General features: G+C 69.4%; 31 protein-coding genes and 1 riboswitch (1 of these 32 cut by a window edge). Of the genes, 26 read left to right on the top strand and 5 right to left on the bottom strand.

Annotated elements, in window-relative coordinates:
- The 15 genes from ACZYZ3_RS10905 to ACZYZ3_RS10835 all read left to right on the top strand — a co-directional run.
- A partial coding sequence (locus ACZYZ3_RS10905; protein ID WP_463963840.1) for an Ig-like domain-containing protein occupies positions 1 to 5,593 on the top strand: 5,593 nt, incomplete at its 5' end.
- A gap of 106 nt (positions 5,594 to 5,699) precedes the next feature.
- Positions 5,700 to 6,674: an AAA family ATPase gene (locus ACZYZ3_RS10900; RefSeq protein WP_463963839.1), complete on the top strand. Its 975-nt coding sequence runs from the start codon at positions 5,700 to 5,702 to the stop codon at positions 6,672 to 6,674.
- A gap of 94 nt (positions 6,675 to 6,768) precedes the next feature.
- Entirely contained in the window at positions 6,769 to 8,100 is a 1,332-nt protein-coding gene (locus ACZYZ3_RS10895) for a DUF58 domain-containing protein (protein ID WP_463963838.1), read from the top strand.
- Positions 8,097 to 10,664, top strand: coding sequence for a transglutaminase-like domain-containing protein (locus ACZYZ3_RS10890; RefSeq protein ID WP_463963837.1), 2,568 nt, complete (start codon positions 8,097 to 8,099; stop codon positions 10,662 to 10,664). Before ACZYZ3_RS10895 ends, ACZYZ3_RS10890 begins: the two co-directional genes overlap by 4 nt.
- Complete coding sequence (locus tag ACZYZ3_RS10885; RefSeq protein ID WP_463963836.1) at positions 10,661 to 12,184, top strand: RDD family protein; 1,524 nt, start codon at positions 10,661 to 10,663, stop codon at positions 12,182 to 12,184. Before ACZYZ3_RS10890 ends, ACZYZ3_RS10885 begins: the two co-directional genes overlap by 4 nt.
- Positions 12,181 to 13,191 (top strand): PP2C family protein-serine/threonine phosphatase, encoded by a 1,011-nt coding sequence (locus tag ACZYZ3_RS10880; RefSeq protein ID WP_463963835.1) that lies wholly within the window; start codon positions 12,181 to 12,183, stop codon positions 13,189 to 13,191. Before ACZYZ3_RS10885 ends, ACZYZ3_RS10880 begins: the two co-directional genes overlap by 4 nt.
- A complete protein-coding gene (locus tag ACZYZ3_RS10875; RefSeq protein ID WP_463963834.1) occupies positions 13,178 to 15,130 on the top strand; it encodes an FHA domain-containing protein in 1,953 nt (650 codons plus the stop codon). The genes ACZYZ3_RS10880 and ACZYZ3_RS10875 overlap by 14 nt, the downstream gene beginning before the upstream one ends.
- Positions 15,127 to 16,833: a serine/threonine-protein kinase gene (locus ACZYZ3_RS10870; protein WP_463963833.1), complete on the top strand. Its 1,707-nt coding sequence runs from the start codon at positions 15,127 to 15,129 to the stop codon at positions 16,831 to 16,833. The genes ACZYZ3_RS10875 and ACZYZ3_RS10870 overlap by 4 nt, the downstream gene beginning before the upstream one ends.
- Positions 16,834 to 16,866: 33 nt before the next feature.
- Positions 16,867 to 17,661: a hypothetical protein gene (locus ACZYZ3_RS10865; RefSeq protein ID WP_463963832.1), complete on the top strand. Its 795-nt coding sequence runs from the start codon at positions 16,867 to 16,869 to the stop codon at positions 17,659 to 17,661.
- Positions 17,658 to 22,103 carry a type VII secretion EssC family protein gene (locus ACZYZ3_RS10860; protein ID WP_463963831.1) on the top strand — a complete coding sequence of 1,482 codons (4,446 nt, stop codon included), beginning with the start codon at positions 17,658 to 17,660 and terminating at the stop codon, positions 22,101 to 22,103. Before ACZYZ3_RS10865 ends, ACZYZ3_RS10860 begins: the two co-directional genes overlap by 4 nt.
- 97 nt (positions 22,104 to 22,200) lie before the next feature.
- Positions 22,201 to 23,520, top strand: a complete 1,320-nt coding sequence (locus ACZYZ3_RS10855; RefSeq protein WP_463963830.1) for an LssY C-terminal domain-containing protein — start codon at positions 22,201 to 22,203, stop codon at positions 23,518 to 23,520.
- A 36-nt stretch (positions 23,521 to 23,556) separates the two neighbouring features.
- Positions 23,557 to 25,860, top strand: a complete 2,304-nt coding sequence (gene ligA / locus ACZYZ3_RS10850) for an NAD-dependent DNA ligase LigA (RefSeq protein WP_463963829.1) — start codon at positions 23,557 to 23,559, stop codon at positions 25,858 to 25,860.
- Positions 25,857 to 26,696: an inositol monophosphatase family protein gene (locus tag ACZYZ3_RS10845; protein WP_463963828.1), complete on the top strand. Its 840-nt coding sequence runs from the start codon at positions 25,857 to 25,859 to the stop codon at positions 26,694 to 26,696. The genes ligA and ACZYZ3_RS10845 overlap by 4 nt, the downstream gene beginning before the upstream one ends.
- A gap of 95 nt (positions 26,697 to 26,791) precedes the next feature.
- A complete protein-coding gene (locus ACZYZ3_RS10840; protein WP_463963827.1) occupies positions 26,792 to 27,295 on the top strand; it encodes a GNAT family N-acetyltransferase in 504 nt (167 codons plus the stop codon).
- A gap of 105 nt (positions 27,296 to 27,400) precedes the next feature.
- The gene (locus tag ACZYZ3_RS10835) at positions 27,401 to 27,922 is read left to right on the top strand and encodes a hypothetical protein (RefSeq protein WP_463963826.1); all 522 of its coding nucleotides are present in this window, start codon (positions 27,401 to 27,403) and stop codon (positions 27,920 to 27,922) included.
- A 26-nt stretch (positions 27,923 to 27,948) separates the two neighbouring features.
- Here the strand turns inward: ACZYZ3_RS10835 and ACZYZ3_RS10830 are convergent, their stop codons facing one another.
- Together ACZYZ3_RS10830 and ACZYZ3_RS10825 are read right to left on the bottom strand one after the other, a co-directional pair.
- On the bottom strand, positions 27,949 to 28,620 hold the full coding sequence (locus tag ACZYZ3_RS10830; protein WP_463963825.1) for a response regulator: 672 nt from the start codon (positions 28,618 to 28,620) through the stop codon (positions 27,949 to 27,951).
- A complete protein-coding gene (locus tag ACZYZ3_RS10825; protein ID WP_463963824.1) occupies positions 28,613 to 30,343 on the bottom strand; it encodes a sensor histidine kinase in 1,731 nt (576 codons plus the stop codon). The genes ACZYZ3_RS10830 and ACZYZ3_RS10825 overlap by 8 nt, the downstream gene beginning before the upstream one ends.
- 159 nt (positions 30,344 to 30,502) lie before the next feature.
- Here ACZYZ3_RS10825 and ACZYZ3_RS10820 point away from each other — a divergent pair, with 159 nt between their 5' ends.
- From ACZYZ3_RS10820 to gatB, 4 genes are all read left to right on the top strand, one after another.
- The gene (locus tag ACZYZ3_RS10820) at positions 30,503 to 31,978 is read left to right on the top strand and encodes a CitMHS family transporter (protein WP_463963823.1); all 1,476 of its coding nucleotides are present in this window, start codon (positions 30,503 to 30,505) and stop codon (positions 31,976 to 31,978) included.
- 159 nt (positions 31,979 to 32,137) lie between these two features.
- A complete protein-coding gene (gene gatC / locus ACZYZ3_RS10815) occupies positions 32,138 to 32,434 on the top strand; it encodes an Asp-tRNA(Asn)/Glu-tRNA(Gln) amidotransferase subunit GatC (protein WP_056432749.1) in 297 nt (98 codons plus the stop codon).
- Between the two features lie 4 nt (positions 32,435 to 32,438).
- A complete protein-coding gene (gatA, locus tag ACZYZ3_RS10810; RefSeq protein ID WP_463963822.1) occupies positions 32,439 to 34,049 on the top strand; it encodes an Asp-tRNA(Asn)/Glu-tRNA(Gln) amidotransferase subunit GatA in 1,611 nt (536 codons plus the stop codon).
- Positions 34,049 to 35,554, top strand: a complete 1,506-nt coding sequence (gene gatB, locus ACZYZ3_RS10805; RefSeq protein WP_463963821.1) for an Asp-tRNA(Asn)/Glu-tRNA(Gln) amidotransferase subunit GatB — start codon at positions 34,049 to 34,051, stop codon at positions 35,552 to 35,554. The genes gatA and gatB overlap by 1 nt, the downstream gene beginning before the upstream one ends.
- Positions 35,555 to 35,630: 76 nt before the next feature.
- On the opposite strand, the gene ACZYZ3_RS10800 is transcribed toward gatB, so the two are convergent.
- Positions 35,631 to 36,536 (bottom strand): LysR family transcriptional regulator, encoded by a 906-nt coding sequence (locus ACZYZ3_RS10800; RefSeq protein ID WP_463963820.1) that lies wholly within the window; start codon positions 36,534 to 36,536, stop codon positions 35,631 to 35,633.
- Positions 36,537 to 36,696: 160 nt separating this feature from the next.
- Between ACZYZ3_RS10800 and tdh the strand changes: the two genes are divergently transcribed.
- From tdh to ACZYZ3_RS10775, 5 genes are all read left to right on the top strand, one after another.
- Complete coding sequence (gene tdh, locus ACZYZ3_RS10795; RefSeq protein WP_463963819.1) at positions 36,697 to 37,743, top strand: L-threonine 3-dehydrogenase; 1,047 nt, start codon at positions 36,697 to 36,699, stop codon at positions 37,741 to 37,743.
- Positions 37,744 to 37,794: 51 nt separating this feature from the next.
- Positions 37,795 to 39,003 (top strand): glycine C-acetyltransferase, encoded by a 1,209-nt coding sequence (locus ACZYZ3_RS10790; RefSeq protein ID WP_463963818.1) that lies wholly within the window; start codon positions 37,795 to 37,797, stop codon positions 39,001 to 39,003.
- A gap of 147 nt (positions 39,004 to 39,150) precedes the next feature.
- Positions 39,151 to 40,257 (top strand): NAD(P)/FAD-dependent oxidoreductase, encoded by a 1,107-nt coding sequence (locus ACZYZ3_RS10785; RefSeq protein ID WP_463963817.1) that lies wholly within the window; start codon positions 39,151 to 39,153, stop codon positions 40,255 to 40,257.
- Positions 40,258 to 40,268: 11 nt separating this feature from the next.
- Positions 40,269 to 41,474, top strand: a complete 1,206-nt coding sequence (locus ACZYZ3_RS10780) for an amidohydrolase family protein (protein ID WP_463963816.1) — start codon at positions 40,269 to 40,271, stop codon at positions 41,472 to 41,474.
- A 68-nt stretch (positions 41,475 to 41,542) separates the two neighbouring features.
- Positions 41,543 to 42,940, top strand: a complete 1,398-nt coding sequence (locus ACZYZ3_RS10775) for a phenylacetate--CoA ligase family protein (RefSeq protein WP_463963815.1) — start codon at positions 41,543 to 41,545, stop codon at positions 42,938 to 42,940.
- Between the two features lie 10 nt (positions 42,941 to 42,950).
- Here ACZYZ3_RS10775 and ACZYZ3_RS10770 read toward each other — a convergent pair whose 3' ends face one another.
- On the bottom strand, positions 42,951 to 43,631 hold the full coding sequence (locus ACZYZ3_RS10770) for a histidine phosphatase family protein (RefSeq protein WP_463963814.1): 681 nt from the start codon (positions 43,629 to 43,631) through the stop codon (positions 42,951 to 42,953).
- A gap of 64 nt (positions 43,632 to 43,695) precedes the next feature.
- Between ACZYZ3_RS10770 and ACZYZ3_RS10765 the strand changes: the two genes are divergently transcribed.
- Entirely contained in the window at positions 43,696 to 44,478 is a 783-nt protein-coding gene (locus ACZYZ3_RS10765) for a CPBP family intramembrane glutamic endopeptidase (RefSeq protein WP_463963813.1), read from the top strand.
- 149 nt (positions 44,479 to 44,627) lie between these two features.
- Here ACZYZ3_RS10765 and ACZYZ3_RS10760 read toward each other — a convergent pair whose 3' ends face one another.
- A complete protein-coding gene (locus ACZYZ3_RS10760; RefSeq protein ID WP_463963812.1) occupies positions 44,628 to 45,266 on the bottom strand; it encodes a VOC family protein in 639 nt (212 codons plus the stop codon).
- Between the two features lie 205 nt (positions 45,267 to 45,471).
- Positions 45,472 to 45,587: riboswitch (SAM riboswitch) on the top strand.
- Between the two features lie 64 nt (positions 45,588 to 45,651).
- Here ACZYZ3_RS10760 and ACZYZ3_RS10755 point away from each other — a divergent pair.
- Positions 45,652 to 46,613, top strand: partial view of a bifunctional o-acetylhomoserine/o-acetylserine sulfhydrylase gene (locus ACZYZ3_RS10755; RefSeq protein WP_463963811.1) — the 5' portion only. The gene runs 355 nt beyond the window's last position; the window shows 962 of its 1,317 coding nt (coding positions 1-962); it begins with the start codon at positions 45,652 to 45,654; the stop codon falls past the right edge of the window.

Below are 46,613 nucleotides of genomic sequence, written 5' to 3'. Positions count from 1 at the left end.
GGCGGTCGGGGCCGATGACCGGATTTACAGTGCGGATCCGAAGTCCGGGCAGGTCACGGTGACGAGTGTGGATGCCGGGGGTGCGGTGACGCATTCAGCGGTGAGTTCGTGGGACGGGCTCAAGGGTGCCGGGGATCTGCAGTTGGCGGTCGTGGGGGACCAGCCGGTGGTGCTGGATGCGGGGCGGGGGAAGTTGTTCCTGCCGGGCGGGCGTGAGTTGGCGTTGGCGGAGGCGCGGGATGCGAAGCTGCAGCTTTCGGGTCCGGCGGCGGATGCGGTGGCGGTCGCGACGCCGAAGGCGCTGCTGCGCCAGCCGCTGGATGGTTCGACGGCGAAGACGGTCACGTTCGGCGGGCAGGGTGTTCCGGCGGCGCCGGTGCAGCTGGCCGGGTGTGTGCATGCGGCGTGGTCGGGGGCGAACAAGTATGTCCGTGAGTGTGTCAATGATGCCGATGACAAGACCGTGGATGTGCCCAAGGCCAGTGCGTCGCCGTCGTATGCGTTCCGGGTGAACCGGGACCTGGTGGTCCTCAATGATGTGAATTCCGGCAATGTCTGGCTGGTCAACCAGAACATGCAGCTCGTCAACAACTGGGACGACGTCGTCCCGCCCAAGAACCAGTCCGATGACCAGGACCAGGAGTCGGCGGACACCAATACCGTCAACGTCCTGCCGGACCGCACCAAACCCAACCGGCCCCCGGAAACCAAGCCCGACGCCGTCGGCGTCCGTCCGGGCCGCACCACTATCCTGTCCGTGCTCGACAACGACTCGGACCCCGACGGCGACGTCCTCACCGCCTCCGTGGGCGACAAAGGCCCGGCGGCCGGCAGCCTCGAAAACATCTATGGCGGCACCGCCTTCCAGATCACCGTCCCGGCCGACGCGAAGCCGGGCACCGAAACCTTTGGCTACAACGCGGCCGACGGCCGCGGCCTCTCCGCCGCCGGCAGCATCACCCTGAACGTCGTCGGCCAGGACGCGAACCTTCCTCCCGTGTTCAAACGCGGCGAGCCCACCACCATCCTGGTGGAGCAGGGCAAAACCCTCAGCCAGAACATCCTCACCGACTGGACCGACCCCGACGGCGACGACCTCGTGCTGATGGACGCCAAGGCCGACAACGACCAGGACCAGGTCAAGGTCCGCCGCGACGGCCTGCTCACCTACCAGGACTCCGGCGCCGCACCGGGCAAGAAATCCGTCACCGTGACCGTCTGGGACGGCCGCGCCACCACCACCGGCAAGGTCGTCGTGAACGTCCAGCCTCCGGGCGCCCTGCAACCCGTGGTCAACGCCGACCACGTCACCGCCGTCGTTGGCCAGGACCTCGTGATCGCCCCGCTCAAGAACGACGTCGACCCCAACGGCGGCGCGCTGCGCCTGGCCCAGGTGGAAGCCGCCGGCACCGCCGAACTTGGTCCCGTGACCGACGGCGGAACCTTCACCTTCCGCAGCGGGACCCCCGGTCCCATCTACCTGACCTATATCGCCAGCAACGGCCCGCAAAGCAGCCAGGGCCTGATCCGCGTGGACGTCGAATCCGGCAAGGACGCCGGCAACCCGGTGGCCGTGCACGACGTCGCCCTCATGCCCGTCGGCGGCAGCGTGCTCCTGGATCCGCTGGCCAACGACTCGGACCCGTCCGGCGGCGTGCTGGTGCTCCAGTCCGTCCAGCTGCCCGAGAACGCGACCGCCTCGGTCAGCGTGATCGACCACAGCGTCCTGCGGATCACCGACATCGTCGGCACCAAGGACCCGTTCACCTTCCGCTACACCATGTCCAACGGCACCAAGTCGGCCACCGGCAGCGTCTCCGTGGTTCCCGTCCCGGCGCCCGCCGTCGTCGAGGCCCCGCAGCCCAAACCGGACGAGGTGAACGTGCGGGTCAACGACGTCGTCACCATCCCCGTGCTGGCCAACGACACCCACCCCCAGGGCGAGAAGCTCAGCGTGGAGGCCGTCCTGCCGCAGCCCGTCCCCGAAACGGACGGGAAGAGCTTCGTCTCCGAAAACACCCTCCGCTTCATCGCCGGCGCGGAGCCCAAGACCGTCCGCGCGATCTACAACGCCGTCGACCCGCAGGGCCAGAAGAGCGCCGCGGCCGTCACCATCCACATCCTGCCGCTGGAGGGCGCGGAAAACTCCCGCCCGCAGCCCAGGAACCTCACCGCCCGTGTGGTGGCTGCCGGGTCCGTGCGGATACCGGTGGAGCTCGACGGGATCGACCCCGACGGCGACTCCGTCCAGCTGACCGGGATCGACAGCACCCCGGCGATGGGCACCGCCACGGTGGGCAGCAACTTCATCGACTTCACGGCAGCCGGCGACGGCGCCGGCACGGACACCTTCCGCTACAAAGTGGTGGACCGGCAGGGCGCCGTCAACACCGGCACCGTGACCGTGGGCATCGCCCCGCGCGGGGACACGAACCAGTTGCCCACTCCGGTGGACGACGAGGTCAAGGTCCGCCCCGGACGGCAGATCGCCGTGGACGCCACCGGCAACGACTCCGACCCCGACGGAGACCAGATCCGGATCATCAGCGACGGCATCGAAGCCGCTCCGGAACTGCAGGCCACCGTCAGCAAGCAGTCCTCCCGCATCATCCTGCTCGCCCCCGGGGCAGAAGGGACCGTCAACGTGCGCTACTCCGTGGCGGACGACCGGGGCGCCACGGCGCAGGCCGCCATCGCCGTCAAGGTGCAGGCAGACGTGCCGCTGCTGGCCCCGATCGCCCGGGACGACCGGGTGACCTCCGCCCAGACGCTCGGCAAGACCGCCGTCGACGTTCCCGTCCTCAAGAACGACGAGGACCCCGACGGCGTCGGCGAGAACCTCAAAATCGCCACCGACGCCAAGACCGCCCGGCCCGGCGCCGAGGGCACCATGAATGTGGAGCTCACCGAACAGCCGCAGCTCATCCCGTACACGGTCGAGGACCTCGACGGCCAGAAATCCACCGCCATCATCTGGGTCCCCGGCGTTGGCCAACAGGTCCCCACCCTGGCCAAGGACGAGGTGATTGAACTCGTCGCCGGGCAGTCCGTCACCGTGGACCTCAAGGAATGGGTCAAGGTCCGTGAAGGACGCTCACCTCGGCTGACCCAGACCGACCGGATCAAACTGATCGGCTCTGACGCTTCGGACGCCGTGGCCGGCAACGGCACCGCCCTGAAATACACCGCCGGCCAGGACTACGTGGGCCCAGGCTCGCTCAGCTTCGAGGTCACCGATGGTTCCGGCCCGGACGACCCCGCCGGACTGAAGTCCACCCTCAGCATCCGCACCAAGGTGCTCCCGGACCCCAACCGGAACAACCCGCCGGTGCTGCTGGGCAGTGCGGTGGAGGTGCCCAAGGCGGACTCCACCACGACCGACCTGGGCAAACTGACCACCGACCCCGATGACGGCGACGTGGACAAGATGACGTACGAACTGGTCGGCGGTGTCCCGGCAGGATTCGACGCGGACATCAACGGGAAGACCCTGAAGACCTCCGCCAAGGACGGCACCGCCGCCGGCGCCACAGGAGCAGTCCAGGTCAAGGCCAAGGACCCCCGCGGGCTCGAGGCCACCGCCACCTACCAGCTGACCGCCACCGCCTCGAACCGGCCCAAACCCGTGGCCAACGACGATCTTGAACCCAACGCCGCCGCCGGCAAACCCGTCACCGTGCGGGTACTCGACAACGATGCCAACCCATTCCCGGAGACGGCACTGAAAATCGTGTCGGCTGTGACCGAGACCGGCCAGGGCTCCGCCGCCGTCGCCGGGGACACCGTCACCGTGACCCCGGCCGACGGGTTCTCGGGGACCATGATCGTGGCCTACACCGTGGCGGACAAGACCGGGGAGTCCTCGCGGAACGCGACGGCGCGGATCCGGCTGACGGTCAAGGACAAGCCGCTGGCGCCGACCACACCGCAGGCTGCGAGCGTGGGGGACGGCACCGCCTTGCTGAACTGGACGGCGCCCGCGGACCGTGGCTCGGCCATCACCAAGTACACGGTCTCCGGCGAGGGCGGCTACAGCCAGGACTGCCCGGCCAACTCCTGCACGCTCACCGGGCTGACCAACAACACCAAGTACCACTTCCAGGTCACGGCCACCAACGCCCTGGGCACCTCCGAGCGGTCCCCGGCATCGGCCGAAGTGCGCCCCGACGTCAAGCCGGACACCCCCGCCGCGCCCACGGTGAAGTTCGGCGACACACAGCTCACGGTGGCCTGGGCGGCCCCCGCGTCCAAAGGCTCGCCGGTCAAGTCCTACGACCTGGAGATCTCCCCGGCACCAGCCGGGCAGAACGCCCAGATCCAGAACCTCACCTCGGTGAACTACGTCTGGAAGGGACTCAAGAACGGAGTGGCCTACAAGGTCCGCGTCCTGGCCCGCAATGACGCCAAGGAGCCCTCCGAATGGAGCGGCTACTCGGCCGCCGAGACCCCTGCCGGTGTGCCCGTCACCCCGGCAGCGCCGAGCGCCAGCGAGGCCGGTTCCGTCGGCAGCCAGACCCAGCTGAAGGTGAACTGGACGGCCCCGAACAACAACGGCGACGCTGTTTCGGCCTACACGCTGACAACCCTGAACGGCGGTGCGCCCGTAGCAACCCAGCAGGTGTCCGGCACCATGCAGAACGTCACCGTGAACAACTCGGAGGCGAACTACACGTTCACGGTGTCCGCCACAAACAAGGCCGGAACCTCCGGGACGAGCGCCCAGTCCGCCGCCGTGCGCGCCGTGGGCAAACCCGCGATGGTGGGCCAGCCGTCGGCGACCCTCGTGGATACCGGCGGCGACGGCGGCAAGATTGACGTCCGCTTCGCCGCCCTCTCCGCAGAGCAGCGCAACGGCTCCAGCGCCGGTGAAATAACGTACAAGTACAAGCTCACGTCCGGCGCCGGCAGCGGGAACATCCCGGCCGGCGGCGGGGTGGTGGCCGCCCCCAACGGGACCGCCACCGCCGTGGTGGTCTGGGCAGTCTCCTCGAGGAGTTCCAGCACCGGCGACGGCAGCCCCGCCTCGGCTTCGGTGAACCCGTACGGACTCGCGTTCGCACCGGCCGTCACCGGAGCCAGCAAGCCCCAGGGCGACAGGTCCGTGTCCTGGACCTGGACCCAGCCCAACGGCAACGGACGTCCCGTCACCGGCTACCAGTACAGCCTCGACGGCGGCGGCTGGGTCGACACCGACCAGCGCTCCTTCTCCGCCGGTGCCGGCTACAGCGAAACCAAGACGCTGCGTGTCCGCGCCATCAGCGCGGGCCAGCCCGGCCGGATCGGCCAGGACAACTCCCGCAGCGGTTCGGAGCCGCCGCCACCGGTTCCGGTGTCCCAGATCCAGGTCGAGGCCAGCACCGTCAGGACGTGTCCAGGCAAACCGAACCAGACCGACACGTACTCGCCCGGTCCGCCGAAGGACTGCGGCGCCGGCTGGGTCGAACGGGCTGAGGGCAAGCTCGCCATCAACTGCACCAAGGACATCTACGGCAACGGCACCCCTTGGTACCGCGTCACCGAAGGCAGCCACCCGGGCTGGTTCGTCAAGTCCACCACCGTGGACCTCACCGGACCCCGCCCCGGCGGCTGCTGATGCGTCCAACTAGACTTACCGCCGGACACAGCAGGATTCCCTGCCGGCGGGCCACCCAGCACTTTCTCCCAGAACAGATTCACCCAGAACAGAAGAGGACCACCCCATGACCATGACCACCGAACAGGCCGAATGGTTTTCCGGCACCTTCGAGACGCTCGTCGCCAACGTAGGCCAGGCCGTCCTGGGCAAGACCCACGTCATCCGGCTGACCTTCACCGCAATGCTCGCCGAGGGGCATGTCCTCTTCGAGGACGCCCCGGGCACCGGCAAGACCATGCTGGCGCGGGCTCTCGCCGCCACCGTCCAGGGTTCGAACAACCGCATCCAGTTCACCCCGGACCTGCTGCCGTCGGACGTCACCGGTGTGACCATCTATGACCAGAAGACGCAGAAGTTCGAGTTCCACAAGGGGCCGATCTTCAACAACATCGTCCTCGCCGATGAAATCAACCGCGCCTCGCCGAAGACCCAGTCGGCGCTGCTTGAGGTCATGGAGGAATCCCGCGTCACGGTGGACGGCACCACGTACGAGGCCGGCCGCCCGTTCATGGTGATGGCGACCCAGAACCCGATCGAGCAGGCCGGCACCTACCGGCTGCCCGAGGCCCAGCTGGACCGGTTCCTGATGAAGACCTCCATTGGCTACCCCGATCACGCCTCCACGGTGCAGCTGCTCGGCGGCGCCAATCTCAAGGACCGCTCCAAGGACATCACCGCCGTCATCACCACCCAGGCGATTGCGGACATGGCGGACCTTGCCGCCACGACGCATGTGGACACCGCAGTGCTCGAATACATCGCCCGGCTGTGCGAGGAGACCCGCAACGCCCCGGAAACCCGCCTCGGCGTCTCCGTCCGTGGCGCCCTCGCCATGGTCCGCGCCGCCAAGGTCTGGGCCGCCAGCCAGGGACGGAACTTTGTGCTGCCGGACGACGTCAAGGACCTGGCCGCCGTCGTCTGGACCCACCGCTTCGTGATGGACCCGGAAGCCGAATTCTCCGGTGCCACCCCCGAGGCCGTGCTGACGCGCGTCCTCGCGGCGGTCGCCGCACCGCAGCAGCGTGCCTCCGTCGTCTAAAAGCGTCGGCTCATAGCACCGGCTAGCAGGCCGGCGGCAGCACCGACTGCCACCACGGGCACCCAAAACACCCAGTACGAACAAAGGCACCCATATGTCCTCCAGCACTCCGCTGACCCGGCTTGCTGAACGCCTGCAACGGCCCTTCCATCGGGACGGCCGGCCCACCCGGCTGCATCCCGGCTCCCTCTGGACCGAGGCCGGAAGCACGGCAGGCCTGGCCCTCGCCCCGGCCTGGCGCGCCGTCCGCGCGCTGTGGCTGCGCTACGTGTGGCCGGTCCTGTCCGTGGTGAGCCTCCTGGGCTGGTTCGTGCTGGCGGCCTCGATCCTGCTCTGGACCGTCGGCCAGGCGTTCGGCTGGCAGGAGGCCAAGGCGGCAGCGATCGCCGCGTTCGTCTTGTTCGTGCTCGCCGTCGGCTTCATCCTGGGCCGCTCCTCCTACGGCGTTGTCCTGGATCTGGCGCGAACGCGGGTGGCGGTGGGGGACAGCGCCGTCGGCAGTATTGCGGTCTCCAACACCTCCGCCCGGCCACTGCTGGCCGCGGACCTGGAACTCCCTGTCGGGGCCGCCACGGCGGTGTTCCACCTGCCACGGATGAAACCCCGGCAGGTCCATGAGGACCTGTTCACCATCCCCACCGCCCGCCGCGCCGTGATTGTGGTGGGCCCGGTCCGCTCCGTCCGCGCCGACCCGCTGCACCTGCTGCGCCGCCAGGTGCTCTGGACCGAACCCGAGGACCTGTTCGTGCACCCGAAAACCACGGCGCTGGCCGGCTCAGCCGCCGGATTCATCCGCGACCTCGAGGGCATGCCCACCACCGACCTCTCCAGCGCCGACGTGTCCTTTCACGCGCTGCGCGACTACGTGCCGGGCGATGACCGGCGGCACATCCACTGGAAGACCACGGCCCGCACCAACAAGCTCATGGTCCGCCAGTTCGAGGAAACCCGCCGCGCGCACCTCGCCATTTCGCTGTCCATCAACACGGACGAATACGCCTCCGAAGAGGAGTTTGAACTGGCCATCTCCGCCGCCGCCTCGATCGGACGTCAGGCCATCCGCGAACAGCGTGACCTCGATGTGCTCACCCAGAAGGGCCCGCTGCGCTGCGAAACCGGCCGCAACATGCTCGATGACATGACGCGGATCGTCGGCGCGGCACAGCGCAGGACCGCCGTCGACCTCGCCCGGAGCCTGGCGGACACCGTCCCCAACGCCTCTGTGGTGTTCCTGATCGTGGGCAGCAACATCACCGCCTCCCAGCTGCGCTCCGCCTCGGCCGCGGTGCCCCTGGGCGTCCGCACCATCGCCGTCCGGCTCCAGTCCGGCGCCGCCCCGGCCCGGGCCACCATCGGAGACCTGACCGTGCTGACCCTCGGCGACCTCTCTGACCTGGCCATCGTGCTGAGGAAGGCGGCAGCATGAGAACCGCAACCCCGCTCCGCCCCCGCAACCACGCGCCGGCTGCGAAACGTTCCGGCTTCACCGGCGGCCAGCCGCTCTGGCACTTCGGGCTCGATGCCGGTGCCCTCACCGTGTTGCTCGGCCTGGGCGTGCTCGGCTTCAGCCTCAGCTTCGGCGGCGACCCCTACTACCTGGTCGCGGGCTTCGGCGGCATCCTGCTGGGCCTGGCCCTGGCGGCGGCCGCGGTGCATTTCGGGCTCGGGCTCCTGATCACCGCAGCCCTGACCCTTGGCGTGTACCTCGTTCTCGGCACGGCCCTGGCCGTCCCGGAGGCCTCCTTCGCCGGGGTGCTGCCCACTTTCGATTCGCTGCGCACCCTGCTGCTCGGCGTGGTGTTCGCCTGGAAGGACATGCTCACCGTCGGCGTGCCGGTCGGCACCGCGGGCGGCACCCTGATTGTGCCGTTCCTGAGCTCACTCCTCACCGCGCTGGCAGCCGGGTTGCTGATCTGGCGGCTCAAGAGCCCGTACTGGCCGCTGCTGCCGGTGCTTGTCCTGTTCGTCACCGGCATCGCCTTCAGCACGAACGCCGGGTTCCTCACGGTGGAACGCGGCATCTCTCTCACCGTGGTCGCGATCGCCTGGGCCACTTTCCGCCGCGACGCACTGCGCCGCAGCGACACCCGCACGGTCTCCGTCAACCGGCTGGAGACGGACGAGGCCACCGCCCGGGCCGCCACGCTCCGCCGGCTGGGCACCGCCGCCGCGGTGATCGCCGTCGCCGTGGCGGTCACCGCCGTCGCTTCCCCGCTGGTCACCGCCAGCGACGACCGCCGCGTGCTGCGCAACACGATCGTCCCGCCGTTCGATCCCAAGGACTACGTGACGCCGCTGGCGAGCTTCCGCAACTTCGTGAAGGACAAAAAGGACGACAACTTCTTCGTCGTCAAGGGCTTGCCCAGGGATGCCCGGGTGCGCCTCGCCGCGCTCGACTCCTTCAACGGCACGAACTACAACATGGACCCGAACGGCTCCGGCAGCTTCAGCAAGGTGGGCGACGCGAAATCCCTCAACACCCTGGCCGACTCCACCGGGATTGTGCCCAGCAATAACTACACCCTGGACATCACGATCGAGGACTATCAGGGCTACTTCCTGCCCGGCGGCCGCAAGACCACCGGCATCAGCTTCGCCCCCGACAGCTCCGGCGCCGCGTCCGGCCTGTACTTCAACGCCGGCACGGACACGGCCGTGACCACCAAGGGTCTGGCGAAGGGTGATGCCTACCGCGTCCAGGTGGCCGATCCCGCCACCCTGGAGCACGGGCAGCTGACGCAGTACGACTTCGCACCGATGTCCCTGCCGGACCCCGCCGAAGTGCCGCCCGTCGTCGGGTCCCAGGCGAACGACCTCGCCGCTGATGCCCCCACCGCTATTGACCGGGTGCGCCAGATCGAGGCCCACTTCCAGAAGAAGGGCGCCTTCAGCAACGGCCTGATCGCCGACGGCCAGCTGCCCAGCGTCTCCGGCCACGGCGCCAACCGTGTCCGGAGCCTGCTCACCGCCAAGCAGATGCTGGGCGACGACGAGCAGTACGCCGTGGCAATGTCGCTCATGCTGCGCCACCTCGGCATCCCCTCCCGCGTGGTGATGGGGTTCTACCCGGATCCGAAGAGCCCTGAAAACGGCGCCGGCGAAGTCAAGATCACCGGCAAGGACGTCCACGCCTGGGTCGAGGTCGCCTTCGACCGCGTGGGCTGGGTGTCCTTTGATCCCACCCCGCCGAAGGACAATGTGCCGATCCCGCCGGATCCGGAGAACAAGTCCAAGCCCAAGCCGCAGGTGCTGCAGCCGCCGCCCCCGCCGCAGGAACCCGCGGACCTTCCGCCCGACTCCTCACCGGATGCGCTCGATGCCGACGAGAAGAAGAACAACCCCTGGCTCTTCTGGGGCCCCCTCCTCGCGGCGGTCGGCCTGGCGCTCATCCCGATCGCGATCCTGGCGCTGCCGCTTCTGCTGATCGCACTGCTCAAGTCCCGCCGTCGGAAGGTCCGCTTCAGCGAGGGCCCGCCGGCGCAGCGCGTCGGCGGCGGCTGGAACGAAGTCGTCAGCCTCGCGACGGACCTCGGCGCCGGGGTGGACAGCCGCGCCACCCGGCGCGAGTCCGCCGTCGTGCTCGCCGGTGCGTTCCCGGCCGCCGGCGGAACCACCACGCTGCTCGCCAACCGGGCCGATGCGGCGATCTTCGGCGCCGGCCAGCCCAGCGAGGACCAGGTGCGGCAGTACTGGGAGACCGTGGACGGCTCGCTCAAGGAGATGACCGGAACGCTTGGCTTCTGGGGCCGGCAACGGGCCCGGTTCTCGCCGCGCTCCCTGCTGGCCGACGGCCAGGCCGCGCTCAAACTGCGGGGCCTCCAGCCAGGCCGGACCGGACAGCCGGGCCGGATGCGCGCGGCGCCCCCCGGTCCGGAAAGGCCTGCCGGTACAGTGGAGTCCGGTCCGCCGGCGGCAGCCGACCTTGACGCTGCTGCCAATACCCCGGCCGACAACAGCCAGACCGCCAGGGAGAACCGCAACACGCCATGACCGACGACGCCGAACTCTGCCCGCGCTGCCAGCAGCCGCTCCGCCGCGGGGCCGCTTTCTGCACCTCCTGCGGGACGCCACTGAGCAACCGCTCCGCGCGGAACGTCCGCAATGTGCGGGAGGCTCCCGCGGCCCGGGACCCGCAGGAGATCCATCCGCGGGGTCCCGGCGGCGCGGACGGCTGGAACCCCACCGCCGGGCACACCGGCTTGATCCCCGGTAGTATCCCCGTAACGCAGGGTCCAGCCACGGGCCGCGAACCAGGGGGAAGAGCTTCCATGCCGACCAAGCTTGAACTGGTTCCTGCCGCTGCCGGAAAGCGGCTCGGGGCCGCAGTGCTGGACTGGCTGCCGCCGGTTACTATCCTGGCGATCCTGCTGGCGATCGGCTTCGCCGGAGTCACCAGGAGGCAAAGCGGGGGCTTCATCGTCTATGACACCTCGTCCCTGGTGCTGTTCGGCGGCATCGGCGCGGGCCTCACGCTGATTTACACGGCGGTTCTCGCCACGCTCGAAGCCCGTTCCGGCGCGACCCCCGGCAACCGGCTGATGGGCATCCGCAGCACGGATGCCGACGGCTGCGCCCCGGGTGGGGGAGCGGTGTTCCTCCGCGGCCTCATCACCGGCGCCGGCGTGCTGATCGCCGTGGCCGCCGCCGCCGCGGTCGTGATCTTCCAGTGGTTCGGCGTCGCCCTGCTGGTGCTGGGACCGCTCCTGTCCCTGGGCTCGGCCTGGGCTGTCCTCGTGGTGCTCTCCAACACCTGGGACCGCAACGGCCACCTCCGCGGCTGGCACGATACGGCCGCCAAGACCCTCGTCTTCGACATCAAAGCCGGACGCAATCCGATCACCACCGGCGGCATCCAGGGCCCGTACAGCTTCGCGCCGATGGACCTCCCCCCGGTGCAGCAGGTCCTGTCGCCGCTGGCAGCGGGAGCGGCCGCCGCAGCTGCCGCGCCGGCCACCGCCCCGGTTGCCCCGGCGGCTCCGGCGGAGCGCAATCCCAACCAGTGGCAGCCGCCCGCAGCGCCCGCGCCCGCCGTCGGCCACCGGCCCGCCGCCGGAGAGCAGCCCGTTCCCCACGCCGCATCGTTCGCGCCGCCCGCCACGGGCTTCCGGCAGGGCGCGCACCCCGACGACGACCACGACCGTACCCAGGTCCGGGGCGATACACACGCCCCGGTCACTGTGGCGATGCTCCGGATCCGGCTGGACGACGGCCGCGACATCGAACTGGACCGCACCGTGCTGATCGGCCGGAACCCCGCCGCACACCCCGGTGAGGATACCGCGCAGCTCGTGCCGGTCGCCGATCCCGGCCGTTCCATTTCCAAGACGCACCTGCACCTGCTTGCCGGCAACGGGGGGGTCTGGGTCACTGACCGCGAATCCACCAACGGCAGCTCCGTCACCACTCCGGACGGTATCCGTACCGCCCTCGCGGCGGGGGAGCCCACCCACGTCCGCCCCGGGTCCACCGTGCACTTCGGTGACCGCTCCTTCTACTTAGGACAGGCATGATTCCCCAGCCGGACGCCGTTCCCACCCCAGTTAACTCCGACGCTGTCCCCGTGCCGGCTGTGGGCAGCCCCCCGGGCCTGCGGCTGAACGCAGGCTACGGCACGGACCGCGGCCTGCGCCGCGAAATGAACGAGGATTCCTTTATTGCCTCCGATCCCGTCTTCGCTGTCGCGGATGGCATGGGCGGGCACGAGGCCGGTGAGATTGCCAGCGGCATCTGCGTCCGCACGCTTGCCCGGATCCCGCAGCTGGCCAGCGGCGGGCGGGACGCGACCGCCGGCGTCGTGCAGGAGCACCTGCTGATGGCAGACGAAAGCATCCGCGAGGCCACCGGCGCCCGCGCCGGGACCACGCTGTCCGGCCTTGTGGTGGTGGAGCAGATGGGGGTCCCGTACTGGCTGGTCCTCAACATCGGCGACTCCCGGACCTACCGGCTCACGCAGGGCAAGCTGAAACAGGTCAGCGTCGACCACTCCGAGGTCCAGGAACTCGTGGACGCCGGACAGATCAGCCAGGCGCAGGCCGCCGTGCACCCGCGCCGCCACGTCGTCACCCGTGCGCTTGGCACCGGCGACGAGATTGAAGCCGACTACTGGCTGCTGCCCATCGAGGAGGGGGACAGGATGCTGGTCTGCTCCGACGGGCTCAACGGCGAACTCGACGACGAGCACATCTCCAGGATCCTGCGCTCCCAGACGGAACCGCAGGCAGCCGTGGATGAACTCATCCAGGCAGCCCTGCGCAGCGGCGGCCGGGACAATGTCACCTGCATCGTCGTGGATGCCACCAATGTCAACAACGACGACGGCACCGCCCGGACCGCGCCCCGCAGCGCCGCCGCGGCGGAGGACGAGGACACCCTGCCGAGGACCGATGCCCTGGACCTGGCGCCCAACGGGGAACAGGTTTCCGAAGTGCCGGTTTCCGAGGTGCCGGTTTCTGAAGGACAGGTTTCTGAAGGACAGGCTTCTGGAGGACAGGGCAAGGACCCGCATGATGGCAAGTAACCCCGCAGCTGCCGCGCGCTACACTCCCGGCAGCTGGCTTGGAGTGGTGCGCTCGGGCACCGTGGTGCTGCTGAGCCCGGACAGCGCGCCGGCACTGGTGGACTCACTGTGGGAGCTGCTGGCCACCGGTCCCGAGGCGCATGAGGTGCTTGATGCCGTGTCATCGGCCTCGGGCGGTTCCCTCGCCCGGCTCCCATGGTTCGCGATCGTGGCCTGCCGCGGCTCCATCCAGGTGTTCCTGCGCGGCGAGATCGACCTCACCGTGGACCTGCCCTCCGGCCCGGTGGACCTGAGCGGCCGCGAGGTCACCACCTGGACGGAACGGCGCTTCGCAGCGGCCGACGGATTCAGCCTGACCGTCCCCGGTGCCGACGCCGCCCGCACCACCGGCGCCGCTGCGGATCTGCCGCTGGCTGACGGGGTGGTCCTGCTCCAGGGCCTGCGGGTGGACTTCACCGGTGTCGCCGTCCGGTCTGCAGCCCCGGCGGCCCCTGCCGCGGCGACCACGGCGGTTATGGCCGGTCCGGTTGCAGCGGACGCCGCGGCAACGGCCGGGGACGAGGCAGCGACAGACGAAACAGCGGCGGACGACGCGGCGGTGAAGGACGCGGCGGTGGCCGACGCGGCAGTGGAGGACGAAGTCCTGGCAGCCGCCGAAGCAGACATCGCGGCCGGGCCCAGCGAGCACGGTGCCTCCGCGGAGACCGTGCTGGAGTTCCCCGGTGAGGACCTCGAACTCGGCGGAACCCTGCACGGTGAACCGGAACCGGAACCGGTCCCCGGTTCTGATCCCAATCCCAATCCCGAATCCGAATCCGAACCCGATCCCGAACCGGAACCCGAACCGGAAGTGGCGCCGGACTCCGACACCGCAGCGGCCGGGCGTGAGCCTGAACCGTCCGCGCAGCAGCCGGCCGCGGCTCCGGAACCGGCTGAACAGGAGCCGACCGGCAGCTACGACCACCTCTGGGAACAGACGGTGATGCGCAATATCGAAGACGCCGCCGTCCGCGAGGACCCCGACGCCGAACCCGCGGTCGAGTCCGCCGCAGACTCCAGCAGCACCGACTCCACCAGCGCCGACTCCACCAGCGCCGACTCCACCAGCGCAGAGCCGGCACCGGCCGACGCGATGGAGGCCGCAGAACCCGAGGCTGCCCCCGCTCCCGCGCCGGAACCGCCCGCGCCGCCGCGCCCGGCGCTGCCCACCGGGCTGATCGACTCCGTCCCCTGGCACACCGGCGGCGACCGACGGTCCCAGACATCCCAGGTGCCCGGGGCCTCCCGGGCGTCCCCGCCGGCGTTCGCGTCTGCCCCCGCGGCGCTGCCGCCGTCGGCTCCGCAGCCGCCGGTCCCGCAAATGCCTGACCCTCAGCCCGAAGCTGATGCCGACCATGACGGCCAGACGATCATGAAGAGTGACCTCGCAGGGGCCGGCGCGCAGCGCCCGCCCACGGGGCCGGCTACCGAACCGGCCACCGGACCCATGGTGCTGGCCCGTGTCTGCCCGCAGGGCCACGCCAACCCCTCCACCTACTCCCAGTGCGGCCGCTGCGGCCAGCCGCTGCCCGGCGACGGTGTCCAGGTCCGGCGGCCCGGCCTGGGCAGGATGCGGCTGTCCACCGGCGAGCTGATCGACCTTGACCAGTCACTCATCGTGGGACGCCAGCCCTCGGTCTCGCGCGTCCAGGGCGCCGTGATGCCCAAACTGATCCAGGTGGCAAGCCCGAGCGGGGACATTTCCCGCTCGCATGTGGAGGTCCGGCTCGAAGGCTGGCACGTCATGCTGTGCGACCTCAAGGCCACCAACGGCACCGTGCTCGTGCGCGAGGGCCAGCCCCCGCGCCGGCTGGCGCAGGGCGAGATGGCGATCCTGCTCGACGGTGACATCGCAGAAGTCGGCGACGGCATCTCGCTGCGCTTTGAGGAGATCCCGTGAGTTCAAAACGGCCAGTGGCCCCGCCGCCAGTCATCCCGGGCTTCACGTACATCAGCCTGCTCGGTTCCGGCGGCTTCTCCGATGTCTATCTCTACGAACAGGACCGGCCGCGCCGCAAAGTGGCCGTCAAGGTCCTGCTCTCGGACCTGAAAACCGAAGGTGCCCGCCGCCGCTTCGAATCCGAAGCCAACCTCATGGCGCAGCTGTCCTCGCACCCGTACATCGTGACGATCTTTGAAGCCGAGATCACCGACTCCGGGCATTCCTACCTCGCCATGGAGTACTGTTCCCGGCCCAGCCTGGACGTCCGCTACCGGCGGCAGCGCTTCAGCGTGGACGAGGTCCTGGCCATCGGCATCCAGGTGGCGTCCGCCGTCGAGACCGCCCACCGGGCCGGGATCGCGCACCGGGACATCAAGCCCGCCAACATCCTGGTCACGGACTACAACAGGCCCGCCCTGACGGACTTCGGCATCTCCGGCACCCTGGCCGGGGACGCGGACGAGGACGCGGGCATGTCCATCCCGTGGTCCCCGCCGGAGCAGTTCACCGGCCACCACGTCGACGGCGTCCTGGTGGACGTCTGGGCGCTCGGCGCCACGCTCTACACCCTGCTGGCCGGACGGTCCCCGTTTGTGCTGCCGGGGGCGGACAACTCCCAGCGTGAGCTGATCTCACGGATCACGAACCTGCCGGTGCCGAAACTGGGCCGCGCCGACGTGCCGGAATCCCTGGAACTGGCGCTCTCGACCGCAATGGCCAAGTCCGCTTCCTCCCGCTACTCCTCGGCGCACGCCTTCGCGCTGGCCCTGCAGCGGATCCAGGCCGAACTGAACCTCTCCGTGACATCGTTCGAAGTCCTGGAGGAGCCGGGCGCCGAGGAAAACCAGCCGGACGACGGCTTCGAGGAAACCCGGGTCCGCAGCGTCGCCGCGATCGATCCGGACGCCACCGGCAACGCCCCCACCTTCCCGGCCAGGTTCCCCGGCACGGACACGCGGTCCACGCTCGATAACGCCACCGCCTTCAACAACGCCGCCGCTTTCAACAACGCCACCGCCCTCAACGAATCAACCGCCTCCAACAATGCAACCGGGCAGCGCCCGGCGCTGCCCGGCTTCGCTCCGCCCGGCGCCGACCGGGCCGGCGACACACGGACTCCGGGCACCCGTGATGCCGCCTCCGAGGACGACCTTGCGGCCACCGTTAACCGTTCCAGCGCGGCGGCTCCCGCCAGTGACCGTGACGCGGGGGCAGAGGAGCAGCCGGCCGGCCACGGCCACCGCAAGCTGCTGCTCTCCATTGTCGGCGGCACCGTCCTGGTGGCCGCCGTCGCCCTCGGGGTCGTGGCCGGCACCACCCGGCCCGAGCCGGCGCCTAAAGCCACGGACCAGGTCAGTAAACCGCCCGCGGATGCCCTGGACAACGGCACCGTGCCGGACGTCACCGGGCTGGCCGGGGCGGCCGGTCCGGCCGGGAAGGTCAGCTTTAGCTGGACCAACCCGCAGCCAAAAACCGGCGACAGCTACAAATGGCGGGTCCACACGCTCAAGGGCGGGGGAGAGTACCAGTCGTCCGCCGGGCCCGCCGCTGAAATCGCAGCGAACCCGGCCGAACCCAGCTGCATCCAGGTCATGATCGTCCGCAGTGACGGGGCTTCCTCGCCGCTGGGCCCGGATTCCATCGCCTGCGTCCCGAACTAGCAGTACCAACGACTTTCCAGAAAGGCACGGACTATGGGGGATCTGGCAATAGATTTCTGCGGCGAGTGGCATGAACCCTCGGACGAGGACGTCTTCAGCATCGGCCGCGAAGGCGACCTGGAGGTGGACGACAACCCGTACCTGCACCGGCAGTTCCTGCAGATCGCCCGCTATGACGGCATCTGGTGGCTGAGCAACGTCGGCAGCATGCTCTCCGCGACCATCGCCGATGCCTCCGGCGGGATGCAGGCGTGGCTCTCTCCGGGCGCCCGGATTCCTCTGGTCTTCAGCCACACCAACGTCATCTTTACCGCGGGCCCGACCACCTACGAGTTCGCCGCGCACCTGCGGACCCCCGCGTTCCGGCAGGAATCCCGGGACGAGGACAGCGGCGGTGACACCACGATCGGCCCCGTGCTCTTCACCACCTCGCAGAAGGCCCTGATTGTGGCCCTCGCCGAACCCATGCTGCGGCGGGAAGGGACCGGCTTCAGCGCCATCCCGTCCTCGGCCGACGCCGCCAAAACCCTGGGCTGGGCCCTGACCCGGTTCAACAGAAAGCTGGACAACGTGTGCGACAAGCTCGACAAGGTGGGGGTCGCTGGCCTGCGGGGCGGCGGCGGGAAACTCGCCACCAACCGCCGCGCGCGGCTCGTGGAACACGCCGTCACCTCCCACCTGGTGACCCCAGCGGACCTGCATCTGCTGGAACAGCACGACACCGTACAGCAGCCCGCTGACAAGCAGACCCCTGGAAAGCAGCCCGCCGAAAAGCGGACCGCCGTATATCAAATGACTGAAGAACTGACTGGAGTTCACCAAGCGTGAGAATCCGACTGACGCTGCGCCGCGATCCGGCCGATGCCAAAGACCTCGCCGTCACCGTTGACGGGCTGGCCACCGTGGCGGACATCGCCACCCAGCTTTGGGCGGCCGATCCGGCACGGCGGGGGACCCCGCCGCCGTCGACCCTGTCCCTGAGCATCGAGGAGGCCTTCGCCGCGGGCGGCATGAAGGGCAGCATCCTGGACCGCAAAGACAACCTGCTCGAATCCGGGCTGCGTCCGGGCTCCATCGTCTCGCTGACCCAGCTCAGCGAGCAGTTCGAGACGCCCGGCGCGAACCGGGGACCGGCCGCGGCGACGCTGCGCGTGCTCTCCGGGCCGGACGTCGGACGCGAATTCTCGCTGCCGTCGGGCACGAGCTACATCGGTCGGGACCGCGACGTCGACATCCGGCTCACGGACCCGCTGACCTCCAAGCGGCACGCCCGGATCACGGTCGGCGAGACGGTCGAGATCGTGGACACGAATTCGGCCAACGGGCTGCTGATGGACGGGCTGCCGGTCACCCGCGCCACACTGAACTCCTCGGACACCGTGGCCCTGGGCGACACCACCGTCTCGGTGGTCTCGCTCGGCACGGGCCACAGCTCCGCCCCGAGCTCGCCGCTGATCGACTTCAACCGCTCGCCGCGGGTGGTGCCCCGGTTCGAGCAGCAGAAACGGATGCTCCCGGCCGGGCCCAAACGCCAGGAGCACCACGCGTTCCCGTTCATCATGCTGCTCGCGCCGCTGATGATGGGCGGCATCCTGTTCGCCGTCACGCGTAACGTGCTGTCGGTCGTGTTCATGCTGATGATGCCGCTGTTCATTGTGGGCCACTACGTGGACCAGAAACTGCAGGCCAAGCGGGAGCGCAAGGAACAGCTCAAGCAGTTCCGCGAGTCCATGGCCGCCTTCCGGACGGACATCACCCGGCTGCAAAACGTGGAACGCTCGGTCCGGCTGCAGGAAGCACCCTCGGTCAGCGACACGGTCGACTCGATCTACAAGCTCGGCCCGCTGCTCTGGACCCACCGGCCCGAGCACACCGGTTTCCTGGGACTGCGCTTCGGACTGGGCACCGCGCCCTCGCGGATCCAGTTCGAGGAGCCCAACAGCAACGACACCGAGGCCGAATACATGGCCGAAATCCAGGAGTGCATGGCGCAGTTCCGGGACATCGAAGGCGTGCCGATCGTCTCGCAGCTGCGCTCCGCCGGGTCCTTCGGCCTCGCCGGGTCCCGCGGCCTCGTCGACGACGTGGCCCGCGGCATGGTCCTGCAGCTCGTTGGCCTGCACTCGCCCGCGGAAGTGGTCCTGGCCGCCATCACTTCGGCGCAGTCGAAGGAACGCTGGGAATGGCTGCAGTGGCTGCCGCACGTCGGCTCCGGCCACAGCCCGCTCAGCGGCGACCACCTCGCCGCCGGCCCCGCGGGCGGTTCGGCCCTGCTGTCCCGGCTGGAAGACCTGATTGACCAGCGGGAGGCCGCCTCCCAGACCCCGCGCCCGGCTCTGCGGCCCGGCGTCGACCCGCTCAGCATGGACCTTCCGGAACCGCTGCTGCCCACCGTGCTGGTGGTCGTCGAGGACGACGCCCCGGTGGACCGCGGCCGGCTCACCCGGGTCCTCGAGCGGGGCCCGGACTCCGGGGTGCACGTGATGTGGGTGGCGTCCTCGGTGCAGCAGCTTCCGGCCGCCTGCCGGGACTTCATGGCCGTCGACGGCGACCACGGCACCACCACCGGCCAGGTCCGGCTCGGCCGGCACGCCTTCCCGGTGAGCTGCGAAAGCCTCGACGCCGGCCTTGCCGCCCAGCTGGCCCGCATGCTGACGCCCGTCGTCGACGTCGGCAAGCCGCTGGAGGACGACTCCGACCTGCCGCGTGCCGTGTCCTACGCGACCCTGATCGGCAAGGACTTCCTGGACAACCCGGCGGCCGTGGCCGAGCGCTGGACCGAAAACAACTCGGTCCGGGCCTCCGCCGTGCCCAACCGCAAGGACAACGGCACGCTCCGGGCCCTGGTCGGCTCCAAGGGCATCGAACCGCTCTACCTCGACCTCAAGAACGAGGGCCCGCACGCCCTCGTCGGCGGCACCACCGGCGCCGGCAAGTCCGAGTTCCTGCAGTCCTGGGTGATGGGCATGGCCGCCGCCTACAGCCCGGACCGGGTGAGCTTCCTCTTTGTCGACTACAAGGGCGGCGCCGCATTCGCGGACTGCCTGCACCTGCCGCACACCGTAGGTCTGGTCACTGACCTCTCCCCGCACCTGGTCCGCCGCGCGCTGACCTCGCTGCGGGCCGAGCTGCACTACCGGGAACGGCTGCTGAACCGGAAAAAGGCCAAAGACCTGCTGGAACTCCAGCGCGAAGCGGACCCGGAAGCGCCGCCGTACCTGATCATCATCGTGGACGAGTTCGCGGCGCTCGCCACTGAGGTGCCGGAGTTCGTCGACGGTGTGGTGGACGTCGCCGCCCGCGGCCGGTCCCTGGGCCTGCACCTGATCCTGGCCACCCAGCGGCCGGCCGGCGTGATCAAGGAAAGCCTGCGCGCCAACACCAACCTGCGGGTGGCGCTGCGGATGGCCGACGTGGATGACGCGATCGACATCCTTGGCGTGCCGACGGCTGCCTACTTCGACCCGTCCATTCCCGGACGCGGCGCCGCCAAGACCGGCCCCGGCCGGATCCAGGGTTTCCAGACCGGATACGCCGGCGGCTGGACCACCGAGAAGCCGCAGCGGCCGCAGATCGAGATCGTCGAGATGGCCTTCGGCTCCGGCCCGGCCTGGGCCGCCCCGGCGCCTGAGACTCCGGTGAAGGAAGAGGCCGCGGGCCTGAACGACATCGCCCGGATGACCGCCAACATCATCAAGGCCGCCGACGTGCTCTCCATCGACCCGCCGCGCAAGCCCTGGCTGGACGAACTCGCCACCACCTACGACTTCTCCCGGCTGCCGAACCCGCGCACGGACGAACGGCTGCTCCTCGGGGTGGCGGACGACCCCGCGCACCAGGACCAGCCCACGGTGTTCTACGAGCCGGACCGGGACGGCAACATGGCCATCTACGGCACCGGCGGCTCGGGCAAGTCCGCGGCCCTGCGCGGCATTGCCATCGCTGCCGCGGTCACCCCGCGCGGCGGGCCGGTGAACGTCTACGGCATCGACTGCGGCTCCTCGGGGCTGAAGATGCTCGATGAGCTGCCGCACGTCGGCGAGATCATCAACGGCGACGACGTCGAACGCGTCGGCCGGCTGCTGCGCTGGCTCCGGGACCTCGCCGATGACCGCGCTGCCCGCTATTCGGAAGTCCGCGCGTCGACCATCGTGGAGTACCGGACCATCGCCGAACGGCCGGAGGAAAAACGGATCTTCGTGCTGGTGGACGGCATGTCCGCGTTCCGCGAGGCCTACGAATACAGCAAGCTCTCGGCGCTGTGGGACATCTTCCTGCAGCTGGCCACTGACGGCCGTCCGCTGGGCATCCACCTCGTTGTCAGCGGGGACCGGCCCAACTCCGTGCCGGCGTCGCTGCTGGCCTCGATCCAGCGCCGCCTGGTGCTGCGGCTCTCCTCCGAGGACGACTACCTGTCGATGGATGTGCCCAAGGACGTCCTGGGCCAGGCCTCGCCTCCGGGCCGCGGCCTGCTGGGCAACCTTGAGGTGCAGCTCGCGGTGCTCGGCGGCAACTCCAACCTGGCCGTACAGGCCCGCGAGGTGCACAAACTCACCGAGGCCATGCTGCGCCAGGGCGTCGAACGCGCCCCGCAGATCGAGCGCCTGCCGGACCAGATCGACCTCGACATCCTGCCCGCCGGCAGCCCGGACCTGCCGGTGATCGGCGTCGACGACGAGACGCTCCAGCCCGCCGAGATCCTGGCCAAGGGCCCGCTGCTGCTGGCAGGCCCGCCCGGCTCCGGCCGCACCGTGGCCCTGGTGACCCTGGCCTACGCGCTGCGCCGTTCCAACCCCGGCGTCGAACTGCTGTACATCGGCTCCCGGCGCTCCGCTGCGGCGTCCCTGAAGCTCTGGGACCGCTCCATGGTGGGCCCGGACGACGTCGAGGAAGCCATCGATGAGCTGGTGGACTACTCCACCGGCACCCCGGGCAAGCTCGCGATCTTCATCGAGGGGCTGACCGACTTCACCGACACGGGAGCGGAATCCGGGATTGAACGGCTCATCACCGCCTCCATCAAGGCCGAACAGTGGGTGGTGGGCGAATCCGAGACCTCCACCTGGTCCTCGGCCTGGTCCCTCGCGCAGCCGTTCAAGTCCGGCCGCCGGGGCCTGCTGCTCAACCCGGGCGACATCGAAGGCGACAGCCTGCTCAGCACCTCGCTGGGCCGGGTCAGCACGGACTTCATCCCCGGCCGCGGCTACATCGTGGGCCGCGGCAAGGTCCGCAAGCTCCAGGTCGCGCTGCCGCCGGAAAACCGGAACTAACCCCGTTGCCCTATCACTTGTGGTCCTTATTCCGCCCTCAGAAGGACCAAAAGTGATAGGGCATCCGGCGCCCACCCCGGTCTTGTAGTGTCTGTGTATGGCCGACGCGACAAATCGGGCAGACGCGACCCGTGGCGGTATCCAGGACAGCGGCACTGTCGTGGACACCGCGTTTTTCGCCTTCAGCGGGATGGCCGCCGTCTGGCTCGCCACGATCCTCTTCGAGGAGAGCCTGCACTGGGACCGCCTCTGGTTCTCGGTCATCTTCTGGGCTGCCCTGGCCTATCTGGTCCTGCCGCGGCTGCACCGGATCCTGACCCGTATCTACCTGCCCGACTACTTCATCGGCCGGGCCCGCACCAGCGACGGGCTGCTCGGAGACCCCGTCAACGTGGCGCTGCTCGGGTCAGCGGAGCAACTCCATTCGGCCATGCGCCAGGCCGGCTGGACTTTGGCGGACGACGTCGATCTGGCGAGCAGCAGACGGATCGTCACCGCGACGCTGACACGGCGCAGCTACGACGAGGCCCCGGTCAGCCCGCTGCTACTGTTCGGCCGGCAGCAGGACTTCGCCTACCAGCAGGAAGTCGACGGGAACCCGGGGAAGCGCCACCACATCCGCTTTTGGCGCTGCCCGCCGGGGTGGGTCCTGCCCGGCGGGGTCAAGGTCGATTGGCTTGCGGCCGGCACCTATGACCGTTCGGTAGGGCTGTCGCTGTTCACGCTCCAGATCACGCATAAAATCGCGGAGAATATCGACGCGGAACGGGACCACGTGCTGGCTTCCCTGCAACAGAGCGCAACCGACGTCGAGGTCCGCGTGATCCGGGACTTTTCGACCGGCTACCACGCCCGCAACGGCGGCGGGGACAGCATATCGACGGACGGAGACCTGCCCGTGGTCGATCTCACCAGGCTCAGGCCCCAGCCCGGAACGGTCGTGCCGGCGGCGACGGACCGCCGGCACCGCCGGCCGGCACCGACGCTGTTCGGCGGCGTCCTCGTCGTCCTCCGCGGCCTGGCGGCGCTCGCGCTCGCCGTCGGCCTGCTTGCCGGGAGTCCCGCCGTGGCGGCCGAGATCGACGCCGACGCCCTCTTGCCGCCCGTCGCTGTGGTCCTCGCCGTCTTCGGGATCACCGAGATCATGCTGGCCTGGTTCATTCTTCGCGGCGGCAACCGGTCCCGGCTGGCGGCCATGGCTCTGAGTTCTGCCGCCATCGTGACCCAATGGATCGCTGTCCTCAACGGCGGCCCGGGAGTCACTTTTGCGACAAACCTGGTGGGACTCTCGCTGGACATCCTCCTGATTATCGCCCTGTCGAGCCAGCGGTCCCGCGACTTTGCGCGCCACAGCGGCCAGCACCCCGCCACGCCGGCGAAGGCCCCTCGCACCGGCGTCCCGGGCACACGTACCTGACCGGACAATGTCGGCGATCTAGGGCAGGATAGGTCTGTGAGCACAGGGAACACTGCAGCAGAAGCCGAAACACACACCCCCTCCGAGGCCGTGCGCGAAGAGTATGAGGTCCTCGTCGAGGAGGTCCGCAAGCACCGCTTCGCGTACTACCTGGAGGACGCGCCGATCATTTCGGACGCCGAGTTCGACGAACTCTACCGGCGGCTGGAAACAATCGAGGCCATGCATCCGGAACTCGTGGCCAACGATTCCCCGACCCAGGAGGTGGGCGGCGAGGTGTCGGCCGCCTTTGCCGCCGTCGAACACCTGCAGCGGATGTACAGCCTGGAGGACGTCTTCTCCCTCGAGGAGCTGGAGGCGTGGATCACCAAAGCGGAAGCGAACATCACCAAACTCGGCAACGGGACCCCGGCCTGGCTCACCGAACTCAAGATCGACGGACTCGCCGTGAACCTGCTCTACCGCGACGGTGTGCTGATCCGGGCCGCCACCCGCGGCGACGGCACCACGGGGGAGGACATCACCCACAATGTCCTCACCATCAAGGAAATCCCGCAGCAGCTCCGCGGCGAGGGCTTCCCCGCCGAGATGGAGGTCCGGGGCGAGGTCTTTATCCCGTCCAAGGCCTTTGCCGAATTCAACGAGGCGCTGATCGAGGCCGGCAAGGCGCCGCTGGCCAACCCCCGCAACGCCGCCGCCGGCTCGCTGCGCCAAAAGGACCCGGCGGAAACCGCCAAGCGCCCGCTCCGGATGTACGTGCACGGCATCGGCGCCCGTGACGGACTCGACACGGCCAGCCAGTCGGACACCTACCGTCGGCTAAGCGGGTGGGGTCTGCCCACCAGCCCGTACTTCGAGGTCCTGCCCGGGCTGAAAGACGTGCTGGAATTCATCACCCGCTACGGCGACAAGCGCCACAGCCTCACCCACGAAATCGACGGCATCGTGGTCAAGGTCGACGACTTCGCCACCCAGCGCGCGCTCGGCTACACCTCCCGGGTTCCGCGCTGGGCCGTCGCCTTCAAGTACCCGCCCGAGGAAGTGCACACCAAGCTGCTGGACATCGCGGTCAATGTGGGCCGCACCGGCCGCGTCACCCCGTACGGCGTGATGGTGCCCGTCAAGGTGGCCGGCTCCACTGTGGAGATGGCCACCCTGCACAACCAGGAGGTCGTCAAGGCCAAGGGCGTCAAGATCGGCGACATCGTGGTGCTGCGCAAGGCCGGGGACGTCATCCCGGAGATCGTCGGGCCGGTCCTGGCCCTGCGCGGGCAGCAGGATCCGCCGGTCCGGGACTTTGTGATGCCCACCGAATGCCCCGCGTGCGGCACCCCGCTGGCGCCGGCCAAGGAAGGGGACGTGGACATCCGCTGCCCCAACGCCCGCTCCTGCCCGGCGCAGCTGCGCGAACGCGTGTTCCACCTCGCCGGCCGCGGCGCCTTCGACATCGAGGCCCTCGGCTGGGAGGCCGCCATCGCCCTGACCCAGCCGGCCGAGCCGGAGACCCCGCCGCTGACCACCGAGGCGAACCTGTTCCGGTTGACCCCCGCGGACCTCGCCGACGTCCGCATCCGGCGGGAAAAGCGCTCCAAGGGCGTGGCCACCGGAGAGTTCGAGCTGGTGCCGTACTTCTTCAGCAAAGGCAGCGCCAAGACCCCGTCCAAACCCACGGCCACCACGGAGAAGTTGTTCCGCGAACTGGAAAAAGCCAAGACCCAGCCCCTCTGGCGGGTCCTCGTGGCGCTCTCCATCCGGCACGTCGGCCCGCGTGCCTCCCGGGCCCTCGCGACGGCCTTCGGCAGCATGGACAGCATCCGGCAGGCCTCCGAGGAGGAGCTCGCCCACGTCGACGGCGTCGGGCCGGTGATCGCGGCGGCCCTGATCGAATGGTTCACCGAGGACTGGCACCGCGAGATCGTCGACACCTGGGCGGCCGACGGCGTCCGGATGGAGGACGACCGCGACGAGTCCATGCCCCGGACCCTGGAGGGACTGACCATCGTGGTGACTGGCAGCCTGGAGGGCTTCAGCCGGGACGAGGCGAAGGAAGCCATCCTGATCCGCGGCGGCAAGGCATCCGGCTCGGTCTCGAAAAAGACGGACTACGTTGTTGCCGGCGAGAACGCAGGCACCAAGCTGGACAAGGCCGAACAGCTCGGCGTCACGGTCCTGGACGAGGACGGCTTCCGCGCGCTGCTGGCCAACGGCCCGGCGGACGGCGCCGCCGGTCCGTCGGCGGGAAGTCCCGCGGAACCGGGGGACGACGTGGACCGGGACGACGGCGGCGACGGCGCTGTTGAGGATGCAGAAGAGGACCACCAGGAAGTGGTGACCGAATGAGCGCCGGCGCCCCCGGCCGGACCGCCGGTTCCCTGCCGGCCGGGCTGCTGGAACTCGCCCAGCAGGCGGCAGCGGCCGGGGCCGCGGTCCTGGCCGGCCGGAACGCCGCCGGGCTGGACGTCAGCAATAAGGGCGACTCCGGGGACTGGGTGACCGCTTTCGACCTCGCCGCGGAAGCCGCCGTCCGGGACGTCATCACCGCGGCGAGGCCGTTCGACATCATCACCGGCGAGGAAGGCGGCACCGTCCTTCCGGCGTCGCCCAGCGGTTACCGTTGGTCCGTCGACCCGCTCGACGGGACCACCAACTTCATCCGCAACATCGTCTACTACGGCACCTCCGTGGCGGTGGCGGACCCCGACGGCGTCTGGCTGGCCGGCGTCGTCAACGCCCCGGCGCTGGGCCGGCGGTACTACGCGCTCCGCGGGCAGGGCGCCTGGCTTGAGGCAGATGGCCGGCTGACGCAGCTGTCCGGACCGGTCGCGGGGCGCCCCGGGCAGATCCTGGCCACCGGTTTCAGCTACGACCCGGCCGTCCGCGCCGAACAGGCGGCCGGGCTGGGCGGCGTCATGGACGGCTTCGCCGACGTCCGCCGGCTCGGCTCCGCCGCCCTGGACCTCTGCCTCGTGGCGGACGGCACCCACGACGCCTACGGTGAACGCGGCCTGAACGAACACGACTTCGCCGCCGGCGCCCTGATCGCCGAGGAAGCCGGCTGCTGGGTGCGCCGTCCGCGGCTGACCAGCCCGCTGGACGGCGGCCCCTCCGACGACGAACGCCTCGCGGCCTGGACCTGCGCCGGGACGCTGGAACTCTCCGGCAAGTTCCCGCTCTAGCGCAGCCCCCTGGCGGCCTGCGCCGCTCTGATAGTTCAGTCACGGAAACCGGCGATCCGTGATCGGGCCGGGGCGCCCGCCCGTACCATGGACAGGTGCATCCTCAGATCCTGATCCGCCCCGCAGTTCCGGCCGACTACGACGCCATCGCGCGCATCACCCGGGACGCCTACCTGGCCGCGGGCTATTTCGAGAGCGCCGACCACCCGTACATGCGCCAGATCCAGGACGTGGCCCGCCGGCATGCGAGGGCCACCATCTGGGTGGCGGAACGCGCGGGAAGCATCGTCGGCTCCGTGACCCTCGCCGTCGCCGGCGAACCCTACGCGGACATCGCCGAGGCCGACGAGCTGGAATTCCGGATGCTCGTGGTGGACCCGGCCGTGCAGCGCAGCGGTGCCGGCAAAGCCATGGTCCACGCCATCCTGGACCACGCACGCGCGCTGCCCGGCATCAACGCCGTGGCGCTGACCACGGGCCTGACCTGGGAAAGTGCCCACGGGCTCTACCAGAAGACCGGGTTCCAGCGGGCGCCCGAGCGTGACTGGGTCGTCCCGGACACCGACATCAAGCTGCTGGTCTACCGCCAGGAGCTGTAAGCCGCAGGACGGCCGCCCGGACGGCAACAACCCGGGGGGCAACAGCCGCCGTGGGGTAGGGTTTAGGTCAATCGAAACGCTCAGGCAAGGCAACGTGAAGGATCCATGGCACCGCACATCCCCGGCTCAATCGATGAGAAGCTCCTCGGTCTGTACCTCTCGGACCACCTGACCGGCTCCACCGCCGGCGTCTCCCGGATCCAGCGCATGGCCGAGGCCTTCGCCGACACCCCGGTGTCCGCCGAACTTTCCCGGGTCAGCGCGGAAATCACCCGGGAACGCGAGGTGCTCCTCAAGCTGATCCAGGACCTGGGCGTGCGGCGGCGCCCGCACCGCCAGGCCGCGGCCTGGCTCGCCGAGCACGCCGGCCGGCTCAAGCTGAACGGGCGCATCGTGCACCGGTCCCCGATGACCATGGTGCTGGAGGCCGAACTGATGCGCGCCGCGGTCCTGGGAAAGCTTGGCGGCTGGCAGACCCTGGAAGAGCTGGCACCCGAGCTCGGACTCGACAAAGCCACGTTTACCGCATTCGCGGACGACGCCCGGTCCCAGATCGAGGCCCTCAGCCGCGTCCACGAGCACGCCCGCCAAAACGCCTTCCGCAAGAACCGGGACATCACCACCTGACCCCGCGTTGCTTTGGGGGCGGGGGATCAGGCACCTGCTGACGGCGGCAGCCCGTAGCGGTGCTCGGGCCGGCCGGTGGTGCCGTAGCGCAGCTGGATGTCGACGGCGCCGTCGTCGGCCAGCGCTGAGAGGTACCGCTGGGCGGTGGCCCGGGAGACGCCCACGCGGGTGGCCACCTCGGCCGCCGAGTACTGCTCGCCCGGCTCCAGCGATTCCAGCACGGAGGCCTCGGTGGCGGACCGGGGCTTGGCCGAGGGAATGACGTCCCCGGGGATCAGCGCGCGCTTGGCCCGTTCCACCGTGTCCTGCGTGACGTTCCCCGGCTGGGCCAGGATCCGCCGGTAGCGCGCATAGGAGCGCAGCTGCTGGGACAGCGACTCGGCCGTGAACGGCTTGAGCAGATAACCCAGCGCCCCGCGCCGGAACGCCAGCCGCAGCGAAGCCGTGTCCGAGGCGGCGCTCAGGATCATCGTGTCCACGTCCAGCTGGTGCAGCAGGTCCAGGCCCGAGGCGTCCGGCAGGTAGACGTCCAGCATCACCAGGTCCGGGCGCAGGCTGTGAATGGCCTGCAGCGCCAGCGACGCCGACCCGGCCGGGGGCAGCGCCAGGAATCCCGCCACCGAGTCCACGTAGGCCGCATGCAGCTTGGCGACGTGGAAATCGTCATCGACGATCAGCACCCGGAAATCCTCAGACATCGTTGTCCCTTTCGTCCGTCTCATTGAGCGCTTTCGCATTGGGCGCCGTCGTCCCCGGCAGGGTCGCCATGAACACCGCGCCGTGGCCGCCGGCGGAGCCGCGGTCCAGCACCTTCACGTCCCCGCCGCGGCGGCGCGCCAGCTGCCGGGCCAGCGCGAGGCCCAGTCCCTGGCCGGCCCCCGCCCGGGCCGGGCGCTCCGACGTCGTGAATCCTTCCGCGAACACGGCGTCCGCACCGCCCGCCTCGGCCGCAGGCAATCCGTCGCCGGAATCCCCGACGACGATCAGCAACGTCCCACCGCTGGCCCCAGTGCCGGGCTCGTCGAGCACCTCCACCTCGACCCAGCGCTCCGGCGCGGAGCCCGCGACGGCGGCGTTCACCGCATTGTCGATAAGGTTGCCCAGGACAGTGGTGACTTCCTGCGGCTCGGTGACCTGGCCCCGGACCAGGGTTTCCGGGCCGAGCCGCAGGGTCACTCCGCGTTCGTCCGCTTCCACGCCCTTGGCGCCGAGGAAGGCCTGCAGGTACGGGTCCTGGAGCAGCTCGGCCTGGTCCACGGGGAACTTCAGCGGCCCCGTGGCGGCCAGCCGGGCCAGGTAGTCGCGGGCCTGCTGGTGCTGGCCGATGCTTATGAAGCCGGCGATGGTGTGGAGCTGGTTGGCGAACTCGTGCCGCTGGGCCCGCAACGCGGTGGACATGGTGCCGACGGCGTCCAGCTGGCGGGTCAGCTGCTGGAGTTCGGTCCGGTCCCGCAACATGACCACCCAGCCCAGGTCTTCGCGGCCGTGCAGCGCCTTCCGGGCGCTCGCCACCAGCACGCGCCCGCCGGCGACCAGTTCCACCGCGTCGCCTTCCGCGGCGTCGGCCCGGGTCAGGGTGGGCAGCTGGGCGGGCACCGGGGCATCGGCCCACGGCGTTCCGGTGAGATCGGGCTGGCCCAGCAGGCGCTGGGCCGCGGAGTTGAACACGCTGATCCGGCCGTCCGCGGCGACGCCGATCACGCCGTCGTCGACGCCCTGCAGGACCGCGACCTGGTCGTGGACCAGGGTGCTGATTTCCTCCGGTTCCAGGCCCAGGGTCAGCCGCTGGAGCCGGCGCCGGAGCAGGAAGGAGGCGAGCACGCCGACCAGCAGGGCGCCGGCGGCGGTCAGGGCGATCGGGACGATGTCCCTGGAGAGGCTCTGGCTGATGGATTCCGTGGAGTAGCCCACGCTGACTTCACCCACGACGGCGTCCGAGCCCGGGGCGAAGACCGGAACCTTGGCCCCGGCGGAGGGGCCCAGGGTTCCGGTGTTCCGGGTGGTGACTTCCTTGCCGGACAGCGCCTCGGTGGGGTCCGTGCTGACCCGTTCCCCGAGCCGCTCCGGATCGGGGTGCGCGAGCCGCAGGCCGGTCTCGTCGGTGATGACCACGAACAGGGCGCCGGTGCGGGTGCGGGCACCTTCGGCGGCGGCCATCAGCGGCCCGGCGAGCAGTTCGGCGGCCGGGGGAGTGCCGGGCTGGGCGCTGATCTGCTGCACCTCGGCGCGGACCTCAGGGTCCGAGGCCACGGTCCGGGCCAGCGTCAGGGCCTGGTTCTCCGCCTCGCGGCCCAGCCGGTCGTAGGTGAGCCAGCCGTGGACGGCGCTGGTCAGCAGCACTACCAGCACCACGACCCCCAGCTGCAGCAGCAGGGTCTGGGTGGAGAACCGCAGGGGAGCCCGGCCGGTTAAGCGTGGCACGGCGGTCCTCCTTCGGGTGTGAGCACAATGCGCAAAATGCGTCCAATAAGCAGTATGCCAATCAAATGAGGCAAAGACCCAGCCGTGACGCGCGCCACTCTAACGTCTGTAGTACGCATCACACCGGGGTGTTGCGATTCAATGAAGAAGGAGCCGGCCGTGCTGGTATTACTAGGATTCGCCATGATCGCGGTATTCATGGTCCTGATCATGACGAAGAAGCTGACGCCGGTGCTGGCGCTCATCATCGTCCCCACCGTCTTCGGACTCTTCGCCGGCGCAGGCCTCGGCATCGGCCCGATGGTCATGGACTCGATGAAGTCGATGACGTCCACGGCCGCCCTGCTGATGTTCGCCATCATCTACTTCGGCCTGATGATCGACGTCGGGCTCTTCGACCCGCTGGTCCGGTTCATCCTGCGCAAGCTCGGCAACGACCCCGCAAAGGTAGTCCTTGGCACGGCCATCCTCGCCGCGGCAGTGTCCCTCGACGGCGACGGCTCCACCACCTTCATCCTCACCACTGCGGCCATGCTGCCGGTCTATCTGCGCCTCAAGATGAGCCCCGTGGTCCTGACCTGTGTCGCGGGCCTCGCCAACGGCACCATGAACATCCTGCCCTGGGGCGGCCCCACCGCCCGTGCCGCAACCGCGCTGAAGCTCGACGTCAACGATGTCTTCGTTCCGATGATCCCCTCGCTGATCGCCGGCCTCGTGGTCGTGTTCGTCTTCGCCTGGCTCCTGGGCCTGCAGGAGCGCAACCGGCTCCGCGCCACCGCCCCGGAGATCTGGGACTCCGCTGGTACTTTCGACGGCGGCACCGCTACCGGCGGCAGCGGCACCGGTCGCTTCGGTTTCGGCGGCAAGGGCGCCGCCCCTGCCGGGGGAGTTCCCACCGTCGGAAGCCCCGCCGCCGGAGGTTCCTCCGTCGCCGTCCTGGAACGCACCGAGGACCTCGTCGACGAACGCGATACGGCCATGGCCGACACCGCGCTGGACCCCAACCGCGCCACCCTGCGGCCCAAGCTGTTCTGGTTCAACCTCGGTCTGACGGCGGCAGTCATGGTGACGCTCGTTGCCAACGTTGTTCCGCTCCCGTACGTCTTTATGGTGGGTTCCGCCATCGCCCTGCTGGTCAACTTCCCGAAGGTCAAGGAACAGAGCGCCCAGCTGATCGCCCACGCACCCTCGATCGTCGCCGTCGTCAGCATGGTCATGGCCGCCGCCGTCCTCACCGGCGTCCTGAACGGCACCGGAATGGTCAAGGCGATGTCGGAATGGCTCGTAGCGATCATCCCCGCCGATATGGGCCCGTTCATGGCCGTCATCACCGGCGTGCTGAGCATCCCGATGACGTTCTTCATGAGCAACGACGCCTTCTACTTCGGCGTCCTCCCGGTGCTCAGCGAGACCGCGGCACACTACGGTGTCAGCGCCGCGGACATGGCCCGCGCATCCATCACCGGCCAGCCGTTCCACCTGCAGAGCCCCCTGGTCCCGGCCATCCTGCTCCTGGTCTCGCTCGCCAAGGTCGACCTGGGGGACCACCACAAGAAGGTCCTCTGGCGCACCGCCGTCGTCTCCCTGGTCATGCTCGCCGTCGGAGTCCTCACCGGAGCCATCGGCATCGCCTAACCCCCCGCCACCAGCAACACGGGGTCACCTACGGCCCATTCCGGACCTCCGGATGGGCCGTAGGTGACCCCGCGCTGTTTGGCATGGTGCCGGGAAGTAACAGCAGGCGAACCCACGTAGACTGGGACGGAAAATAATCCGAACTTGCAGGGGAGATCCATGGCTGCGATCAACCGCGACGACGTCGCGCATCTCGCGCGTCTCGCGCACATCGAGATGAGTGCTGAAGAGCTCGACAGGATGGCCGGCGAACTCGCCGTCATCGTCGATTCAGTGAAATCCGTCAGTGAAGCCGCCGGTGATGACGTCCCGGCCACGTCCCACCCGATCCCGCTGACGAACGTGTTCCGCGAGGACGTAGTGGGCCACACTTTCACCGCCGAGCAGGCACTCTCCGGCGCCCCCGATGCGTACGAAGGCCGCTTCAAGGTCCCGGCAATCCTGGATGAGGGCTAAGAACATGACTGAGAACAACGAACTGATCCGCTCCTCCGCCGCGACGCTCGCCCGCAAACTGGCCGCCCGCGAAGTCTCCGCCGTCGAGGTCACCCAGGCGCACCTGGACCGCATCGCCGCCGTCGACGGCTTGGTCCACGCCTTCCTGCACGTCAACACGGATGAGGCGCTCGCCGTCGCCGCCGAGGTCGACGCGATCCGCGCCGCCGGCGGCGCCGCGGCGCAGGAGCTGCACGCCCTCGCCGGTGTGCCGATCGCCGTCAAGGACCTGATCGTCACCGTCGGCCAGCCCACCACGGCCGGCTCGAAAATCCTCGAAGGCTGGCACAGCCCCTACGACGCCACCGTCGTCAAGCGGCTGCGCGCCGCGAAGATGCCGATCCTGGGCAAGACCAACCTGGACGAATTCGCGATGGGCTCCTCCACCGAGCACTCCGCCTTCGGCCCCACCCACAACCCCTGGGACCTGGACCGGATCCCCGGCGGCTCCGGCGGCGGGTCCGCCGCAGCCGTCGCGGCCTTCGAGGCCCCGCTGGCCCTCGGCACGGACACCGGCGGCTCGATCCGCCAGCCAGGCGCCGTCACCGGCACCGTCGGTGTGAAGCCCACCTACGGCGGAGTGTCCCGCTACGGCGCGATCGCGATGGCCTCCTCGCTGGACCAGATCGGCCCCGTCTCGCGGACCGTGCTGGACTCGGCCCTGCTGCACCAGGTCATCGGCGGGCACGATCCGCACGACTCCACCTCGCTGCCGGACCCGCTGGAGGACCTCGTCGCCGCCGCGTCGATCGGCAACGTGCACGGCATGAAGATCGGCATCATCAAGGAACTCCACGGCGAGGGCTACCAGACCGGCGTCGAGAACCGCTTCAACGAATCCCTCGAGCTGCTCAAAAGTGCCGGCGCCGAAATCGTGGAAGTGTCCTGCCCCAACTTCAAGTACGCCCTGGGCGCCTACTACCTGATCATGCCCTCGGAGGCCTCCTCCAACCTGGCCAAGTTTGACGGCGTCCGATACGGCCTGCGCGTCCTGCCCGGGGAGGGCCCGATGACGATTGAACGCGTCATGGGCGCCACCCGCGCCGCCGGCTTCGGCGACGAGGTCAAGCGCCGCATCATCCTGGGCACTTACGCCCTGAGCGCCGGCTACTACGACGCCTACTACGGCTCGGCCCAGAAGGTGCGTACCCTGATCCAGCGCGACTTCGACGCCGCGTTCGCCAAAGCCGATGTGCTGATTTCCCCCACGGCGCCGACCACGGCGTTCAAGCTCGGCGAGAAGCTCAACGACCCGCTGGCGATGTACCTCAACGACGTCGCGACCATCCCCGCCAACATGGCCGGCGTCCCCGGGCTCTCGCTGCCCGGCGGCCTGGCCGACGAGGACGGACTGCCGGTTGGCGTCCAGCTGCTGGCCCCGGCCCGCCAGGACGCCCGGCTGTACCGCGTCGGTGCGGTGCTCGAAGCCCTGCTCGAGGCCCAGTGGGGCGGCCCGCTGCTGGACCGCGCCCCGTCGCTGACGGACCCTTCGCTGACGGACCCTTCCCTGACGGGCTCCGCGCTTTCTGATTCTTCTACGGCTGGCGCCGCCTTGAGCCACGGAGGTTCCCACTAATGACTGACGCAACCCTCAGCTTCGAAGAGGCGATGGAGAAGTACGATCCCGTCCTGGGCTTCGAAGTCCACGTCGAGCTCAACACCAAGACGAAGATGTTCTCCTCCGCCCCGAACGTGTTCGGCGACGAGCCCAACACCAACGTCAACGAGGTGGACCTGGGCATGCCCGGCGTGCTGCCGGTGGTGAACAGGACCGCGATCGAGTCCTCAATCAAGATCGGCCTGGCGCTCAACTGCAAGATCGCCGAGACCTGCCGCTTCGCCCGGAAGAACTACTTCTACCCGGACACCCCGAAGAACTTCCAGACCTCCCAGTACGACGAGCCCATCGCATACGACGGCTACCTGGACGTCGAGCTTTCCGACGGCACCGTGTTCCGCGTCGAAGTCGAGCGCGCGCACATGGAGGAGGACGCCGGCAAGCTGACCCACATGGGCGGCGCCACCGGCCGCATCCAGGGCGCGGACTACTCCCTCGTGGACTACAACCGCTCCGGGGTACCGCTCGTCGAGATCGTCACCAAGCCGATCGAGGGCGCCGGCAGCCGTGCGCCCGAGCTCGCCAAGGCCTACGTCGCCGCGGTCCGCGAGATCGTCAAGAACCTCGGCGTCTCCGATGCCAAGATGGAACGCGGCAACGTCCGCTGCGACGCGAACGTCTCGCTCCGCCCGCACGGCCGCGAACGCTTCGGCATCCGCTCCGAGACGAAGAACGTCAACTCGCTGCGCGCCGTCGAACACGCCGTCCGCTACGAGATCCAGCGGCACGCCGCCGTGCTGGACTCCGGCGAGCCGATCGTCCAGGAAACCCGGCACTGGCACGAGGACACCCGCACCACGACGTCGGGCCGGCCCAAGTCCGACGCCGACGACTACCGCTACTTCCCGGAACCGGACCTGGTGCCGATCGTCGCCTCCCGCGAGTGGGTCGAGGAACTCCGGGCCACGCTGCCCGAGCCGCCGGCCGCCCGCCGCAAGCGCCTGCAGGCCGACTGGGGCTACTCCGACCTGGAATTCCGCGACGTCGTCAACGCCGGCGTGATGGACGAGATCGAGGAAACCATCGCCGCCGGCGCCACCGCCACGGTGGCCCGCAAGTGGTGGATGGGCGAAATCGTCGGACGCGCCAAGATCGCCGACGTCGACCCCGGCCAGCTCGGCGTCGCACCGGCGACCATCGTGGAACTGAACACCATGGTCGAGGACGGCAAGATCAACAACAAGATGGCCACCGAGGTCCTCGACGGCGTGCTCGCCGGCGAGGGCACCCCGGCGGAAATCGTGGCGAAGCGCGGCCTCGCCGTGGTCTCCGACGACGGACCCCTGCTCGAAGCCATCGACGCGGCCCTCGCCGCGCAGCCCGGCGTCGCGGACAAGATCCGCGGCGGCAAGCTCCAGGCGATCGGCGCGATCGTCGGCGCGGTCATGAAGGCCACCCGCGGCCAGGCCGACGCCGGCCGCGTCAAGGAACTGATCCTGGAGCGCCTCGGCGTCGAGGGCTAGGTCCCGGCCCTGCCCAGCTGGATCGCAGCAGGCGCCGTTTTGAGCTCAGAACGGCCCCTGCTGCGAGCTACCTGGGTCAACGGACCAACTCGGTCATGATGGTCTGCAGTGCTTCGCAGACCATCATGACCGATGTGCGTTTAAGGTTCTCCGGGCGGGCCAGGATGTCGATCCGGCGCCGGGTGCTGATGCCCTTGAGCGGCCGCAGCACAATGTCCGGGTTCAGCACCGGCCGCGCCGTGTACCGGGGCAGCAGCCCGACCACGCTCCCGGTCGCTACCAGGGCCGCCACCGTGGAGTAGTCGTTGATCCGGTGGACGATGTTCAGTTCCCGGCTGGAGACGGCCGCGACGGCGGAGAGCACGTCCGCGGGGGAGTAGCCGGTGCGGCTGGTCACCCAGGGTTCCCCGACGACGTCGTCCGCCGTCACCGCCCGCTGGCCGGCCAGCCGGTGCCCGGCCGGCAGCGCGACATCCAGCGGCTCGTGCGCGAGCGGAATCACCGCCACCCGCTCCCCGGGCCAGGCCGCGCTGTGGTCCATCCGGTGCGCGAGGACCAGGTCGTACCGGGCGGTCAGCGCGGGGAAGTCCTGCTGGGCGACGTCCTCGTCGGAGAGCAGGATCCGCGGCTGACCCGGCCCGGCCAGCAGTCGGGCGAGCGGGGCGAACAGGGCCTGCCCCGCGCTGTGGAACCCGCTCAGTGTCACCGGCGCCACCGGCGAGCTATGGTAGGCGCCGATCGCCGTCCGCGCGTCCGCCATGGCGGACACGACCGCGGCCCCGGCGTCCGCGAGGACCTGCCCGGCTTCGGTGAGGACCAGGTTCCGGCCCTCCTTGCGGGTCAGCGGCACATCGACGGATTTCTGCAGGGCAGCCAGCTGCTGCGATACCGCCGAGGGTGTGACGAGCAGGGTTTCGGCGACGGCCTTGACGCTGCCGAGGGCCCCGAGTTCGCGGAGCATCTCCAGCTGGTGGATTTCCATGCCGACCAGTCTATGCGCAAGGAAAAGCTAAATCGTCGAATGAGAAAAATCCGTTTGTGCTAACGCTTTGCAGCGGCTCTAATGGGGTGAGTTGACCCACACGAGCTGCCCCGGGCAGCGGATCTACCCGTGCCTGACGAAGGCACAGTCAGGAAGGCCCATGAAGGCTCTCTACAAGGCCGGCGCCCACGCAGGATTCGAACTCGTGGACCGTCCCGAACCGGAAACTGGACCCGGCGACGTTTTGATCCGCGTCATGACCACCGGCATCTGCGGCACCGACCTGCACATCCAGTCGTGGGACGCGTGGGCGCAGGGCATCATTAACGCCCCCCTGATCGCCGGCCACGAGTTCTACGGCGAGGTCGTCGGGACCGGCGAGGACGTCCTGGACGTCAAGGTCGGCGACCGTGTCTCCGGCGAGGGCCACATCGTCTGCGGCATCTGCCGCAACTGCCGCGCCGGCCGCAGGCAGATGTGCATCAACACCGTCAGCGTCGGCGTCCAGCGCGACGGCGCCTTCGCCGAGTACGTCGTCATCCCCGAAACCAACGTGTGGGTCCACCAGGACCCCTCCGTGACGCCTGAACTCGGCGCCATCTTCGACCCCTTCGGCAACGCCGTCCACACCGCGCTCAGCTTTCCCCTCGTCGGCGAGGACGTGCTGATTACCGGCGCCGGGCCCATCGGACTGATGGCGATCGCCGTCGCCCGCCACGCCGGCGCCCGCAAGATCGCGATCACCGATGTCTCCGCCCCGCGGCTGGAACTGGCCCGCACCCTCGGCGTCGACCTGGCGATCGACGTCTCGAAGATGCGGGTCAAGGACGCCCAGCGCGAACTGGGCATGCGCGAGGGATTCGACATCGGGATGGAAATGTCCGGACACCCCACGGCGCTGCCTGAGATGATCGAGAACATGAACCACGGCGGCCGGATCGCGATGCTGGGACTGCCCAGCCAGCCAATCGATATCGACTGGGGCAAAGTGGTCACGCATATGCTGACCATGAAGGGCATCTACGGCCGCGAAATGTTCGAGACCTGGTACGCGATGAGTGCCATGCTCTCCTCCAACCCGGTCCTGCGCGCCAACATCTCCGCCGTCGTGACGGACACCCTTCCCGCCAGCGACTGGGAAAAGGGCTTCGAGATCGCCCGCGCCGGCGTGGGCGGCAAAGTGGTCCTCGACTGGACCTGCTTCTAACCGCCCCCCCGATTCGGCCCACCGACCCCACCAGCTGAGGAGCACAACCACATGTATTCAGCCATCAAGGACCAGTTGCAGCACGAGCTGGACGAGATCCGCAGCGCTGGCCTGTTCAAAACCGAGCGGCACATCGACTCGCCGCAGGCCAACCACATCAAGGCCGGGCAGATCGGCGAGTCCAGCGCGGACGTGCTGAACTTCTGCGCCAACAACTACCTGGGCCTCGCGGACCACCCGGAGATCATCGCCGCCGCCAAGGCCGCGATGGACGACCGCGGCTTCGGCATGGCCAGCGTGCGGTTCATCTGCGGCACCCAGGACCTGCACCTGGCCCTCGAGGAGCGGGTCTCCGAGTTCCTCGGCACCGAGGACACCATCCTGTTCTCCAGCTGCTTCGATGCCAACGGCGGGGTGTTCGAATCACTCTTCGGCCCGGAAGACGCCGTCATCTCCGACGCGCTGAACCACGCCTCGATCATCGACGGCATCCGGCTCTGCAAGGCCCAGCGCTTCCGCTACGCCAACCAGGACATGGCGGACCTCGAATCGAAGCTGATCGAGGCCACCACGCAGGAGAACCCGGCACGCCGCAAGATCATCGTCACGGACGGCGTCTTCTCGATGGACGGCTTCCTCGCCCCGCTCGAGGCGATCTGCGACCTCGCGGAAAAATACGACGCCATGGTCATGGTGGACGACTCCCACGCCGTGGGCTTCATGGGCGCCAGCGGTGCGGGCACCCCGGAGCACGCCGGCGTCCCGGACCGGGTGGACATCTACACCGGCACGTTCGGCAAGGCCCTGGGCGGTGCCTCCGGCGGCTACGTCTCCGGCCGCCGCGAAGTCGTCGCGATGCTCCGCCAGAAGGCCCGCCCGTACCTGTTCTCCAACTCGCTGGCCCCGGCCATCGTCGCGGCGACGCTCAAAGCCCTGGACCTCGTGGAGAGCTCCGGCGAGCTGCGCAGCAAGCTCTTCGCCAACGCCGCGCTGTTCCGGACCCGGATGTCCGAGGAAGGTTTCGAGCTGCTCCCGGGCGAGCACGCCATTGTCCCGGTCATGTTCGGTGACGCCGTGATGGCCGCCAGGGTGGCCGACGCCATGCTGCACAACGGCGTCTTCGTCACGGCATTCAGCTACCCCGTCGTGCCCAAGGGCGCGGCCCGGATCCGCGTCCAGCTCTCCGCCGCGCACAGCGCCGAGGACGTGGAGGCCTGCGTGCAGGCCTTCGTGCGCAGCCGCGCCGCCGTCGCCGGCTGAGCGGGGCTTCACCGGCTAGCGGGGCCCTCGCCGGCTGAGCGGGGCCCTTGCCGGCTGAGCGGGGCCCCCGGCTGGCGGACAGGACCCGGACCGAGGTTGCGGCGCCACAAACGGTGCCGCAACCGTTCCGTCTGCAAGGATGGAACCATGTCAGCTAATTACGATGTCGTGATTGTCGGCGGCGGTATCGCCGGCCTGTCCCTTGCCTCAGCCCTGGCCGGAAAGTGCAGCGTCGCGCTGGTGGAGGCCGAACAGACCCTCGCGTACCACGCCTCGGCCCGCTCGGCCCGGCAGCTGATCCCCAGCTACGGCCCGCCCGCGGTCCAGGAGCTCACTCTCCGCACCCTCGAACTGATCTCCGCCCGGGACGCCACCCGGCCGGAGCCGGTACTCTCACCGCGCAGCTTCCTGCTGATCGGCGACGACGCCACCGTCCGGGAGCAGGCCAGCGGCCACATGCGGCCGATCACCCACGCCGAGGCCCTGAAACTCTGCCCGGCCCTGGTCCCGGACTCCTTCGCCGCCGCCGGCCTGGACACCGGCTCCTTCGCCTGCAACGCGCCCCTGCTGCTCGAGGACCAGCGCCGGCGTGCCGAAGCCAAGGGGGTGGACATCATCACCGGCGCCCGCGTCCACTCGGCCCAGCGCCTCGGCTCGGGCTGGCAACTCGGTGCCGGGCAGGAAGGCTTCCAGTCCGCCGTCGTGGTCAACGCCGCCGGCGCCTGGGCCGACGAGCTCGCCGTGCTCAGCGGCGTCGAGAAGGTCCAGCTACAGCCGTACCGGCGCACCGCGGCGATCGTCGACGTCGAGCATCCCCTCCCGGACGGCAGCCCCATGGTGGCCGCCGCCGACGACTCGTTCTACTTCCGGCGCGACGGGGAGCAGGTCCTGATCTCGCCCTCGGAACACGAACCGAGCGGGCCCGAGGACGCGCAGCCGCACCCGGGGGACATCGAAAGACTCGTCGCCCGGCTCAACGCCGTCACCACCCTCGGCATCCGCGGCGTCCGCCAGGCCTGGACCGGGCTGCGGACGGAAGCGGCCGACGGCGTCCCGGTCGTGGGGTTCGACGCCGAGGCCCCCGGGTTCTTCTGGCTCGCCGGCCAGGGCGGCTACGGCTTCCAGACCTCCTCCGGCATCGCCGAACTCGCGGCCGGGCTGATCCTCGCCGGCCAGGGCGCCGCCGCGGCCCCGGGTCCGGCATCCCGGACAGCAGAGGCGCTGGCGGCGACGCGCTGGTCCATCCGGCGCTGAACAATGGACGCATGAGCACCCTGATCACCAACCTCGCCGAGCTGATGACCCAGGACCCGGAGCACCGGGTCCTGAGGGACGCGGCCATCGTGATCGAGGGTGAACGGATCGCCTGGCTGGGGCAGGCGGCGGACGCGCCGTCCGCCGACGAGTCCATCGACGCCGGCGGCCGCGCCCTGCTGCCGGGCTGGGTCGACTCGCACACCCACCTGATCTTCGCCGGGGACCGGACCGCCGAGTTCGAGGCGCGGATGGCGGGGGAGAGCTACAGCGCCGGCGGGATCGCCGTGACCACCGGCGCCACCCGGAGCACGGGCGACTTCGACCTCACCCGGCTCGCGCTGGGCCGGGTGGCAGAGGCAGTTTCGCAGGGCACCACCTACCTGGAAACGAAGACCGGCTACGGCCTGGATATCGACAACGAGGCCCGCAGCGCCCGGATCGCCTCCACCGTGGTGGACGAGGTCACCTACCTCGGCGCGCACCTGGTGCCCGCGGGGATGGACGCCGAGGAGTACACGGATCTGGTCTGCGGCCCCATGCTCGCCGCCGTCCGGCCGTTCGTGCGCTGGGCCGATGTCTTCTGCGAGCGCGGCGCCTTCGATGAGGACCAGTCCCGGCGCGTGCTCCAGGCCTGCAGGGAGGCCGGGTTGGGCCTGCGCGTGCACGGCAACCAGCTCGGCGTTGGCCCCGGCGTGAAGCTCGCGGTGGAATTCGGGGCGGCCAGCGTGGACCACGTGAACTACCTGTCCGCCGCCGACCTCGACGCCCTCGCGGCCAGCTGGGCCGGCTGGGACGGGGCAGGAACCGGGCGCGGCACGGTGGCGACCTGCCTGCCGGCCTGCGACCTGTCCACCCGCCAGCCGCTGGCGCCGGGCCGGGAACTGCTCGACGCCGGCGTGCAGCTCGCGCTGGCCTCCAACTGCAACCCAGGCACCTCCTATACGAGCTCGATGGCGTTCTGCGTCACCACCGCCGTGCTCCAGATGGGCCTCAGCGTGCACGAAGCGGTGCGTGCCGCGACGTACGGCGGGGCGCTGGCCCTCGGCCGGGAGTCCGGGACCGACGTCGACGGCGAACGCGCCGTCGGCTCGATCGCCGTCGGCCACCGCGCGGACCTGCACCTGGTGAACGCCCCGTCCGCCACCCACCTGGCCTACCGGCCGGGCATGCCGCTGACCCGCGCCGTCTGGCGCGCGGGGGTCCGCGCCCGCTGACGGTACATTTGACCTGAAGCGTGCGGCATCATGTTTTTCGCCCCTGTCGGCCTACCCCAGGAGGAACCGTGGCCCGGCTGTTGGAGGAACTGGGCATCGCCCTCGATCAGCTGCGCGCCCAGCGCCAGGGGCCAGCCGGCCTGGCCCGGCGCCGCGAGGCCAGGCTGGCAGCGATCGTCACCCACGCCCGGACCAGCTCGCCGTTCTACCGGCACCTGTACCGGGACGTGGCGCCCGCCCGGCTCTCCGGCGGCGTCATCCTGGCGCAGCTGCCCCCGGTCACCAAACAGGAGCTGATGGCCAACTTCGACGACTGGGTCACCGACCCCGCCGTTACCCGCGCCGGGGTCGAGGCGTTCATCGCCGATCCGTCCCTGGTCGGAACGCCGTTCCTGGGCCGGTATTTCGTCTGCACCACGTCGGGCACCACCGGGCACCCCGGGATCTTCGTGCACGACCCGCGTTCCCTGGCGGTCTCCCAGTCCTTTATCCTCCGCGTCGACCTGGCCTGGCTGTCTCCGGCCGAGCTGCTGGCGATGGCCCGCCGCGGGCTGCGCTGGGCGGCTGTGGTGGGCACGGGCGGACACTACGCCGGGGCGGGCTGGGTGCAATGGCAGCGCCGGCGCAGCGGGTGGCGGCGGCGGGCGTTCCGGGCGTTCCCGGTGCAGCAGCCGCTGGCGCGGCTCGTGGCAGCCCTGAACGACTACGACCCCTCGGCCGTCACCGGCTACCCGAGTGCCCTCGCGCTGCTCGCCGAGGAGCAGGTGGCCGGCCGGCTCCACCTGAAACCGGTAGTGGTGGAGCTCGCCGGCGAATCCTGCGGCCCGGACGTGCGGGCCCGCATCGCGGAGGCGTTCGGCGCTGCCGTCCACGATGCCTACGCGGCCTCCGAGTTCACCCCGCTGGCATTCGACTGCGCCCGCGGCTGGCTGCACGTCAACAGTGACTGGGCCATCCTGGAACCGGTCGGGGCCGACTACTCACCCACACCGCCGGGGGAGCCGTCCCACACCGCGCTGCTCACCAACCTCGCCAACCGCGTGCAGCCGATCATCCGCTACGACCTCGGCGACTCGGTGCTGGCGAAGACCGGCCCGTGCGGGTGCGGCAGCCCGCTGCCGGCCATCCGGGTCGCGGGCCGCCGTGACGATGTCCTGCGGCTGCTGGGCGCCGACGGCACCACGGTCCGGGTCCTGCCGCTCGCCATCGGATCGGTGGTCAACGAAACGCCAGGACTGCACCGCGGCCAGCTTGTCCAGACAGGTCCGGCGACCCTCCGGCTCCGGCTCGAACCGGAACCCGGTGCCGATGCCGCGGCGGTGTGGCATGCGGCGTCCGGCAGGCTGCTGGAGTACCTTGCCGGGTTGGAACTGGGGAATGTCGACGTCGTCCGCGCGGAAGAACCGCCGGAACAAAGCGGCCTGAGCGGGAAGTTCCGGCAGGTGATCGCCCGGGTCCCGGAATGAGCCGCGGCTGCTAGAAGAACATCGGCGGGGCGTCCAGCACCGTCTCATCGATGCGCCGGGCCTCCCACTGGCTGAACGGCTTGTCCAGCTCGTACTTGCCCTCCCCGGTGCGGTACAGGGTGCGGACCTCGGCGTTGTCCGGGTTGTTGAGCGACTCGAAGTACTCCACGGACCAGTGGAACCATCGCATGCAGAACAGCCGCATGGTGAGCCCATGGGTGACAAACAGTGCGTTGGGGGCGTATCCGGGCCTGGACCAGTGCCGGTACAGGGTCTCCATAAAGGAGGAGATCCGGTCATAGACATCCGAGCCGGACTCGCCTTCGCGGAAGCGGTAGAAGAAGTGGCCGTAGGCGTTACGGAGTTCCTTCTGGTCCTCGATCTCACCGGCGATCTGGAAGTTGGCCCAGTCCTGCTCACGGAGCCGCGGCTCCTCGATCACCCGCTCCACCAGCGCACCGAGGTTGAGCGCCTCCAGGGTCTGGTAGGCCCGCAGGTAGGGGGAGACGTACACGCACACCGGGCGGCCGTCGAGCAACCGCCGGACCTGCTCGCCGGCGGCCCGGGCCTGTTCCACGCCGAGGTCGGTCAACGGAATCCGGTAATCGGGCACCCGGTTGTAGATCGAGGTGTCGGCGTTGGCCGCGGACTGGCCGTGCCGGATCATGATGATTTTCCCGGGCGCACTCATAAACCCCAGCATAGGCGGCAAGCCGGGCAAGACCGGGCAAGCCAAGACCGGGCAAGATAGGAACATGCTCGTTCCCTCCCGCCGCCGTCTGCGCTTAGAAGTCTGGATCGTCCTGGGCCTGTCCCTGGGGCAGTCCGCTGTGTACTCGGTCGTCCAGTTGCTGGACAAGATGACCCGGGCGCCGCTGGCGGAGGGCACCTCCACCCTGAACCGGTCGCAAAGCAACCGCGAATACTTCGATCTCACCTACCAGCTGCTGGACATCTTCTTCGCTCTGGTGCCGGTGGTCCTGGCGCTCTATTTCCTCACCGACCACCGGACGTCAAGCCTGTCCGGAGGCGGCAGCCGCGGCGTCACGGCGTTCCAGAAACTGGGCCTCAATTTCGCCCGCCCCGGCCGGGACCTGCTGCAGGGGTTCGGGCTGGCGGCGCTGATCGGCATCCCGTCCCTGGGCCTGTACGCCGCGGGCCGGGCGCTGGGCATCACGACGGCGATCATCCCCAGCGCGCTGGATTCCTACTGGTGGACGGTCCCGGTGCTGGTCCTCTCCGCGATCCGGCACGGGATAGTGGAGGAAGTGATCGTGGTGGGTTACCTGCTGGACCGGCTCCCTAAGCTCGGCTGGAGCCTGCCGCTGGCGATCTTAGCCAGTTCGATGCTGCGCGGCAGTTACCACCTCTACCAGGGCTTCGGGCCGTTCATCGGCAACGCCATCATGGGCGTCATCTTCGCGCTCGTCTACATCAAGACCCGGCGCCTGATGCCGCTGGTGATTGCGCACGCCGTGCTGGACGTCGTCGCGTTCGTCGGCTTCAGCCTGTTCGGGAAGTCCATCGGCCTCGGATGACCCCGCGCACACCACAAAACCACACACCAACCCTAAAAGCCGGGAGCACGTCCAGCTCAGCCCGGGGCCGGGGCGGCGTTAAAAAGTATCGGCCGCCATCGGTGGGTGACGTCATTGGCACCCGCTGATGGCGGCCGAAGTGTGGGGCGTTAGATGGTGACGGCTCCGGAGGCCGTTTCAAAGGTGACGGAGAGGATGCCGGGCGTCCCGCGGGGAGCGAGCCAGTTCACGGCCACGTCTTCCAGCGGCTTCTCGACCGGGACACCGAGCCATTCGGTGACACGCCCTGCCGAGCCGGCGATCGTGAGGGCGGACATCTTGACGTTGCTCTCGTAGGCTTTCGACGGGTGGAGGTCCGGATCGCCTTCCCATTTGAGCATGTAGGGGACCTGGGGGTCGGCGATGAGCCCGAGGATGCCGATCTGTTTCCAGACCAGTTCTCGGCCGTCCGGGAACTTGCGGTTGCCGTTGACGGCGGCGCGGCCGAGCCGCTCCTCGAACGGGGCGAGGTCGTCAACTTCGACGCACCAGCCCATCCAGCCGCCGCCTGCTTCGGAGCGGGCGCGGACGGCCTGGCCGAAGGGGGCCTTGTCGGACGCGGGGTGGTTCAGGACCTCCACGACCTCGACATATTTGTGTCCCGCGAGCGGGATGATCATGTTGCGGGTCCCGAATCTGGGGTGTACTCCGCCCTTCACGGCTTCGACGCCGAGGGCAGACGCAATTCGTTCGGTGGTGGCAGCTAGGCCATCTTGTTCACAGGCGTAAGAGACGTGATCCATGCGCATGCCCTCATCTTGACACTTTGTGATGCGGCTCTCAGCTTAGGCTGCCCTAACCATGATGGGATGTCCTTTTGGGGGTTTCTCCGCCGGGTATCGGTCCGCGTCACCCCGGCGAACGGCAGGGCTCTCTTGTCCCCGCGGGCCGTGCAACTTCATGTTCATGTCACAAAGGTATCCACAGCCGGAACGGGTTCCTAGACTGGGGGCAGGTCATGAGTGCCAGCGCACAGCCCCGGCTTGCTGGCCGGCAACCCTCGTCACGCGGTGGGGTGCCCCGGGTGAAGACCTGGCCGACCGGCACCCGCCGGACGGCAAGCGCGGCGCCAGTGCAGCCCCGGTCCAATGGGCCCGGGGGATGCCTGGGCCCGGTCCCTTGAGGAGTGTCCCAATGTCCAGCGCCTGGTCCTTTGAAACCCGTCAGATCCACGCCGGCCAGGAGCCGGACAGCGCCACCGGCGCCCGCTCACTGCCGATCTACCAGACGACGTCGTTCGTCTTCCCCAGCGCCGAAAGCGCCGCTAACCGCTTCGCCCTTGCCGAACTGGCTCCCATCTACACCCGGATCGGCAACCCCACCCAGGACGCCGTCGAACAGCGGGTGGCCAGCCTGGAGGGCGGACTCGCGGCGCTGCTGCTGAGCTCCGGCATGGCCGCGGAGACCTTGGCGATCATGAACGTCGCCGAGGCCGGCGACCATGTGGTGGCCAGCCCCAGCCTCTATGGCGGCACGTATAACCTGCTGGCGCACACCCTGAAGAAATTCGGCATCTCCGTCACCTTCGTCGAGGATCCGGACAACCTGGCCCAGTGGCGCGACGCGGTGCAGCCCAACACCAAGCTGTTCTTCGGCGAAGTGGTCTCCAACCCCCGCCAGGACGTGCTGGACATCGAGGGCATCTCGCAGGTGGCACACGAGGCCGGGATCCCGCTGATAGTGGACAACACGCTCTCCACCCCCTTCCTCATCCGGCCTATCGAGTGGGGGGCGGACATTGTGGTGCATTCCGCCACCAAGTACCTTGGTGGCCACGGCGCCGCGATCGCGGGCGTGATCGTGGATTCCGGCAACTTCGACTTCGGCAAGGACCCGGAGCGTTTCCCCGGCTTCAACACCCCGGACCCCACCTACAACGGCCTGGTCTACGCCCGCGACCTCGGCAAGGACGGCGCCCTCGGCGCCAACCTCTCCTACATCCTCAAGGCGCGCGTCCAGCTGCTGCGCGACCTCGGCTCGGCGGTGTCCCCGTTCAACGCCTTCCTCATCGCCCAGGGCATCGAGACCCTGAGCCTGAGGATGGAGCGGCACGTCGCCAACGCCATCAAGGTGGCCGGCTGGCTTGAGGCCAGGGA

Source organism: Pseudarthrobacter linnaei (assembly GCF_055412825.1).
The sequence above is the reverse complement of the archived record's forward strand: the minus strand, read 5'-3'. Positions and strand labels throughout refer to the sequence as shown.

Bases quoted from the DNA above. Each gene is read 5' to 3' on its own strand.
- ACZYZ3_RS10875 (WP_463963834.1), top strand. From the start codon at position 13,178: ATGATGGCAAGTAACCCCGCAGCTGCCGCGCGCTACACTCCCGGCAGC.
- gatB (WP_463963821.1), top strand. From the start codon at position 34,049: ATGACTGACGCAACCCTCAGCTTCGAAGAGGCGATGGAGAAGTACGAT.
- ACZYZ3_RS10765 (WP_463963813.1), top strand. From the start codon at position 43,696: ATGCTCGTTCCCTCCCGCCGCCGTCTGCGCTTAGAAGTCTGGATCGTC.
- ACZYZ3_RS10760 (WP_463963812.1), bottom strand. From the start codon at position 45,266: ATGCGCATGGATCACGTCTCTTACGCCTGTGAACAAGATGGCCTAGCT.
- ACZYZ3_RS10865 (WP_463963832.1), top strand. From the start codon at position 16,867: ATGGGGGATCTGGCAATAGATTTCTGCGGCGAGTGGCATGAACCCTCG.
- ACZYZ3_RS10790 (WP_463963818.1), top strand. From the start codon at position 37,795: ATGTATTCAGCCATCAAGGACCAGTTGCAGCACGAGCTGGACGAGATC.
- gatC (WP_056432749.1), top strand. From the start codon at position 32,138: ATGGCTGCGATCAACCGCGACGACGTCGCGCATCTCGCGCGTCTCGCG.
- ACZYZ3_RS10855 (WP_463963830.1), top strand. From the start codon at position 22,201: ATGGCCGACGCGACAAATCGGGCAGACGCGACCCGTGGCGGTATCCAG.
- ACZYZ3_RS10895 (WP_463963838.1), top strand. From the start codon at position 6,769: ATGTCCTCCAGCACTCCGCTGACCCGGCTTGCTGAACGCCTGCAACGG.
- ACZYZ3_RS10900 (WP_463963839.1), top strand. From the start codon at position 5,700: ATGACCATGACCACCGAACAGGCCGAATGGTTTTCCGGCACCTTCGAG.
- ACZYZ3_RS10800 (WP_463963820.1), bottom strand. From the start codon at position 36,536: ATGGAAATCCACCAGCTGGAGATGCTCCGCGAACTCGGGGCCCTCGGC.
- ACZYZ3_RS10785 (WP_463963817.1), top strand. From the start codon at position 39,151: ATGTCAGCTAATTACGATGTCGTGATTGTCGGCGGCGGTATCGCCGGC.
- tdh (WP_463963819.1), top strand. From the start codon at position 36,697: ATGAAGGCTCTCTACAAGGCCGGCGCCCACGCAGGATTCGAACTCGTG.
- ACZYZ3_RS10890 (WP_463963837.1), top strand. From the start codon at position 8,097: ATGAGAACCGCAACCCCGCTCCGCCCCCGCAACCACGCGCCGGCTGCG.
- ACZYZ3_RS10885 (WP_463963836.1), top strand. From the start codon at position 10,661: ATGACCGACGACGCCGAACTCTGCCCGCGCTGCCAGCAGCCGCTCCGC.
- ACZYZ3_RS10835 (WP_463963826.1), top strand. From the start codon at position 27,401: ATGGCACCGCACATCCCCGGCTCAATCGATGAGAAGCTCCTCGGTCTG.
- ACZYZ3_RS10770 (WP_463963814.1), bottom strand. From the start codon at position 43,631: ATGAGTGCGCCCGGGAAAATCATCATGATCCGGCACGGCCAGTCCGCG.
- ACZYZ3_RS10845 (WP_463963828.1), top strand. From the start codon at position 25,857: ATGAGCGCCGGCGCCCCCGGCCGGACCGCCGGTTCCCTGCCGGCCGGG.
- ACZYZ3_RS10880 (WP_463963835.1), top strand. From the start codon at position 12,181: ATGATTCCCCAGCCGGACGCCGTTCCCACCCCAGTTAACTCCGACGCT.
- ACZYZ3_RS10780 (WP_463963816.1), top strand. From the start codon at position 40,269: ATGAGCACCCTGATCACCAACCTCGCCGAGCTGATGACCCAGGACCCG.
- ACZYZ3_RS10830 (WP_463963825.1), bottom strand. From the start codon at position 28,620: ATGTCTGAGGATTTCCGGGTGCTGATCGTCGATGACGATTTCCACGTC.
- gatA (WP_463963822.1), top strand. From the start codon at position 32,439: ATGACTGAGAACAACGAACTGATCCGCTCCTCCGCCGCGACGCTCGCC.